At 70.3% G+C, this 56392-nt stretch carries 54 protein-coding genes and 3 pseudogenes (2 of these 57 running past the window's edge); 26 read left to right on the top strand and 31 right to left on the bottom strand.

Annotation, left to right across the window (positions count from 1 at the left end; all coding sequences use genetic code 11):
* A protein-coding gene (locus F1615_RS15515) for an alpha/beta fold hydrolase (RefSeq protein ID WP_149549543.1) crosses the window boundary here: on the top strand, positions 1-62 show its final stretch. It extends 808 nt beyond the left edge of the window; 62 of the gene's 870 nt are visible here — the last part of the coding sequence; its start codon lies beyond the left edge, outside the window; its stop codon occupies positions 60-62.
* Between the two features lie 842 nt (positions 63-904).
* On the opposite strand, the gene F1615_RS15510 is transcribed toward F1615_RS15515, so the two are convergent.
* A complete protein-coding gene (locus F1615_RS15510; RefSeq protein ID WP_149549580.1) occupies positions 905-1609 on the bottom strand; it encodes a S1 family peptidase in 705 nt (234 codons plus the stop codon).
* A 407-nt stretch (positions 1610-2016) separates the two neighbouring features.
* Between F1615_RS15510 and F1615_RS15505 the strand changes: the two genes are divergently transcribed.
* Positions 2017-2571: a lytic transglycosylase domain-containing protein gene (locus tag F1615_RS15505; RefSeq protein WP_244328749.1), complete on the top strand. Its 555-nt coding sequence runs from the start codon at positions 2017-2019 to the stop codon at positions 2569-2571.
* Between the two features lie 58 nt (positions 2572-2629).
* Here the strand turns inward: F1615_RS15505 and F1615_RS15500 are convergent, their stop codons facing one another.
* Both F1615_RS15500 and F1615_RS15495 read right to left on the bottom strand, forming a co-directional pair.
* Positions 2630-2971, bottom strand: a complete 342-nt coding sequence (locus tag F1615_RS15500; RefSeq protein ID WP_425385641.1) for an SCO0607 family lipoprotein — start codon at positions 2969-2971, stop codon at positions 2630-2632.
* A 324-nt stretch (positions 2972-3295) separates the two neighbouring features.
* Positions 3296-3886, bottom strand: coding sequence for a TetR/AcrR family transcriptional regulator (locus F1615_RS15495; protein ID WP_149549541.1), 591 nt, complete (start codon positions 3884-3886; stop codon positions 3296-3298).
* Positions 3887-4002: 116 nt separating this feature from the next.
* On the opposite strand from F1615_RS15495, the gene F1615_RS15490 reads away from it, so the two are divergent.
* A complete protein-coding gene (locus F1615_RS15490; protein ID WP_149549540.1) occupies positions 4003-4476 on the top strand; it encodes a DUF1348 family protein in 474 nt (157 codons plus the stop codon).
* 522 nt (positions 4477-4998) lie between these two features.
* Here the strand turns inward: F1615_RS15490 and F1615_RS15485 are convergent.
* Positions 4999-6375: a mucin-1 gene (locus F1615_RS15485; protein WP_149549539.1), complete on the bottom strand. Its 1377-nt coding sequence runs from the start codon at positions 6373-6375 to the stop codon at positions 4999-5001.
* Positions 6376-6583: 208 nt separating this feature from the next.
* Here F1615_RS15485 and F1615_RS15480 point away from each other — a divergent pair, with 208 nt between their 5' ends.
* The 5 genes from F1615_RS15480 to F1615_RS15455 all read left to right on the top strand — a co-directional run bounded on the left by F1615_RS15480 (position 6584) and on the right by F1615_RS15455 (position 14421).
* Positions 6584-7603, top strand: a complete 1020-nt coding sequence (locus F1615_RS15480) for a LacI family DNA-binding transcriptional regulator (protein WP_149549538.1) — start codon at positions 6584-6586, stop codon at positions 7601-7603.
* A gap of 93 nt (positions 7604-7696) precedes the next feature.
* Positions 7697-9040, top strand: a complete 1344-nt coding sequence (locus F1615_RS15475; RefSeq protein ID WP_149549537.1) for an ABC transporter substrate-binding protein — start codon at positions 7697-7699, stop codon at positions 9038-9040.
* A gap of 101 nt (positions 9041-9141) precedes the next feature.
* Positions 9142-10134 carry a carbohydrate ABC transporter permease gene (locus tag F1615_RS15470; protein WP_149549536.1) on the top strand — a complete coding sequence of 331 codons (993 nt, stop codon included), beginning with the start codon at positions 9142-9144 and terminating at the stop codon, positions 10132-10134.
* Positions 10135-10141: 7 nt separating this feature from the next.
* On the top strand, positions 10142-10984 hold the full coding sequence (locus F1615_RS15465; protein WP_149549535.1) for a carbohydrate ABC transporter permease: 843 nt from the start codon (positions 10142-10144) through the stop codon (positions 10982-10984).
* A 779-nt stretch (positions 10985-11763) separates the two neighbouring features.
* On the top strand, positions 11764-14421 hold the full coding sequence (locus F1615_RS15455) for a SpoIIE family protein phosphatase (protein WP_244328748.1): 2658 nt from the start codon (positions 11764-11766) through the stop codon (positions 14419-14421).
* A gap of 11 nt (positions 14422-14432) precedes the next feature.
* Here the strand turns inward: F1615_RS15455 and F1615_RS15450 are convergent, their stop codons facing one another.
* The gene (locus F1615_RS15450; protein ID WP_280118897.1) at positions 14433-15311 is read right to left on the bottom strand and encodes an ABC transporter substrate-binding protein; all 879 of its coding nucleotides are present in this window, start codon (positions 15309-15311) and stop codon (positions 14433-14435) included.
* Positions 15312-15812: 501 nt separating this feature from the next.
* Positions 15813-16787 (bottom strand): AraC family transcriptional regulator, encoded by a 975-nt coding sequence (locus F1615_RS15440; protein WP_244328746.1) that lies wholly within the window; start codon positions 16785-16787, stop codon positions 15813-15815.
* A 113-nt stretch (positions 16788-16900) separates the two neighbouring features.
* On the opposite strand from F1615_RS15440, the gene F1615_RS15435 reads away from it, so the two are divergent.
* Positions 16901-17581, top strand: a complete 681-nt coding sequence (locus F1615_RS15435; protein WP_167533755.1) for an NAD(P)H oxidoreductase — start codon at positions 16901-16903, stop codon at positions 17579-17581.
* 489 nt (positions 17582-18070) lie between these two features.
* Here the strand turns inward: F1615_RS15435 and F1615_RS36320 are convergent.
* The 6 genes and pseudogenes from F1615_RS36320 to F1615_RS15400 form a co-directional block, all read right to left on the bottom strand.
* A pseudogene (locus tag F1615_RS36320) lies at positions 18071-18234 on the bottom strand (MBL fold metallo-hydrolase); the annotation flags it as partial.
* A gap of 51 nt (positions 18235-18285) precedes the next feature.
* Positions 18286-20133 (bottom strand): ABC transporter ATP-binding protein, encoded by a 1848-nt coding sequence (locus F1615_RS15420; RefSeq protein WP_149549531.1) that lies wholly within the window; start codon positions 20131-20133, stop codon positions 18286-18288.
* Positions 20130-20693, bottom strand: coding sequence for a TlpA family protein disulfide reductase (locus tag F1615_RS15415; RefSeq protein ID WP_149549530.1), 564 nt, complete (start codon positions 20691-20693; stop codon positions 20130-20132). The genes F1615_RS15420 and F1615_RS15415 overlap by 4 nt, the downstream gene beginning before the upstream one ends.
* On the bottom strand, positions 20681-21220 hold the full coding sequence (locus F1615_RS15410; protein WP_149549529.1) for a S26 family signal peptidase: 540 nt from the start codon (positions 21218-21220) through the stop codon (positions 20681-20683). Before F1615_RS15410 ends, F1615_RS15415 begins: the two co-directional genes overlap by 13 nt.
* Complete coding sequence (locus F1615_RS15405) at positions 21217-21843, bottom strand: MauE/DoxX family redox-associated membrane protein (RefSeq protein WP_167533754.1); 627 nt, start codon at positions 21841-21843, stop codon at positions 21217-21219. The genes F1615_RS15410 and F1615_RS15405 overlap by 4 nt, the downstream gene beginning before the upstream one ends.
* Before the next feature lie 149 nt (positions 21844-21992).
* Positions 21993-22178, bottom strand: a complete 186-nt coding sequence (locus F1615_RS15400; RefSeq protein ID WP_149549527.1) for a hypothetical protein — start codon at positions 22176-22178, stop codon at positions 21993-21995.
* Between the two features lie 277 nt (positions 22179-22455).
* Here F1615_RS15400 and F1615_RS15395 point away from each other — a divergent pair, with 277 nt between their 5' ends.
* The 3 genes from F1615_RS15395 (at position 22456) to F1615_RS15385 (ending at position 25272) form a co-directional block, all read left to right on the top strand.
* Complete coding sequence (locus F1615_RS15395) at positions 22456-23373, top strand: helix-turn-helix domain-containing protein (protein ID WP_149549526.1); 918 nt, start codon at positions 22456-22458, stop codon at positions 23371-23373.
* A 338-nt stretch (positions 23374-23711) separates the two neighbouring features.
* Positions 23712-24308 (top strand): TetR/AcrR family transcriptional regulator, encoded by a 597-nt coding sequence (locus F1615_RS15390; RefSeq protein WP_149549525.1) that lies wholly within the window; start codon positions 23712-23714, stop codon positions 24306-24308.
* A gap of 145 nt (positions 24309-24453) precedes the next feature.
* On the top strand, positions 24454-25272 hold the full coding sequence (locus F1615_RS15385) for a TlpA family protein disulfide reductase (RefSeq protein WP_149549524.1): 819 nt from the start codon (positions 24454-24456) through the stop codon (positions 25270-25272).
* Positions 25273-25357: 85 nt separating this feature from the next.
* Here the strand turns inward: F1615_RS15385 and F1615_RS15380 are convergent, their stop codons facing one another.
* Positions 25358-26029: a hypothetical protein gene (locus F1615_RS15380; protein WP_167533743.1), complete on the bottom strand. Its 672-nt coding sequence runs from the start codon at positions 26027-26029 to the stop codon at positions 25358-25360.
* A gap of 9 nt (positions 26030-26038) precedes the next feature.
* Between F1615_RS15380 and F1615_RS15375 the strand changes: the two are divergent.
* Positions 26039-26181 (top strand): annotated as a pseudogene (locus tag F1615_RS15375) (IS110 family transposase); the annotation flags it as partial.
* A 168-nt stretch (positions 26182-26349) separates the two neighbouring features.
* On the opposite strand, the gene F1615_RS15370 reads toward F1615_RS15375, so the two are convergent.
* Together F1615_RS15370 and F1615_RS15365 are read right to left on the bottom strand one after the other, a co-directional pair.
* The gene (locus tag F1615_RS15370; protein ID WP_244328745.1) at positions 26350-27432 is read right to left on the bottom strand and encodes a hypothetical protein; all 1083 of its coding nucleotides are present in this window, start codon (positions 27430-27432) and stop codon (positions 26350-26352) included.
* 143 nt (positions 27433-27575) lie between these two features.
* Positions 27576-28133, bottom strand: a complete 558-nt coding sequence (locus tag F1615_RS15365) for a TetR/AcrR family transcriptional regulator (RefSeq protein ID WP_149549521.1) — start codon at positions 28131-28133, stop codon at positions 27576-27578.
* Between the two features lie 104 nt (positions 28134-28237).
* On the opposite strand from F1615_RS15365, the gene F1615_RS15360 reads away from it, so the two are divergent.
* The gene (locus tag F1615_RS15360; protein WP_149549577.1) at positions 28238-28927 is read left to right on the top strand and encodes a DUF2867 domain-containing protein; all 690 of its coding nucleotides are present in this window, start codon (positions 28238-28240) and stop codon (positions 28925-28927) included.
* A gap of 270 nt (positions 28928-29197) precedes the next feature.
* Here the strand turns inward: F1615_RS15360 and F1615_RS15355 are convergent, their stop codons facing one another.
* Together F1615_RS15355 and F1615_RS15350 are read right to left on the bottom strand one after the other, a co-directional pair.
* Complete coding sequence (locus tag F1615_RS15355) at positions 29198-29731, bottom strand: 2'-5' RNA ligase family protein (protein WP_149549520.1); 534 nt, start codon at positions 29729-29731, stop codon at positions 29198-29200.
* A gap of 230 nt (positions 29732-29961) precedes the next feature.
* On the bottom strand, positions 29962-30231 hold the full coding sequence (locus F1615_RS15350; protein WP_149549519.1) for a hypothetical protein: 270 nt from the start codon (positions 30229-30231) through the stop codon (positions 29962-29964).
* 1064 nt (positions 30232-31295) lie between these two features.
* Here F1615_RS15350 and F1615_RS15340 point away from each other — a divergent pair.
* From F1615_RS15340 to F1615_RS15330, 3 genes are all read left to right on the top strand, one after another.
* The gene (locus F1615_RS15340; RefSeq protein ID WP_167533760.1) at positions 31296-31991 is read left to right on the top strand and encodes a glycerophosphodiester phosphodiesterase; all 696 of its coding nucleotides are present in this window, start codon (positions 31296-31298) and stop codon (positions 31989-31991) included.
* A gap of 596 nt (positions 31992-32587) precedes the next feature.
* Positions 32588-33232, top strand: a complete 645-nt coding sequence (locus F1615_RS15335) for a CBS domain-containing protein (protein WP_149549518.1) — start codon at positions 32588-32590, stop codon at positions 33230-33232.
* A 658-nt stretch (positions 33233-33890) separates the two neighbouring features.
* Positions 33891-34502 carry a hypothetical protein gene (locus F1615_RS15330; protein ID WP_149549517.1) on the top strand — a complete coding sequence of 204 codons (612 nt, stop codon included), beginning with the start codon at positions 33891-33893 and terminating at the stop codon, positions 34500-34502.
* Positions 34503-35005: 503 nt separating this feature from the next.
* Here F1615_RS15330 and F1615_RS15320 read toward each other — a convergent pair.
* The 5 genes from F1615_RS15320 to F1615_RS15300 form a co-directional block, all read right to left on the bottom strand.
* Positions 35006-35728 carry a dienelactone hydrolase family protein gene (locus tag F1615_RS15320; protein WP_149549516.1) on the bottom strand — a complete coding sequence of 241 codons (723 nt, stop codon included), beginning with the start codon at positions 35726-35728 and terminating at the stop codon, positions 35006-35008.
* 335 nt (positions 35729-36063) lie between these two features.
* Positions 36064-36720 carry a hypothetical protein gene (locus F1615_RS15315; protein WP_149549515.1) on the bottom strand — a complete coding sequence of 219 codons (657 nt, stop codon included), beginning with the start codon at positions 36718-36720 and terminating at the stop codon, positions 36064-36066.
* A 102-nt stretch (positions 36721-36822) separates the two neighbouring features.
* The gene (locus F1615_RS15310) at positions 36823-38175 is read right to left on the bottom strand and encodes a DUF5685 family protein (protein ID WP_149549514.1); all 1353 of its coding nucleotides are present in this window, start codon (positions 38173-38175) and stop codon (positions 36823-36825) included.
* A 376-nt stretch (positions 38176-38551) separates the two neighbouring features.
* Positions 38552-39721, bottom strand: a complete 1170-nt coding sequence (locus F1615_RS15305; protein WP_149549513.1) for an alpha/beta hydrolase family protein — start codon at positions 39719-39721, stop codon at positions 38552-38554.
* 231 nt (positions 39722-39952) lie between these two features.
* Entirely contained in the window at positions 39953-40543 is a 591-nt protein-coding gene (locus F1615_RS15300; protein ID WP_149549512.1) for an ArsR/SmtB family transcription factor, read from the bottom strand.
* Positions 40544-40599: 56 nt separating this feature from the next.
* Between F1615_RS15300 and F1615_RS15295 the strand changes: the two genes are divergently transcribed.
* The gene (locus F1615_RS15295) at positions 40600-41169 is read left to right on the top strand and encodes a dienelactone hydrolase family protein (protein ID WP_149549511.1); all 570 of its coding nucleotides are present in this window, start codon (positions 40600-40602) and stop codon (positions 41167-41169) included.
* Positions 41170-41489: 320 nt separating this feature from the next.
* Here the strand turns inward: F1615_RS15295 and F1615_RS15290 are convergent, their stop codons facing one another.
* Entirely contained in the window at positions 41490-42278 is a 789-nt protein-coding gene (locus F1615_RS15290) for an MBL fold metallo-hydrolase (RefSeq protein WP_149549510.1), read from the bottom strand.
* Between the two features lie 89 nt (positions 42279-42367).
* Between F1615_RS15290 and F1615_RS15285 the strand changes: the two genes are divergently transcribed.
* Positions 42368-42976 (top strand): CGNR zinc finger domain-containing protein, encoded by a 609-nt coding sequence (locus F1615_RS15285; protein ID WP_149549509.1) that lies wholly within the window; start codon positions 42368-42370, stop codon positions 42974-42976.
* A gap of 289 nt (positions 42977-43265) precedes the next feature.
* Positions 43266-43931 carry a maleylpyruvate isomerase family mycothiol-dependent enzyme gene (locus F1615_RS15280; protein WP_149549508.1) on the top strand — a complete coding sequence of 222 codons (666 nt, stop codon included), beginning with the start codon at positions 43266-43268 and terminating at the stop codon, positions 43929-43931.
* 96 nt (positions 43932-44027) lie between these two features.
* Here F1615_RS15280 and F1615_RS15275 read toward each other — a convergent pair whose 3' ends face one another.
* The 5 genes from F1615_RS15275 to F1615_RS15260 all read right to left on the bottom strand — a co-directional run bounded on the left by F1615_RS15275 (position 44028) and on the right by F1615_RS15260 (position 49215).
* Entirely contained in the window at positions 44028-44513 is a 486-nt protein-coding gene (locus tag F1615_RS15275) for a GNAT family N-acetyltransferase (RefSeq protein WP_149549507.1), read from the bottom strand.
* A gap of 206 nt (positions 44514-44719) precedes the next feature.
* Positions 44720-46462: a lysyl oxidase family protein gene (locus F1615_RS15270; protein WP_149549506.1), complete on the bottom strand. Its 1743-nt coding sequence runs from the start codon at positions 46460-46462 to the stop codon at positions 44720-44722.
* A 375-nt stretch (positions 46463-46837) separates the two neighbouring features.
* The gene (locus F1615_RS35630; RefSeq protein ID WP_167533753.1) at positions 46838-47005 is read right to left on the bottom strand and encodes a hypothetical protein; all 168 of its coding nucleotides are present in this window, start codon (positions 47003-47005) and stop codon (positions 46838-46840) included.
* A gap of 87 nt (positions 47006-47092) precedes the next feature.
* A complete protein-coding gene (locus F1615_RS15265) occupies positions 47093-48361 on the bottom strand; it encodes an MFS transporter (RefSeq protein ID WP_149549505.1) in 1269 nt (422 codons plus the stop codon).
* Between the two features lie 176 nt (positions 48362-48537).
* Positions 48538-49215: an ArsR/SmtB family transcription factor gene (locus F1615_RS15260; RefSeq protein WP_149549504.1), complete on the bottom strand. Its 678-nt coding sequence runs from the start codon at positions 49213-49215 to the stop codon at positions 48538-48540.
* A 53-nt stretch (positions 49216-49268) separates the two neighbouring features.
* Between F1615_RS15260 and F1615_RS35935 the strand changes: the two genes are divergently transcribed.
* The 3 genes and pseudogenes from F1615_RS35935 to F1615_RS15245 all read left to right on the top strand — a co-directional run bounded on the left by F1615_RS35935 (position 49269) and on the right by F1615_RS15245 (position 51964).
* Complete coding sequence (locus tag F1615_RS35935; protein ID WP_208818319.1) at positions 49269-49598, top strand: rhodanese-like domain-containing protein; 330 nt, start codon at positions 49269-49271, stop codon at positions 49596-49598.
* Positions 49595-50872 carry an MFS transporter gene (locus F1615_RS15250; protein WP_149549503.1) on the top strand — a complete coding sequence of 426 codons (1278 nt, stop codon included), beginning with the start codon at positions 49595-49597 and terminating at the stop codon, positions 50870-50872. Before F1615_RS35935 ends, F1615_RS15250 begins: the two co-directional genes overlap by 4 nt.
* A 147-nt stretch (positions 50873-51019) precedes the next feature.
* Positions 51020-51964, top strand: a pseudogene (locus F1615_RS15245) (ADP-ribosylglycohydrolase family protein).
* Positions 51965-52027: 63 nt separating this feature from the next.
* On the opposite strand, the gene F1615_RS15240 reads toward F1615_RS15245, so the two are convergent.
* Positions 52028-52507 carry an ATP-binding protein gene (locus F1615_RS15240; protein ID WP_149549502.1) on the bottom strand — a complete coding sequence of 160 codons (480 nt, stop codon included), beginning with the start codon at positions 52505-52507 and terminating at the stop codon, positions 52028-52030.
* Between the two features lie 158 nt (positions 52508-52665).
* Between F1615_RS15240 and F1615_RS15235 the strand changes: the two genes are divergently transcribed.
* A complete protein-coding gene (locus tag F1615_RS15235; protein WP_149549501.1) occupies positions 52666-53043 on the top strand; it encodes an STAS domain-containing protein in 378 nt (125 codons plus the stop codon).
* A gap of 52 nt (positions 53044-53095) precedes the next feature.
* Here F1615_RS15235 and F1615_RS15230 read toward each other — a convergent pair whose 3' ends face one another.
* Both F1615_RS15230 and F1615_RS15225 read right to left on the bottom strand, forming a co-directional pair.
* A complete protein-coding gene (locus F1615_RS15230; RefSeq protein ID WP_167533752.1) occupies positions 53096-54469 on the bottom strand; it encodes a serine/threonine-protein kinase in 1374 nt (457 codons plus the stop codon).
* 186 nt (positions 54470-54655) lie between these two features.
* Entirely contained in the window at positions 54656-55183 is a 528-nt protein-coding gene (locus F1615_RS15225; protein ID WP_149549500.1) for a DinB family protein, read from the bottom strand.
* Positions 55184-55529: 346 nt separating this feature from the next.
* Here F1615_RS15225 and F1615_RS15220 point away from each other — a divergent pair, with 346 nt between their 5' ends.
* Together F1615_RS15220 and F1615_RS36310 are read left to right on the top strand one after the other, a co-directional pair.
* Positions 55530-56099: a DUF6328 family protein gene (locus tag F1615_RS15220; RefSeq protein ID WP_149549499.1), complete on the top strand. Its 570-nt coding sequence runs from the start codon at positions 55530-55532 to the stop codon at positions 56097-56099.
* A gap of 222 nt (positions 56100-56321) precedes the next feature.
* Positions 56322-56392 carry the start of a hypothetical protein gene (locus tag F1615_RS36310; protein WP_244328744.1) on the top strand. It continues 94 nt past the right edge of the window, so only the first 71 of its 165 coding nucleotides appear in the window; it begins with the start codon at positions 56322-56324; its stop codon lies beyond the right edge, outside the window.

Genomic DNA, 56392 nt, shown 5'->3' with positions numbered 1-56392 from the left:
AAGAGGCTCCAGAAGCACTCGCGTCCTCCCTCGCGGGCTTCTTCGCCGGGCGGCCCGAGTAACCTTCGGGCCGCCTCCCGCAGAACCATGGTTCACGATCGCATCCAGGTGAGAAGATGGCCGGGCGCGACCGTTTCCGTGGACGCGGAACGTCGTGCGCTCGGTCCCTATGACGCCAGTAGCAAGAACCCGGGCTCGGTCCCCGGCGAGCGGTTCTACACAGGTCTTGCCGGCGCCTCCGCGAGCATCAAGGATTGACCAGTGGGTCGTCCTCCTGGCAGTGAGGGGTTTTCTGACGGCTACGTTCTTGTACCGGTTGCGTGCGCGGGGTGCTCGGCGCTGGCGGAACGTGTCGGTTCGGGCGGCTCCTCACCCTCGGTGCGGTGGTCGGTCTCGCGCGCTCCTTCGCGGACTCGAGGCCGGCGCACAGGTGACCGGGCGCTACCACGCACTGCTGCAGGTGATCAGCGCGCACTCCGTCAGCGCGGAAGCCGACCATGACCGGCACAGGCCAGTCACCGACCGGATCAGGGAGGTGATGCAACGCGGTCGGCAGGCCGTAGAGTTCGACGACCGGCTCTCTTTCGACCGGCTGGTCGCGGCGACCATCGGCCTCGGCCATGCCGCAGGCGAGGAGCAGAACACCGGCAGTCTGTCTGCCCGGATCGCAAAGGACGCCCTCCGCGTCAGCCTTCTCCGCGCGCTCGGTGCTTGGGCGATGGACAGCCACGCGGGGACCGCGACACTTGCGTGGTGGGCCAGCCGGGCGACGTGCCTGGCCAGGCTCGGCGTGTTGGCCGCGGTTCGCGTCACCGGCAGCGACTGGTGGTGCGAAGCGATCCTCGAACCTTCGCTGGCTGCGGAGGAGTACGGGAGCGTTGCGTGCTCGGTCGGGTCAGCTGCCTCAGTAGATGTTCAGGCCGTACGCCGACAGCCACTCGGCCACCGGCTGGTAATAGGTGACGCCTCCCGAGCTGCAGTTCCCGCTGCTGCCGACGATGATGCCGACAGCCGTGCCGCCCGAGAAGGCCGGACCGCCGGTGTCTCCGGGCTCGGAGCAGATGGTCGACCGGAACAGTCCGTATACGGCTCCTTCCCCGTAGTTGATGGTGACGTTCACGGCCTGGACGGTCCCGCAGCGGTATCCGGTGGTCCGCCCGACGTGGCAGATGGACTGCCCGACGACGGGATATGCCGCGTTGGTGATGTCACGTGTACCGGCGCCGGCGCCCAGCGAGATCTCGCCCGGGTACGCGACCGCCGTATTGGTGTACCGGACGCTCGCGTAGTCGTTGCCCGGGAAACTCACTCCCGCGGTGACGCCGACACTGATGGTCAGGCCAGGGTCGGCGTACCAGGTACGGGCGCCCTGGGCGCACCGGCCCGAAAGGAGCGCGTACAGGGTGGAGCCGGAGCGGGCGTTGAAGCCCACGGTGCAGCGGGTGCTGGTGCTGTAGAGGGTGTCGCCCCCGCGCACCGCGACGGCCGCCTGGTGCCCCGCTCGCTGGCCAGCGTGCGCGGCCGATCCGACGGCAGTGGACCAGCCGAAGATCAGCGCCAGTACGATGACGGCCTGGAGGATGGTTCGGAGAGGGCTTTCGGAACGCATGGGACTCACGACGACCTCCTACGGCATGTACCTGCCATTGTGGGCCTCCATCAACTCGGATGGTCAGGCTGAAAGCCGCCAACCACACGCTGCGTGGACGGGCCGTCGGCCGTCCACGCACGCGAGACCGCGGCGACGGGGCCGAGGATGCCAGGCTCAAACATAGTCCGGCCTTCAGACACCACACCCCTCCCCACGCGCCGACTACACGGTCCGGTCCGTGGGCAGGGCGGTTGGGCTGACAGCCGACCTCGGTGGATCAGCACTCGTCCTTCATTCGCCACAGGTCGGGATTGGGGCGGCGCCGCCGGGGCACCTGCGCCTCAAGACGGTTCAGAACGGTGGAGGGGTGATCGATCGCCATGGCCGAACCATCGATGCCGGCGGCGAAGCAAGGGGCCCGAACCGTGGACCGTGAGGACGCCCGGACGCCGCCATTGCGTCCCGGCAGCTACACGCCGGCCGACTACGCCGCAGTTGTGGTGCGCGGTGCCCGGGAGGCCGGAACTTCCCCTCTGCTCGTGATGACCGTGCTCTACAACGAGGCGTACAAACCCCACCACCCCCTGCTGGAGCGGTTGTGGCAGTGGTGGAAGCCCGGGGCGTCCTTCGGCGTGGCCAACATGCACCGGGCGACGTTCGAGCGGGTCCGGCGGACGCACGGCCTGCCGGGACGATGGCAGGACCTGCGCGACGACCCCGCCTTGGCCATCCGCACAGCTGCCCTGCACTTGAAGGACCTCGACCGGAGCCTCCCCAGGCGGCACGTACGCCGTTACACCCGCGACGAACTCCTCGCCCTCGGATACAACACGGGTGAACGCAACATGCGCGCCTTCGCCCGGGGCATCCCGCCGGGCCCCATGGCACGGTCGTACCTGCGCCGTTTCCGCGCCAACCGGGAACGAGCCGCCGAGTCCCTGGCCGACGGCGGCAAGCCACGCGACACCGTCACCGGCTAGCGGCCAGGGCCGTGCCCGCCGGCGCTCGCCGACCGGAAGTGCCGCTGCTGCCCGGGCATCAGCCTCCCTCGGGAGCGTCCACGATGTCACCGTTCTCGTCGACCACATGGGTGCGCCAGTACACGTCCCACTTGTCGTCGACCTGCTGCGGCACCTTGCCCTCGGGGTAGCGCGTGTAACCCTTGGGAGGCTGCTCGCCGTCCGAGATGCACGCGGAGCCGGTGGAACCGACGTGCGTGGCCGGGTACTCGCCTGCGCTGCAGATGTCCTCCCGGTACTCCAGCCCGCATCCGGCCAGCATCAGGGCGGTCGTGACACCCAGAGCCGCGCCAGCGGTGAAGCGGCGGGCACCGCGCCGGGAACGGTGAGCGGCTCGGCTGGTCCTGAGAGTCTGACGCACGGCGATCTCCTGCCTTCGGTAGGCCCTCACTCTTGCCGACGCCGGGCGGTGTGTCGTGAGCACGCGTGCTCGGGTACGGGACGCCCAGGTACTCAGTCATGTACCTCCTCACACCGCGCAGGCCGCCTCCCCCTGAGTGGTTCCCGAGGGACCTGCACATCGATCCCCGTTGGCCCCTGGCTGTGGTAGCGCTGAACGGGCGTCACAATGTGGGACCTCTCGATTGCCGCCGCAGGCGCACAGCACGAGGCGGGCGCGGACGAGGACTTGGCGGCCCCAGGCACCCTTGGCGTACCTCAAGGTCGGATCTGCAGTTGAGCCGGTCTACTGACTGACGTCGGAGTGGGCCCGGTTGTGCCGCGAGTACGCAAGCATGAGCAGGCGCGCGGCATCGCGTGCCTGGGTCGCCGGCTGGGGGCTGCCGGTGATCGCCGCCGTGGTGATGGCGCCTTCGGCCAGCAGCACGAGTTGGTCTCCGAGTGTCGCCGGCCGCCCGGTGGCCGTGACAAGGGCGACGAGGTAGTCGCGGAATGCCTGTTTGTGGCGGCGGGCCTGGGCGGCGACTTCGGGTGAGATCCCGCCCAGTTCGCCGAAGGAGTTGATGAAGGCGCACCCGCGGTAGTCCGGTTCCGAGAACCATGTGTGCAGCCACTCGAACACGGCGATGACTTGTTCGTCGGGTGTGGTGTGAGAGTCCACGTAGTGGGCCAGGGCCTGGCGCCACTGACGGTCACGCCTGTTCAGGAACTGCAGCACCAGGGCCTCTTTGGAGGGGAACAGCTGGTAGAGGCGCTTGAGTGACAGTCCGGAGGCGTTGCGCACCGCGTCCATTCCCACCGCCTGGATGCCCCGGCTGTAGAAGAGCTCCTCGGCCGCCCCGAGTGCCTGGTCCTGGGCCGCTTCGCGGTCCGGCATGTCCGCCCCCTTGCTTGGAGAACCATCGTTCTCTACTTTAGCAGGGCAAGGTGAGAACGAGCGTTCTCTCCTGCGGCGCACAGCGTGCGCATAACGCCACAGAGCGAGGAGCTGACATGACCGACGCCACCCGTCCCCCGGTCCCGCCGTTCACCCGGGAGACCGCCACCGAGAAAGTCCGCCTCGCCGAGGATGCGTGGAACTCCCGTGACCCGCAGAAGGTCTCGCTGGGCTACACGGTGGACTCGCGCTGGCGCAACCGCTCGGAATTCGCGACCGGGCGGGAGGCGATCGTCGCGCTGCTGACCCGCAAGTGGAACACCGAACTCGACTACCGGCTGATCAAGGAGTTGTGGGCGTACGACGCCCACCGCATCGCGGTGCGCTTCGCCTACGAGCACCGCGACGACGCCGGCCACTGGTACCGCTCCTACGGCAACGAGAACTGGGAGTTCGACGAGAACGGACTGATGCACACCCGCCACGCCTCCATCAACACCCTTCCGATCGCGGCATCGGAGCGCAGGTACCTCTGGACGCTGGGCCCTCGCCCCGACGGCCACCCCGGTCTCAGCGACCTCGGCTTCTGACCCGCGTTTTCGATGCTCCCCTCTGTCCAGAGGCCGCGCGTCTGTCCAGACGCCGCGCGCGCAGCCAAGCAGGAGCACCGCAGGAGACCCTTCTCGCTGCCGGGCCGGAATGTGTGACCCCGAGCACGGGTCCGGGGTGTGCCTCCGCCGGGCCGAGCCTCACCGGGCCGCCCATCCGCCCCGCCCCCTTTCACTCGACCACGACGCAAGGAAGCATGAACGGACGACGTCACCGACTCCGCCGTCACCGCCCGCCCCACGCCCGGAGCGGCAGCAGATCCCGTTCTGGACGGTCCTGCTGCTGCCGACCGAACTGATCGGCACGCACGTCGGCGACCCACCTCGAAGAGTGCCGGCCGCACGCCCGACTTCGGCCGGCGCGCGGACGTCACTCTCTTCGGCCCCGCGGGAATCGAGGTCAGGCAGAAAACCACACCGGGCATGACGCACCCGTACGGGGCGGGGCGGCGGTCGCGGCGCCGCCACCTCAGGCCGCTTCCGCGACGGCCTCCGACGCCAAGGTCACCGTCGGCCGGCGGGGGCGGCCCCGGTCGCTGCCTGCGAACCGGGCCACACGGCCGAGGCGTCGTCCCGCCACGGGTCTGGCAGGCGGATCGGGCGGACGGGGACCGGGCCGGCACCCTTGCCGGTGACCGCCGTCCAGGGGACAGGCCGACCGGAATAGCACAGAGCGGTCAGAGCGAAGGCGTCGTCCGCATAGACCTCGACGTACTCACCGATCGTGAGGATACGCAACGCGGAGGGCGGATCCGGCAGAACGGTCCGCGCCAGTACCCTTCCCCCGGGCCCGGTGACCCGGAGGTCCCTGCCGTCGCAGGCCACGGCGAGGGCGGCACGGTCCTTACCCGGATCTTCGGCGCGCAGGACGACCTCGATGCCGTCGCTGACGTCGACGTCGCCGACGGCGTGCAGTGCGGTACCGCCTGATCGCTCCTCGAGCCAGGGCTCCAGGCCCGGCCACCATGCGAGGCGTGGCGCCTTGCCCGGGTGGGCGACCAGTTTCTTGGGCTGGGCGAGCATGCCGCGGCAGCGGTCACCGGTGTCGGTGAGGCCGACGCGGCGCGGGGTGGTGTGCAGCACGACGCGGGAGCCGTCGGGGGCGGTGACGACCCGCGGGGCATACGCGCCCGTCGGCCCCAGCGGGCCGTGACGGGTCCACGGGCCGCGCAGCCGGGGCGCGGTCCACGCCTCGAAGCCCCGGGTGGCGCCGATGGAGCCGAGCAGCAGCCAACTGCCGTCGTCGAGGCGTTCGAGGACGGGACACTCCAACTCGTCGACGTCACCAGGGGAGACGAGCGGCGGGTGGACGGTCCAGTGCTCCAGGTCGTCGGAAGACGCCCAGGCCACGCAGCCGCTGACGTCGACGGGCAGGGAGGCGTCGGCGGCGCAGAGCACCATGACCCAGCCGTCGGACTCGTCGTCGCGCACGACGAAGGGGTCGCGCCAGCCCATGCGTTCGCCCGTGCGGTACCAGCGCGGGTCTGCCTCGACGACCGGATCCGTGCCGTGGCGGCGCCAGCCGGTGCCGTCGGTGCGCTCGGAGTACGCCAGACCGACCGACTGCAGCGGCCAGCCACCGGGGGTGAGTCCGGAGACGGCTGTGTAGAGCATCGCCGTGCCGGAGCCGTGCGGGAAAGCGTGCATGGTCCACACCGCCTGCTGGTCGAAGCGGCCCGGCAGGCCGTTGCCGAAGGCGGTGCCCTGCGGCTCCCAGTGGACCAGGTCGGCGGAGGTGGCCCGGCCGTAGGAGGTCTCCATGCGCAGGTGGTCGAACTCGGCCGTCCACGGCCCCTGCAGGTGCAGCACGGTGTAGCTGCCGTCCGCGTGGCGCAGGAGGTCGAAGTCGTTCACGCAGAGGCCGGGCGGCGCGTATCGCATGGACAGGTCCTGTCTGCCGACAGCCGCACTCAAACGCGTGCGCTGTGCTCCGGCTGTTGAGAGTTCCTTCGAGAATCAGCCGCAGTAAATCTGAACGCAAACGCTTGCGCAACTAGGTGGGCGGGTTTACGGTCTCGTCACTCCCCCTCACGCCGACGTGCCGCCGGACCCCGGCCACGCGGCGCGCACACCGACCAAGGAGCGTCCCGTGACGGTCAGCATCACCGATGTCGCCGAGGCCACCGGGGTCTCGGCGTCCACCGTGTCCCGCGCCCTGCGCGGCCGTCCCGGAGTGTCGGAGGAGATGCGGGCCCGGATCGTCGCGGCCGCCGCCGAACTGGGCTACACCGCGTCCCGTTCGGCATCCAGCCTGGCCAGCGGACGCACTTGCACCATCGGTGTCGTCGTCCCGTACGTCGGCCGCTGGTTCTTCGGCACCGTGCTGGACGCGGCCGAGAAGGTCTTCAGCGCCGCCGGCTACGACGTCCTGCTGTACAACCTCGGCTCACCGGAGGCACGCAAGCGCTTCTTCACCAAGCTGCCGATCCGCAAGCGGGTCGACGCCGTGCTGTCCCTGCTGATCCCGGACCCGGAGGAGGCCACCGCCCTGCGCTCCCTCGACGTGCCGCTGGCGACCACGGTCGGCGGTGCCCGGCCCGGCTTCACGGTGGTCGGCATCGACGACCGTGGCGGTGCGGAAAGCGCCGTACGGCACCTGGTGAACCTAGGCCACCGCCGGGTCGGCATGATCTCCGGGGCCAGCGAGCCACTGCACTGGACCACTCCCCTCGACCGCCGCCGGGGCTACCTGGACGTGCTCGCGGACGCCGGGATCGAGCCCGACCCCGCTTTGGAGACGGACGGCGCTTACACGGTCGAGGGCGGCGAGCGGGCCATGAGCGAGCTGCTGGCGCTGCGCCACCCACCGACCGCCGTGTTCGCCCAGTCCGACGAGATGGCGATGGGCGCCCTGCGCGCCCTGCGGCGGCACCGCCTGAGGGTTCCTGACGACGTGTCCGTCGTGGGCTTCGACGACCACGAGCTGTCCGAAGTCATCGGACTGACCACCGTGGCCCAGCCGGTGGCGGCCCAGGGCCGGGAAGCGGCCCGGCTGCTGCTGGCGCAGCTCGACGACCCGGACGCAGGACCGGCGGACCCCGTCGAGATGCCCATCCGCTTCATCCTCCGCGAGACCACCGCCCCGCCGCACAGCCGCCGGCAGCGGTAACCCTCCCCTCGTCCATCGCCCGATTCCGGGGGCCGTTCGCGCCCCCGGCCCCACCGTCCGCGCACCCACCGCACACCGCTCGGAGGCACCACCATGACCAACGGACCCAGAAGAAGCCGTCGTACGGGCCTGACCGCCCTCGCCCTGCTGCCGCTTGCCGCTCTGGCCGCCTGCGGCAGCGGGGGCGGCGCCGGCGACACCTCCGCCGAGGAGGGCAGCGGCAAGGGCACCATCAGCGTCTGGGCCCACCAGGGCCAGGCGAGCGAGACGGCCGCCCTGCAGAACGCGGTGAAGAACTTCAACTCCTCGCAGAGCGACGTCAAGGCCGAGCTCAAGCTGATCCCCGAGAACGACTACACGAAGACCATCACGGCCACCGACCCCTCCGAGCTTCCGGACGTGCTGGAGTTCGACGGCCCGACGATGGCGAACTTCGTCTACAACGGCAAACTCGCCCCGCTCGACGACCACGTCTCCGCCCGGACCCTCGGAAACGCCACCGACGCCGTCAAGGCACAGGGCGAGGTCGACGGCAAGCACTACGGCCTGGGCATGTTCGACTCCGGGCTCGGCCTGTACGCCAACAAGAAGCTGCTGGACACGGCCGGCGTGACGTACCCGAAGGGCGTGGAGGACGCCTGGACGGCCGAGGAGTTCGGCAAGGCACTGAAGGCGCTGAGGGCCGAGGACTCCGACGGGAAGGTCCTCGACATATCGGAGCAGTACGGCCTGGCCACGGAGTGGGGCACCTACGGTTACTCCCCGATCGTCTGGTCGGCCGGCGGGGCCCTGCTGAAGGACGGCAAGGCGCAAGGCGCACTCGACAGTCCGGAGGTCGTCTCCGCGATGAAGACCTTCCAGTCCTGGAAGACCTACGTCGACCCCAACACCGACGGCAACGCCTTCGCCAAGGGCAAGGTGGCGCTGAGCTGGGTCGGCCACTGGATGTACCCCGCCTACGACGAGGCCCTCGGTGACGAACTCGTCGTCCTGCCGCTGCCGGACTTCGGCAACGGACCCAAGACCGGGCAGGGTTCATGGGCATGGGGCATCGGAGCCGACAGCAAGAACGGCAAGGCCGCGGGCGCCTTCCTGGACTACCTGCTGAACGACACCAACGTCGGCGCGATGACGAAGGCCAACGGCGCGGTGCCCGCCACCAGGACCGCGCTCGCCAAGAGCGAGCTGTACCGGGAGGGCGGACCTCTCCAGCTCTTCGCCGACCAGCTCGCCCGGCCCTGCGGCGCCAGTGACATCAACGACTCCTGCGTCGCCGTCACCCGCCCGGTGACCGCCGGATACCCCACGATCACCGCCAAGTTCCACACCGCCCTGAACGCGATCTACGGTGGCGCCGACCCGCAGGAGGCCCTGCGCAAGGCCGCCCGCGCCATCGACCGGGACTTCACCGACAACGCCGGCTACGAGATCCCGTAGCCCGCAGGACGCATCGGCCCGGGCGGGCCGCCGGCGACGGGGCCGCGCAACGACGCGGCCACATACCGGCCGAGCCCGCCCCTCCGGGAAGAGGACCCCCAGTGAAAACCGTGGAACCCGCGCACACCGCGGCCCCAGGCCGGGCGCAGGCCGCCTCGTCCGCGCCCCCCGCAAAACCCTCGCGTCGCCCGCGCGGCAACCGGGACCTGCTGCACGGACTGCTGATGTCCGCCCCGGCCGTCGGCGGGCTGATCGCCTTCGTCGGCATCCCGTTCGGCTACGCCGTGGTGCTCTCCTTCTACAACGTCCGCCTCGGCTCCCCGCTCGAACCCGCCTTCTTCGGCGTGGAGCACTACCGGCGGCTGTTCACCGACCCCGACCTGTCCGGCCCATTCCTGCGGGCACTGCTGAACAACCTGACCTTCGCCGCGGTCGTCGTACCGCTCCAGACCGGCCTCGCGCTGGCGCTGGCGATCCTGCTCAACCGCAAGCTGAAGGCCATCGGCCTGTTCCGGTCCTTCTTCTTCATGCCGGTCGTCTTCCCGATGGCGCTCGTGGCCGTGATCTGGCGGCTGATCCTCGCCCGCAGCGAGCAGGGCATGCTCAACTCCGCGCTCGACGTCGTGAGTTTCGGCAACTGGGGCGCCTTCGACTGGCTCGGCGACGGTCTCACCGCGATGGGGTCGATCATCGTGCTGTCGGTGTGGCAGGGCGTCGGCTTCCAGATGGTCATCCTGCTGGCCGGCCTCCAGCAGATACCGGGCGAGCTCTACGAGGCCTCCCAGCTGGACCGGGCCTCGCGATGGCAGCAGTTCCGGCACGTCACACTGCCCAGCATCCGCGGCACCCTGGTGTTCGTCGCGATGCTGACCTCGGTGCTGTCCTTCCGGGTCTTCGACCAGGTGTACATCCTCATCCGGGGCGGCGGCCTGGACGAGGACGCCACCCGCACGGTGATGTACCAGGCCGTCACCACCGCCTTCGACCAGAACAACATCGGCCAGGCATCCGCCGTCACGGTGGTGTTCTTCCTGATCGTCGTAGCCCTGACGATCGTCCAGCGCCGCGTCGTCCGGCCCGACAACGAGGACTGACAGACCCATGGCCATGACCCGTACGCCCGTACGCCGCGTCCTCGACTACGCCGTCCTGAGCGTCCTGGCGTTCGTCTTCGCCCTGCCCGCGCTCTACCTCTTCCTCGGCAGTCTCAAGCCGTCCGACGAGGTCCTCAACGGCCTGTCCGGCTTCCTGCCCACCCGCCTCTCCTTCGACAACTACGCCGCCGTCCTGGACAGTCTCAACTCCGACAGCACCGGATACTTCTGGCAGTTCATGGGCGTGTCGGTGCTGCTGTCGTTCGTGGTGGTGACGGGCGGACTGATCGTCAACTCGATGGCGGCGTACGGGCTGACGCGGCTGAAGTGGCGGGGCCGGAACGCGGTGTTCACCCTCGTCCTGCTGCTGATGCTGATCCCGTTCGAGTCGGTGGCGGTGCCGCTGTTCTACATGTACAACGGCCAGCGCAACACCCTCTACATCCAGGCGCTGCCGTTCGTCGCCAACGCCTTCGCCATCTACCAGTTCCACACCTTCTTCAAGAAGATCCCGCCGAGCATCGAGGAGGCGGCCCGGCTGGACGGCGCGGGACCCTGGCGCACCTTCTTCGCGATCATCGTGCCGATGTCCAGGCCGGTGTTCGCCTCGGTCGCGATCCTCACTTTCCTCATCCAGTGGGGATCCTTCCTGTGGCCGGTGCTGATGGTGTCCGACCCGTCGGTGCGTCCCCTTCCCCTGGAGATGAGCGTCTTCCAGGGGCAGCAGCCCCCGGACTGGGGCCAGATCCTCGCCTTCGGTGTCCTGCTCGTCCTGCCGGTCCTCGTCGTCTTCGCTTTCTTCCAGCGCTGGTTCGTCCAAGGGGTCGCCAGTTCCGCCGTCAAGGGCTGACCGCACCCGTGCGGGGCGGCGCGGCCGCTTCGGCCCTTCCCAGGCCTGCGGCAGCGGCGGGCGGGCGTTCTTCATGAGCTCTTGGAACCGGGCGGAGTACCAGTGCCCGGGGACCGGGGCGTCGGGCAGGGCGCTCGACAGGTTGTAGCCATGCGCGGACTGCCCGTGTACGGGGTCGCACATCCGGTCGAAGCCCTGGCCCTCGTCGTTGTCGCCGGCCTTGCTCACCCGTCGGACGCCCCATAGCCAGGCCGTCCCCGGCGTCAACGCCAGGAAGTGCGGGATGTGCGCGTGCGCGCCGCTGGCCTGCGAGAACCGCAGGTGGAACGGTCTCGGAGGACGAGACCACCGGATACGGCGGGCAGTGGCCCGTCGCAGCATTCGCGATGCCTGTCCCCCTTGACGTCGACGTGCCCAGGCGCGACGCCGATGACGCCGGCGACCTCGCCACAGCCCGGGGGTCCGCGGGGGTCCGCGGATCCCGGTTCGGTTCGCTTCGGACCGGGTCTGTCCGAAGGCTGGCCATTGGGGGCGGGCCGGACTGCCGGCCCGTATCCGCCGACGGGTCCAGGCCGACCACTCCCTGCTCACTGCGGCACCGCCCGGCGGGCCCGTTCTGAGCCGCACTCACCGAGTCGGTCACCAATACTGGAAAAATGGGTAAGATCCGGCAATTCGTCCCTGCGGGCCGGCCGGGCGGCCGAGTGCCGCCGAAGGCCGGACCGTCGGAAGCCGGCCCGGGGGCACATCACCGTCCGGCCGGCCCGCGCGTCCTGTCCTTGCTGAAGCCGCGCAGCGTCGCCGGTCAGGTCTTCCTGCTGCAGCTGGTGGTCGTCCTGCTGCTCATCGCCACGGCCGTGGTGGCGCTCGTGATCCAGGACAGCAACAGCGCGATCCAAGAGGCCGGCGATCGGTCGCTGGTTGCGGCTGAGTCGTTCGCGAAAGCACCGGGCACCGCGGAGGCGATGCAGAGCGATGACCCGACGGCGGCGCTCCAGCCCCATGCCGAGGCAGTGCGCGAGAAGACCGGCGTCGACTACGTCGTGGCGCTGAGCCCTTACGGCTTCCGTTGGACCCACCCGGACCCGGACCAGATCGGTGAGCACGTCTCCGCCTCCTATGGCGAGGCGCTCGAAGGTGAACCCCACCAGACCACGTTCGACAGCAGTCTGGGAAAGGCGGTCGACTCGACGGTGGCCGTCTTCGACGAAGAGGGGACCGCGGTCGGCCTCGTCACCGTGGGGGTCACGGTGGACAAGGTGACCAGTACAGTGCAGCACCAGCTGCCGGTGATCTTCACCGCGGGCGGTGTCGCGCTCCTGCTGGCCGCAGGAGGGTCGGCACTGGTCAGCGGGCGATTGCGGCGCCAGACCCGAGGTCTGTTGCCGGTGGAGATGACCCGCATGTACGAGCATCACGACGCGGTGCTGCACGCGGTCCGTGAAGGCGTGATCATTCTGGACGGTGACGGAAGGCTGCTGCTGGCCAACGACGAGGCGCGCCGACTGCTCGAGCTGCCACCGGAGGCCGAGGGCAGGCCGGTCACCGCACTCGGCCTGAGCCCGGCCCTGGCCGGACTGCTGGAATCGGGCCGTGCGGTCACGGACAAGGTCTTCCTCGCCGGGGACCTCCTGCTCGCGGTCAGCCTCCGGCCGGTGGACCCGAAGGGGGGTATCGTCGCCACCCTGCGGGACACCACGGAGCTGCGCGCCCTCGCGGGCCGAGCGGAGGTGGCGGGCGGGCGCCTGCAGCTGCTCTATGAGGCCAGCACGCGCATCGGCACCACCCTGGACATCAAGCGCACCGCCGAGGAGCTGACCGAGGTGGCGGTCCCGCGCTTCGCCGACTTCGCCACCGTCGAGTTGGTCGAGCCCGTACTGCTTGGTGGTGAACCAACGGGAGCGCGTACGGAAATGCGCCGCATCGCAGCCGCGGGCATCCGGGAGGAGGCGCCCCTTGCCCCCGTCGGAACGCCTTTGCGCTACGTGCCCGGCAACCCCGTGTCCGTCGGTATGACCTCCGGCCGGCCGGTCTTGGTGTCGCACCTCGCCATGGCCGACGGATGGCGCGCCCAGGACCCGGAGCAGACCCGGAGGGTCATCGAATACGGTATCCATTCCATGATCTCAGTGCCGCTCCAGGCTCGAGGCCAGCTGCTGGGCGTCGTGGAGTTCTGGCGTTCGGAGCAGGAGCCTTTCGAGTCGGACGACCTGTCCCCCGCTGAGGAACTCGCCGCCCGGGCGGCCGTGTGCATCGACAACGCGCGCCGCTATACCCGCGAGCACACCACGGCCGTCACCCTCCAGCGCAGCCTGCTGCCCGGCACACTCCCCGAGCTGTCCGCCCTGGAGGTCGGGCACCGGTACCTTCCCGCCCGAGCGGGCGTAGGCGGCGACTGGTACGACGTCATCCCGCTGCCGGGGGCCCGGGTGGCCCTGGTGGTCGGCGACGTCGTGGGACACGGGCTGCACGCCGCCGCGACGATGGGGCGCCTGAGAACCGCAGTGCACAACTTCGCCTCTCTGGACCTGCCTCCGGACGAGCTTCTCGCACACCTGGACGACCTGGTCACCCGGATCGACCAGGACGCGGCAGCCGAGGGGAACACCGAGGCCGTCACCGGTGCCACCTGCCTTTACGCCGTCTATGATCCGGTGTCCGGGCGGTGTGTTGTCGCCCGGGCCGGTCATCCCGGTCCGGCGCTGGTTTCGCCCGACGGCTCCGTGACCTTCCCCGACGTTCCCGTTGCCCCGCCGCTTGGCGTGGGAGGAGGTCTGCCGGTCGAGACGGCCGAGCTCCGGCTGGCCGCCGACAGCCGACTGGTCCTCTACACCGACGGGCTGGTCGAGGCCCGAGGCCGTGACATCGACGTCGGGCTCGGCATGCTGAGGGAGGCGCTGGCGCGTGCCGACGGCGCCACTCCGGACGACACCTGCCGGGCGGTGCTCAACGCGATGCTGCGCACCAGGGCGAGTGACGACATCGCCTTGCTCGTCGCGCGCACCCGGCTGCTCGACCCGGCACAGGTCGGGGAGTGGGAGGTGCCCGACGACCCCGCCGCCGTGTCCCGGATCCGCGCCGAGGCCAGCGGCAGGCTGGAGTCCTGGGGGCTCGGCGAGGCCGCTTTCACGACCGAGCTGATCCTGAGCGAGCTGGTCACGAATGCCATCCGTTACGGGGCGAGCCCCATCAGCCTGCGGCTGCTGCGCGACGGCGACAGCCTGATCTGCGAGGTCAGCGACGGCACCAGCACCTCCCCGCACCTGCGCCGCGCAGCTATCACCGACGAAGGGGGCCGTGGTCTGTTCCTCGTGGCGCAACTGTCGCGCCGCTGGGGCACCCGGTACACCGACAGAGGCAAGATCATCTGGGCTGAGCAGGCACTGTCCGCCGGAGCCGCCGGGGACCTGAGCGGTCTCCTGATGGCGGACCTGTGAGGCGAGCGCGTTCAGGGGCCGTCGTCGACTGTGAGGTACGGGATCTTGACCGGGTCCCGGCCGAAAGCGGCCCCGAGATAGACGGCCGACAGTTTGGCGAGCGTCCCGTCGTCGATCAGCTGTTTGATGATCCGGTCCAGTTCGTCTTTGTCGGGTGACTCCTTGGGGTAGAGGGCGCCGTAACTCTGGCCGGTCCTGTACTGGCCCACGAGGCGAACCCTCTCCTCCCTCTGCTGGGGATACGCCAGCAGGATCGTCGTGTCGTGGATGACCGCGTCGATCCGCCCCTCCCCCAGCGCCGCGACCATCTCCGGGTCGTTGGCGAACGCGGTCACGGGCTTGGTCGGCTTGATGCGGTTTTCGACGAACTCCTCGCCCGTGGTGCCCTCGGCCACTCCGACGCGGACGTCGCGGATGTTGTCCTCGTTGATCTCCTCACCGTCCCTGATCAGCAGTCCCAGGGTCGAGGAGAGGTAGGGCGGGGAGAAATCGGCGACCTTGCTCCGTTCCGGCGTAATCGTGATCTGTGCCAGGGCCAGATCGAAGTCCTCGGTCCGGCCGGACACGATCTCCGGGAAGGGGGCGTTCTCCACCGTCACCCGGTCGAGTCCGGACCGGTAGGCGATGTTGGCCGCCATACAGAATTCGTAGCCGCTCCTGACGGAGTCCGGCGTGTCACCGTTCCACCAGCCGGGCGCAGGCAGGGTCGTTTTGACCGTGAGGGCGCCCACCGTCTCGGGTGACAGGTCGAACTCCCCGTAATGACCCGAGACCGGGCAGTCACCGTACCGGACGTTCGGTGCCTCCGACCCGCCCTGGTCGCAAGCCGTAGTCGCGACGATGAGCGCCACGCTGACAGCCCAGGAGACGATCGCTGCCGCGGCGCGCATCATTGCACCTCCGGTAGGGACATCCTCCTTACGTCACCATAAATCACCCCGAACCATACGACCGCCGGAGCCACGTGGGAGGGATCCGCTGCGCAGGGTCCAGTCGCCCGTTCCCCGGCGACGCCGCAGGGATGGTGCGGGACAAATCCAGGCAAGGCAGCCGAAGAGGCCTGGTCGTGCAACGATCACCGGCGGCGGGCTACTGATGCTCGGCGACCGGCTGGGCGACGTACTCGACAGGCGCCGTATCCTCCTGCTCGGCAGAACACACCTCGGCGCCGCGTCCTCACTGGCCCGGCTCACGCCATCCTTCGCCGTACTGCTGACAGCCCGGCTGCTACAGGGTGCCGAGAAGCGATCGCGCTGCCGGCAGCGACGCTGTGCGGCATGACCGGATCACGGAACGGGCTGGGCATCTCCCGCGCGCAGCGTCCGCGGTACGGACGTTCTTGCCGGTTCCCGATTCCGCCTGGAGGCGTCCGGCAGCCCTCCCTTCCTCGCCTACCGCACCGCCGACTGCCCGGAGCTGGAAGAACTGGGACCCGCCGCAGCCGCCCGGGAGCGGAACGTGCTGGGGCTCAGCCCCTTGTGGCGTTTGAATGCGGCACTGAAGCCGAAAGCGTCGGCGTAGCCAACTGACCTGGCGATCTGGGCGATGCCGAGGTCCGTGTCGGACAGAAGCGCCTCGGCCTCGTCCATGCGGCATTCGGTGAGGTAGGAGAGGGGCGGGCGGCCCATCAGCCGGGTGAAGCGCTTGGCGAACAGCGCGCGGGAGACGCCGGCTTGAGCAGCAAGGGACGCCACCGTCCAGGCTTCGGCGGGCCGGTCGTGGAAGGACTGCAGGGCTGGCGCGAGGATCGGGTCGGCGAGGCCCCTGTACCAACTGGGCGCGTCGGCGCCCGCCTTGTCGAACCAGCTGCGCAGCGTGCAGACGAGGGCCCAGTCGAGGAGCCGGTCCATCAGCGCCTGCGAACCGGCCGAGTGTTGGGCGGCGTCGGCGGCGGCCGATTCCAGCCAGGCACAGACCTCTGCGTCCTCCTTCACCACCAGGACGGGCGGGAGGGCACGCAGGAGCCGCTCGTGGCGGTGGCCCGAGGCGCGGTAGGCGCCCACGATCAGCGTGGTCGCTTCATCCGTGTCGTTGCCCCAGTGGATACCTCCGAGTTCCTGTGCGGTGCACTCGGCGTTCGTGGTGAAGCAGGCGAGTTCGTATGCGGCGTGGGAGCTGTGGATGGTGGTGGGATGGTCCGCGAGGTGGAACGGTGCGGGGCCGCGGACGATGGCCGTGTCGCCCGCACCGACCGCTCGTTCGGTTTCGTCGGGCAGGAGCAGGGTTCCCCCACCGCGCAGCACGCTGATCATGATGAGCGGCGCTTCGTCGACGAAGCGGATGGTCCAGGGCACCGTCAGTACGGCACGGCTCACGACCGACCCCTCGGCCCGGATACCGCTCAGCAGCGAACTCAGAGGATCCACGAAAGACAGCGTAGACGATCTCCTATGTTTCGAAGCGCTTCTCCCATGGATCATCTACGTCACCGCGGCTGTACTGGATTCATCGAACCGATCGACACCCACCGGGAGACACCGTGACGCAGCACGGCAGTTATGCCAGGACAGCCCTCGTGGTCGTCGCACACCACCGCATCGATTCCCTCACCGGGCACACGGCCCGCCTTGCCGCCGCCCGGCTCGAAGCCGCCGGATACCGCATTGACCTGCTCGATCTGCACGCCGAGGGGTTCGACCCACGGATGAACGTGTCGGACCAGCCGGACTGGGGCAACAGGGAGAAGGCGTACTCGGACGAAGTGCACGCCCATATGCGGCGCATCCTCGACGCCGATGTCGTCGTCGCTGTCTTCCCGGTGTACTGGCAGAGCGTGCCCGCCATCCTCAAGGGGTGGATCGACCGCGTATGGAACTACGGCTTCGCCTACGGCCGCAGCAAGCCCCGCCTCGCCGGCAAGCGCATGCTGTGGCTGGGCCTCGCCGGCGCCACTGCCGACGATCCTGTCGTGGAGGGGATGCGAAGCGTCCTCGAAACCAACCTGAGCGAAGGCATCGCCTACTACTGCGGCTTCTCCCGTTCGACCGTCGGCCTGCTCACCGACGCGGAGGAGCGCCCGCAGCGCCTCGACGCCGAAGGCAACCTCCTGGTCGGTGAAGTGGTCACGGGCGCCGAGCGAGAGGCGCAGTACGCGGATCTCGACCGTCGCGCACGGGCGTTCGTGGAAAGGTTCGTCGCCGAGGAAGCCGTGGCGGCCTGACCGTTGGGGAGACGAGCCTGCCCGGCAGATCTCCTTGCCCTCAAGGGGCTTGGACAGCGCCTTGACCTCGTGGCAGCGCAGGCAGGGGCCGGACTGCCCTGGTCGACCTGTCTTCGACAAGTCCATTGATGAACCGCAGATCGGCCGGAGTGGGGCGTCGTATCCGGCGCCGGTCAGGAGTCGGGGCGGACGACTACGGCCCCGGCCAAGCGGCGCTGCCCAGTAGGCCGCACGGTGGCTCGTCAGAGAGCAGCGAGGACTGCGTCGGCGTTACAGGCGGGATCGAGGCTCATGAACAGCCCGGCTGGTTCCTGGAGCGGGTCGCCGTCGGTGTCCGAGCACGTTCCGGCACCGGGGCTCGCCGTCGCGGTCCCGGCTGGTGACGCGTCGTTCCTCGTGGCAGCCCCGCAGACCGCCGGCTCGTCCGAGCCGAGCGAGCATCCCCACCGCCCTTCGGTGACGCGTCGGCGGGCGCCGGCGAGGAATTCCGTCGGCGGTCAGGGCGGTGTTCGTCCGCTTCTCCTGGCCGATGGTGCCGGACAGGCCGGCGCCTGAGTCGCCGAGCAGAACGACCCGAACCCCTGGGTGGGGTGGACGGCGGTCTCGTCCGGCAGCTCCTTCGCCAGCCGGTGCGCCGAGTGCCACTGAGCCCGCCCAGGGTGCCGCCCACCTCGATCCAGGCGGCGGTGCCGCCGCTCCGGGACTCAGTCGCGGTGCTGGTAGCCCTTCGCCTGGAGGGTGAACAGTCGGGCGTACGTGCCCTTTGCGTCGACCAGGTCCTGATGTCTGCCCTCTTCCTCGATCCGTCCGTCATGGAGCACGACGATGCGGTCGGCGTCGCGGACGGCGGCCAGCCGGTGGGAGATCAGCAGACTGGTGCGGCCCGCCCGGTACCGGGCGAGGCGTAGGTGGATGTCGTGCTCCGCCTCGGCGTCCAGGCCGGAACTGGGTTCGTCGAGTATCAGCAGATCGGGTCGCTCGCGCAGAAGTGCTCGGGCCAGAGCGAGACGCTGCCACTGGCCTCCCGACAGCAGCGCGCCCGCCGACGTGTCGTCGGCTCGGGTGAGTGTCTTGCTGAGCATGGTGTCGTAGCCGCGTGGCAGCGCGGAGATCACCCCGTCGATTCCTGCCCTCCGTGCCGCTCCCTTCAGGCGCGGCCGGTCGTCCAGTGCCCGGGTGTCGCCGATGGCGATGTTCTCCGCGGCTGTGAGGTCGTACTCCATGTAGGGCTGGAACACGGCTCCGAGCCGGCGGCGCAGTTCCTTCACCGGAATCCGGCGGATGTCGACGCCGTCCCAGAGGATCGAACCGCGAGTCGGTTCGTAGAACCGGCACAGCAGTTTCACGAGGGTGCTCTTGCCGGCGCCGTTGTGCCCGACCAGGGCAACGGACCGCCCGGCGGGGATGAAGAGGTCCACTCCCCGCAGCACCCACGGATGGCTTTCGTCATACCGGAACCAGACGTCGCGCAGCTCGATGCCGCGGCGCAGCGCGGGAAGCCCGGCGGGGCCGCCGTCCACGGGGAGCGGCGGGGCTCGGTCGGCGATCTCGATGACGGCCAGGTAGTGGCGCATCAGCAGCAGGAGGTGGTGGGTGTGGGCCAGGGCTCTCATGAGCTGCGACAGCGCGGCCTGGACGCCGGCCACGCCGGCGATGAAGATCGACACGTCGCCGACCGACAACTGCCCGCGGCGGGCGGCCAGTGCGGCCCAGACCAGGCCGGCACCGCCGATGAGCGAGCCGAGCAGGGCCAAGCCGCCCTGTACCTTCAGTTCCTGCCGGTCCACGGCGCGCCGTTCTGCATCGGCGGTGCGCCGTTCGGCCAGCATGCGGCCGCGCAGGAAGTCGCCCGCTTCGAAGAGCTGTATCTCCTGCAGAGCGTGCGGACTGGTCATCAGCGACTCGTAGAACCACTCGCGCCGCCGTGTCGAGCTGACGCGCCAGTCACCGAGTGCCCGGCGCCGGGAGAGACGCAGCTCAGCCACGAACGCGGGGGCACAGGATGCCAGCACCACGATGGTGAAGAACGGGCTGACGACGTACAGCGTCCCGACGAAGCCGGCGGTGGTGAGGACACTGGCGGCGATCAGCAGGAGGCTCTGCACGATGCCGCCGGTCGCCTGCCCGCCGGCCGCCTGCGCCATCCGCAGCCGGTCCTGGAAGGAGGGGTCCTCCATACGGGCGAGACCGGGCAGTGAGTTGATCACGCGGTAGAGCCGGTCGACCAGGCGCAGGTTCGCCCTGCGGCCGAGCTGGTTGCCCGCGTACGTGGACAGGGGCGGCAGCAGGGCAGCCATCAGGCCGAGCCCGGCCAGGCCACAGGCGAGCCCGAGGAGAGCGGACTCCTCCGCTCCGACGAGGCGGTTGAGCAGGGCCCCGGTCAGCCACGCCATGACGACCGGCACCCCGGCCCCCGCAGTGGTGGTCACCACGAGCACCACCGTGTGCCAGGGCGCCGCCTGCCAGGCGAATGCGGCGGCTGTGCGGGCGGACGCGGCCATGTCGCCGAGCCGGAGCCTGCGTTCGGCCCCGGCGGCCTGCGACACCGTCATGTCCCGACCGGGCCCGGCCGGCCGGCGGCCTGTGCGGCCGGGCGGGGCAGCGTCCGGCCGATGCCGGAGATCCGCCCGCCGTGACCCATCTCGACGTACGCCGGCGTTCCCGTCAGGGCGAAGGCACCCATCAGTGCGCCGCCCAAGTCGGTGACGACCACCCGTGCCACCGGCGAGAGCCGGTCGACGAACTCGCTGTGACCATCGGATCCGTCCGGATCACGTACGACGACGGCCAGCAGCCGACCGGGGGCGTACCCGGCGGCCCGCTCGGCCACCAGAGGCAGAAGCTCCTCACAGGCGAGGCACCCCGGCGACATGAAGACGACGTTCATCCCGCTGGTCAGGCCGTCCCGAGTCAAGGTCCGGCCTGCGGTGTCGGTCACCTCGAAGGGGGCGACGACCTCCCCGACGGAGAGCTCCGACACGTCCGGCGGCCCGCCCCCGTCCGGAGCGGTCGCCGGCTCCTCGCGCAGCCGCCGGACCACCGCGAGGGTCAGCACCAGATCGAGGACACAGAGCAGCGCTACGAGCACGAGGCCCGCGGTCAGGTACGCCATCGTGTTCCGTCCTTTCGTGAAGGGCCCTGCCCCGCAGGGCGTGGTAAGGGAGCGGTGGGCTCCCGGCCGTCATCCCGCGCGGGGCCGGGCAGCACGCGCACGACGACGCCGAAGACCTGGTCGGTCCGGACGTAGCCGCAGAAGCGGGAGTCGAGGCTTTCCGCCGGGTTGTCGCCGACCAGGACGACACGGCCCTGAGGCACACGGTCCTCGGGCAGGTCACGCAGTGCGGGAGCCCCGGCTCTCGGCAGCGGTTCGCCCGGTGCCGCGGCCACACGTTTGATCAGCCGCGGGGGCAGCCGCATGCGGTCCCAGCGCCCGCCCGTGGGCCGCTCGGTCACCACGATGCGGCCCGTGCGTATTCTCGCGGCACGGACCCGCCGTACCAGTACCCGTTCGCCGTGGAGGAGCGTGGGCGCCATGCTGGCACCCTCCACCGTCACCACCAGGTACCGGGAGCGGGCCAGTGTGGTCAGGAGCACCGCGGACGACACGGCGCCGAGGACCATCGGCACGGCGTTCTTCACCGGACCACCTCTGCGGTTCCGGGTACGGGGCCCGGCGGTCGTACGGCATGGGCCGCGGTGGCGCCCGACGGCACCGCGGTGCTTGGCGGTCGCGGCCGGAACAGGGACGCCAGATCGTCCATGACCACGATGAGCAGGGCGAGCAGCACCGCCACACCACCGGCCAGAAGGAGCCAGGGGGACGGGGCGGCGCCCGCCCCGGGTGCGGCCAGACGCGCGGCCAGGCAGGCGAGGGTCACGCCGACGAGCACGGCGTTGCGCACGACGTGGCGAAGTGCCACGGTGTCGCCCCGTGGACCGAAGCAGTGGCAGGACACCAGGGCCTCACGGCGCAGGGCGCCCACGAGACCCGCAGTGAACGCCAGGAGCAGACCCGCCGCCAGGCCGAAACCCAGCACCGTCGTGCCCGGGACGGCCAGCGCCGCCACGGTGGACAGCTCCGCGGCGACCACCAGCACGGCGACGGGCGCCTTCCAGCGGCGCAGCCGCGGTACCAGCCGCCCCACCCCGTCGCGGAACAACCTGAACGCGTGCGCCGTGCGCAGTTTCCCGGCGACTGAGCAGAGGAAGACGAGGCCGAGGAGTATCCGGCCGCTGTCGACGAGGTACAGCAAAAGATCCACCTCTTTCGAAAGAGCGGTGGACGGGCGCCGGACTGGTCGCATCGCAGCCGGCGCCCGTGAGACCGCCCATGCCGACCGAGCCGGAGGCACGGGCGGCACAGGCGGTCTGACTGGATGCCATCAGACGGACGTCACGGGCTGAGGACCACTCAGCAGCCGCACACCCACTTCTCCCGGTCGTTGCACGGGTCGATCCAGTGCGTGGCCTTGTTCGAGTCGCACCACCCCTGCCTGATGCAGCCGTTCGGCTGCCAGCACGAGACGGCGGAGGCCGCCTGCTTGGGTGCCACCTTCTCCAGCAACCGGTCGGAGACCGACCGAATCCGCAAACGCATGTTCCACTCCTCACTGGTCGTGATCCGGTGACGCACACCCCGGCTGGTCCCTCGAGCGCCCAGCCCGCCGAGGGCGAACGCCGTACGTCGAGGGCCTGCCGGGGCCGTTGGAAGGCTTGCCTGTGCGGCAGGGGAGAAGCAACGGAGATGGCTGTCCAGGACAGCCCGTCGCCTGTCCTGGCTGGCCGGCGGCTTGTCCCGGTCCTGTCCGGGACAGGTCGGGAGTGGCGGGAAGTGATCGTTGTGGAGTCGGGACGACGCGCGCCATCATGCGGGCATGAGGGACAACGGGCAGCTGGACCCGGGCCGGGCCGAGGACGCCGGTGAGTTCCTGGCCGCGCTGCGGGCCCTCAAGGAAGGGTCGGGTCTGACGTACCGGCAACTGGAGGAGCGGGCGGCGTCACAGGGCGACGTACTGCCGCGGAGCACCCTGGCCGGCACGCTGGGCGGCACGGCCCTGCCGCGTCCCGAGTTGCTGGCGTCCTTCGTGAGGGCGTGCGGTGACGGTGGACGAACCGACGAGTGGCTCCGGGCCCGGGAGCGAATCGCAGGACGAGCCGAAGCCGGGCCACCGGCCCGGCGGGGACGTCCCCGGTTGCCGCGCAAGGCCGTCGCTCTGGCGGTGCCGGCCGCCGTGCTCCTGCTGGTGGCCACCGGTGCCTGGATATGGGCCTCCGCCGGCAAGGAAAAGGAAGGGGGCACGGGAGAACCGCGCGCCGCGAGCCCTGGCTCCGCCGCCGTCCGGCCCGCGGTGCCGGAAGGGCGAATTCGAGTCCGGCCCGTCCTCTCGGATGACCTGTGCCTGACCGACGGCCTCGCACCGGGATACGAACCCCTGGTGGCGGTACAACGGCCCTGCGGCCAGGTGGCGCCCCAGGAAACGACACTGGAGCCACTGGACGGGGACGCCTTCCGGATCCGCTGGTACCACCCCGACCACGGCCCGGCGTGCCTGAAGGCGCTCACGGCGAAGCCCGCCGCCGGCCTGCTGCAGCCGTGGGAGGCGTGCGAGCAGAGCAGTCGTTTCCGTCTCGAATCCGCAGGGCCCGAGGGCAGCAATCGCTACACGCTCCACGCGGACGGCCGAGGCTGCGTCGGGATCAGGGGATCCAGCACCACGGCGGGTGCCGCAGCGGCGCTGGAACCGTGCACGGGCCTGCGGAATCAGGTGTTCGTCATCGAACCCGCGCCCTGAGCGCCCGGCGCATGCGCCAGCGAGGCGGCCGAGACGGGAAGGGCCGGGCGCGTGTCATCGTGCTCGGCCCCGCCGCGGTCGGCCGGTCCCGGCCACCACCGCCGGTGTCGTGGGTGACACGCCTTCCCCTGCGGCCACGAGCGACACCTGTCGTCGACCTGCTGCGCCACCTTGCCCTCAAGGTGGCGCGTGTGACCCTCAGGGCTGCTCACCGTCCGAGACGCACGCGGAGCCGGTGGAGCCGACGTGCGTGGCCGGGTACTCCACGAGAGGACTACCGCTTGACCGACCGGTCAACTGCACCTTACGGTTTGACCGATCAGTCAAGTGGAGGGCCGATGACGGACGACACACGCACCCGCCTCGTACGGACAGCGCGCGCGCTGATCCACGGCTCGTCGTTCGCCGAGGTCGGCATCGCGGACCTGTGCCGTGAGGCGGGAGTGCACCGCGGCAGCATGTACCACTTCTTCCCCTCCAAAGAGGCCGTCGGGCTCGCCGTGATCGACGCGAACTGGGAACTCCTCAAGGCCCTCCTGGAAGAGTCGTTCGACACCGAGGCCCCACCCTTGGAGCGGATCGACGCCTTCATCGGGGGATTCGCCGGCATGCTGACCGCGGCCCGGGGCCGGATGGGCGCCGTGCCGGGCTGCCCCATCGGCAACCTCGCCCTGGAACTCTCCGGACGCCCCGGAGAGGCATCGGCCAGGATCGCCGAGATCCTGACCGCCTGGCAGCGATACTTCCGCGACGCCGTCGCCGAGGCCGTACTCGGGGGGCACATCCCGGCAGGAGTCGACCCCGACACGGCAGCCCTGCGCGCGCTGGCCTACCTCCAGGGCATCACCCTCATGGCCAAGGCGTACGACAGGCCGACACTCGTCGCCGAGGCCAGGACTGCGATCCGAACCCTGATCCAGACCCCCACGCCCTGACCCTCCCCCCGGCCGGCCGACCCACGATCCGACCGGATGGGCGCCATACCGGATGGGCGCCGTCCCCGCACGGGGCGCCGCATCCCCCTGCCCGTTCACTTGACCGAACGGTCAAGTGAACGGGCGACCACCTCGAGGAGCTCACATGGACTCGCACCTTCCCGCACGCCACACCGCTTCGGACTACCGCTTCGAACGCTTCCGGACGCGGCTCCTGATCGACGACATGACGTTCGGCCGCAACGCCCTCGGCCCGGGCAGTCCTCTACCGGAGTTCGACCTGCCCACCCTCGACGGCGGCCGGTTCACCTCCCACGCACTCGGCCGGCGGCCGGTGCTGATGGTCTTCGGATCACGGACCTGCCCCGTCACCGAGAGCGCCGTGCCCGTACTCAAGCGACTCCACACGCAATTCGGAGAGAAGGTCCGCTTCGTGCTGGTCAACACCCGGGAGGCGCATCCGGGACAGACGATCGGCCAGCCGACCACCGCCGCGGAGAAACACCGACACGCACAGCGACTGCGCCTCCACCACGACATCCCGTTCGATGTCGCTGTCGACGACATCGACGGCACCCTGCACCGCGCCTTCACCCCCAAACCGAACTCCGCCTACCTCATCGACACGACCGGAACCATCACCTTCCGCTCCCACTGGGCCAACGACGAACCAGCCCTGCGCCAGGCCCTGGAACAGGCGGCATCCGGGAACACCGTCCACGGCCGCAGCCGGGCCATGGCAAGGCCACTGCTCCGCGCCGTCGGACACCTCCCGGGCATCGTCACCGCCGCCGGAAGCAGGACCGGTCACGACGTCTGGCGCGCCGCACCCCCACTCGCGATCCTCGGCGCGCTCTCACGGCTCTTCCCCCGCCTGCCCGCCGACCGGCGAGGCCCCGCCGCCGCGGCCACCGCCCTGATCATCTGCGCAGCAACTGCCGGCCTGCTTGCCGCGCTGACCTGACGCCTCCACCAAGGCGGAAGCCGAGCAGGGTGAGCCCTTGCCTCTGTGCGGTGTGTGCCGCGTCTTCCGGTTCAGCGGTCCGGCCTCAGGCGGGCAGCGGCTGCGTCGCATCCCGTCGGGCCGTCGCCGTACCGGCCACGAGCACGGCGGTACACCCCGCCGCCAGTAGGTCGCACAGACCTGGGACCCATGCCCAGAGAGTCAGCGACATCCTCGGATCCAGCACGGCGGCCAGGAGGTACATCGACACCAAGTGGAGGATGCCCATGCCGGCCAGGAACACGACAACGAAGCGGTCGTAGAACGCGAAACCCCGGCACATCAGCGCCACCGCGGCACACAGGGTTGCGACGGCCAGGGCGATCAGGCCCGCCGCGGCAAGCCTGTCGTGCGAGGCGCGGGAGGAGTCCGCGTACGGCGATATGTCCGCGAGGGTCTTGACGGCCAGCAGCACCAGCACCGCGGCCACCAGGACCGCTACGCTCCCGGCGACGAAACGAGCCCGCGGTCCGCGTACGCCCGCGGTCACCGCCAGTGGAAGCGTGAGCTCCACGAGCCCGGCGAAGTGCGTCACGTACATGTATGCCACGGGATGCAGCGCGCTGGTCACGTTGTCCCGGGCGTAATAAATGTCAAGACCGTGGATCGAGTTCCCGCCGGGCTCGGTGGTCCAGACGGCCACACCGGCGGCCACGGCCAACAGGCACCAGAATCCCGTGCCGACCCGCCACGCCCACCGTGCCCCCATGATCGTCATGCGGCGCATGATAGCCACTGCCGGCGCCGACGCGAGCACGGGGACTGGCACAGCGCCGCCCGGCGCCACCTGCTCAATCGCTTCCTCGGACAGCTCCTCCTCTGTCCCAGACCCGGCAGCCGTTCGACGAGCAGCGCGCTCTCGCACCACTTGAGGGGCCGAGGCTCGCGAGCCCCATGACGAGTTCGCCCCCTTCGTTCCCGCGCATCGACGCAGGTAGCGACGGTTGGGGAGACGCAGTCGGCAAGCGAACGATGTGCTGGCTGCACCGCCGCTACGAGTGCGGGGCCGAGCGCTTCCAAAGGACCCGGGCCGCTGAGTCAGGAAGGCCGGCGGATCGCGTTGCTGGCTGGTGACGTGCGGGCGAACCAGGATCGCGTCTCGTCTGCGGTCAGGACTCGAGTCAGCTCGGCTGTGCCCGGGAGGTGTGGGAAGAACCGGTCGGCGTTCCAACTGCGCTGATATGTCGGCTCGTCGAGTACGAGCAGGCGGCGTCCATGCACCACGGGAATGTCGTCGGGCAGCCCCTCGTTCCAGATGCGCTCGCCGTCCGGGGCCAGGAGTTCGAAGGCCCCGGTCGCGATGGTCCGGGTGCGTCCCTGGGCGGGCTTGGGGTCTCTGGCCAGACGGACACTCTCTGCTGACGGCTCAGTACCGGGAACGTGGCCGCCTCCGACGAGGACGTGGGCGAGCAGCGTGTGCAACTGAAAGTTGTCCCCGATACCGCCGATGCGTATCTCGAACCCGGTCCTGGTGGGCCTGTGCAGCACCACGAGGGGCTCATCATCCAAAACCGCCAGCGCGTAGGCCAGGCATTTGAGGTCGTGTCGCTCCAGGGCGGCCAGGTCGCGGCAGGCAGGGAGTATGGAGGAGGCATGCCGGCGGCGCACCTCGGCGCTGCGGCACAGCACGGCCAGCGCGGGCGGCTGCCACTCCTCTACCGAGCACCAGGCCATCGCCAGCCGCGTGGCCTCGTATACGTCGCCGCCCAGACGGGCCAGCAGCGCGTCGTCAATGATCTTCTCATCCGGGTCCGGCAGTTTCTCCTCGGCTGTTCCGGTGGCGGTCCACCGGCGGGCAAACTCCGAAGCGTCGAGCAGATCCCGGTAGGTGCCGCCGAGGAGCGGCTCGGCGCAGGCCACCGGATCCGCCCCACGCTCGACACAGAAGCCGGCCGCCATCGCCAGCATCGGCCGCGGACCGGTGGGCGGGAACGCCGGCAGAAGCGCCGCCAACCGAGGCCCTGCCAAACGGTGTTCAGTATCCGACGCCGACTGCACACCGTTCATCACGGCGGTGAAAGCACGCCTGGTGCGGTCACCGTCGCGAGCAGCGACCGCCTCCTCCAGCTCGGACACAGCGCTGGTGAGGCCGGAAGCCTTCCGCTTTCTCTTGAAGATCACCGACACACCATAGGCCGAGGTCTGTACGGCGTCATCAGGTCAGAACCGTTCATGTCCGTGGCTCGACCGGCAGCCCGCCCACCACTCGCATCCGCGGCCTCGGCCTCGGCATGCGGAACAGCTCAAGAACTCCTCGCCCCGGCTCAACTCAGCAGACGGTCCCTGACCGCGGCAAGGACTTCCGTACGACTGCGCGGGCCGTTGTCTGCGGCGATGAGGTGGTCGCCGATGCGCAGCGAGAAGGTGATCAGGCAGCGAGCCTCGACATCGCCCTCGTCGGAACAGAAGGCCCCGTAGAGCTTGCGCAGATAGTCCATGCGCCGGTTGTCGGCGCGGCGGAGGCAACGCGCGACGCCTTCGTCACGCCGGGCCCAGTCCCGGATCGCGAGCTCGACCCCGGCGCTGGTCACGGGCGCCTCACCGGACCCCACGAAATCGAAGAGACGCCCGAGCCGCTCGCGGGCGTCGCCCGCGTCGCGCTCGATCCGCTCGATGACATTCTCGGTGACCCCGCGCTCCCAGGTGGCGAGCATCTCCTCCAGCAGGGCGGCGCGGTTGCGGAAGTAGCCGTAGAAACCGCCCTTGCTGACGCCCAGCGCCTGGGCAAGGACCTCCACCCGGACAGCCTCGGGGCCGCCGGCCGCCAGCGCCCGCAGCCCCTCCTCGACCCACTTGTCCCGCGGCGTTCGGATCGCGCCCATGCCGTGTCTCCCCTCAGACGTCCAATCCGAGTATACGGAGCCGTATAGACGGTCTATGCTCCATCTATACGTCACCGTATAGACAGGGGTCCGTCGTGACCGATCTGCGCCTTCCCGCAACCGACCACACGTCCCGCCCCTGGCGGATCCACGAGATCGCCGGCGACTTCCGGCTCGAGGATCTGTGGGCGCTGCCGACGCCGGGCGGCCCCGACGACCTGCACCACCTGGTCCAGCAAATGGCGGACGGCAAGGACGGTCCGGACGGCGGCAACCCCGTGGGCCGCTTTCTCTTCGCAGTGCGCTGGAAGCTCGGTGCGCTGCTCGGCTGGGACAAGCCGGACTCGGGCGTCGGCGGCCGGGTGGCGACGCTGCGCGACCGGCTGCCGGACGACCTGCGCGAGGGGCCGCGAGGGCCCGACCTCAGTACGGCGCCCTTCACATCGGTCTTCCAGACACACAACGAGTGGGCCGCCGAGTACGCCAACAAGACCATGCACGGGGTGATGCACATCGGCTGGGTCCCTGACGGAAACGGCGGCTACCGCGGCCAGATGGCCGTCCTGGTGAAGCCCAACGGCCGCCTCGGCTCGCTCTACATGCTCGGCATCAAACCCTTCCGGTACCTGGGGGTCTACCCGGCCCTGCTGCGATCGATCGGCCGGGAGTGGCGAGAGAACACGGCGCGCCGAACGGCATGCGATCCGAGAGGTCTGGTTCCGGGGAACGGTCAGACGTCGGACGGGAAAGATCTTCGGAGCGGGGACAGCAGCGCGGGTGGCGAGCACTCATGACGCTCTCAGGAGGAGACGGGCAGTAGCAGGCAGGCGACATCGTTGCTGAAGCCTTGCCCCTTGTGCCGGACTCTGAAGGATCTCTCAACCCGCGCTGCCGCGGCTGTTGCGAGTGGCGCGCGATTCGATGTGCGGACTCCACCGCCGGGTCAGCCGCCGGTACGCCCTCGCTGCCGGGGAGACACAGCTCATCAGCAGCGGTGCCCGCACCCACGTCGGCGCTGGGCTGCAACTTCGGCGGGGGCGCCGGCCGGTTGGCGTCGTGGCCTCTCAGGGGCGAGGCTCCAGCACCTCCAGGGCGCCGGTCTCGGTGTCGTAGCTGCGCAGAGTGGTCAGGCGGACCGACAGCGGCGGCGTCGGCAGTAGTCCGGGGACGCGCCGGTCGGCGAAGGCACCTGCCCGCCGGGTCCGGCCGAGAGTGATGTGCGGGCTCCAGCGCCCAGGCTCGTGGAATGGGCTGAGGGTGTCGGGCGGGCTGTCCGAGGCCACCGCCTCCCACACCCGGCGGTGCAACCCGGCCAGCGCGGAGTCGAGATCCAGCGACCAGGCAAGCACCGAGGTGGGCCGCTCGAAGCGGAGCAGGCCGGTGAACCGTACCGGCAGCGGCAGGGAGGCTGCCACCTCGGCGAGCTCCCAGCGGATCGGGGCCGTCAGCTCCGGGCAGGCCGCCAGGGTGAGGTGCGGGCAGTTGGTGGGTGAGCGGTGGCGCGCCTGGCTGGGAAGCCCCGCGTCCGCGAGCCGCCGCCAGGCCTCCCGGACCGCCAGCTCCGCCGCTTCATCCAACAGAAGCTCAACCGTGCGCACCGCAGCAGCCTACCGGCGGACTCCGGGTGAGCCTGTCCCGGCGGGCAGGCCGCACCGTTCACAGAGCGTGGTGGAAGGCAGCGGCGGGCAGCGGCTCGCATCAGCACCACGAGAGGTGGCTCGCCCTGCGACATCAGGGTGATCAGAGCCGGGCCCAGGAGGACAGCGAGCAGCACCTGGCCGACACATGGCGGCCGGAGAAGGTGCTGATCCGTTCCACCGTCGCCCTCCTAACGGTCCGACCGGAGGTTCCTGCGTCGGACTCCCGCCGTCCGGGCGACAAGGGCGGCCGCCAGCAGCACGCAGGCAACGACGCTGTACGCCCATCCCGCCGTACCGCGCACCAGGCCAACGACGCTCCACACCGTCCACAGAGCAAGCACCACGCACAGTGCCACCAAGGCAATGTCGATGACGCGTGCGCGCAACTGCGCGCGCTGACGCGTGCCCGGTTCGAGGTCGCCGAGTTCCCCTCCACCATGCGCCTGAGGAACGCTCATGCTTCGACTCCTATCGCTCGTTTGCCCTGTCCACGCCTGAGGACCTTTCGGCTACCCCCAGTCGCACATGCCAAGCGAGCGGCACGTCGCGGGAGTTGAAAGTGGCGGCGGTGAGGGTGTGCGGCAACTGGTGGCCCCGGTGCCGCTCGCCCGTCCTCGTCTGGAAGCGGCCGCCGGGGCGGGCAACTGTCCGTCGTCTCAAGCCTCGGCGACAGAAGTCGTCGCGGTCATCTCGTCACGGCATGCGGGTTGTGCCGAAGCTCTGGATTCGCTCAAGAGGCGCTTCAGGTCACCGGAGCGCAGGGCATCCTGCCGGGAGTCGGTGGGCAACGCCGGCGAAAGGGGGACTTCATGTTGACTGCGCTTCTGCTGGTGGGTGGGGGCGTACTTGCCGTCGTCACGGTGGTCACCTGGACCGTGCGCCGGGCATGGCGCCGTGCCTGGGACGATCTGGGTAGGCAGGCAACCGAGCGCGGCTCGGGCCGTCCTGGCCGTGGAGCGTGGCCGACCGGAGCCGGCACGCACAGCGCGACGTCGGCACATGAGGCCGACAGCCTCTTCCACCACACGTCGTGGTGGGAAGCAGGCGCAGGCGAGGGCTCTTCGGGCAGCTGCTCCAGCGGCAGTTCGTCGTCCTGCGGGAGCAGCTCGTCATCGTGTGGGAGCTCGTCGTCGTGTGGGAGCAGTTCGTCGTCCTGCAGCAGTTCGTGCTGACTTCGGAACGATGCCCCTCGCTGGCGGTGTGTCAGTTGCGGCTTGCATCGTCGGGACTGCCCGGATTGCTGCAGACCGACGTACGGCACTGCACGGGAGCTGATCAGCTCCTTGATGATGTCCAGCTTCGACTTACCGACCTTCAGGCTGAGCTCGTCAATCGAGACACGTTGGTACAGGGTGAGCGGCTGTCACCAGAACCGCATGCGGCAGGGCTCGAGGCGGGCCGGGCGCGCGGGCAGACGGGCCCGTTAGGCTTGATCGACGCGATGGCGGTGCGCCCGCCGCCCGCCGGGGGCGCGGCACTCGTGCGGCTGCCCCGGACCACCCCACTCAAGGACGGCAACCGAGTGTCTTTCTTCACCATCGGCCACCGCGGTGTCATGGCCGCCGAGCCGGAAAACACCCTGCGTTCGTTCCTGCGGGCCGAACGCGAAGGGTTGGACGGCATCGAACTTGACCTGCATCTGAGCAAGGACGGCGAGCTGGTCGTCATGCACGACGAGACCCTGGACCGCACGACGGACGGCTCGGGTCCGATCGCCGACCAGGAGTTGCGGCAGCTCAAAAGGCTCGACGCCGGCCTCGGCGAGCGCATCCCCACATTCGGGGAGGTGCTGGACGCCGTCGGGCCGACGCTGCCGATTCAGGCAGAGATCAAGGATGTGGCTGCGGCCCGGTCGCTCGCCAAGGTCCTCACCGACCGCGACCTGCTGGGCCGTGTCTCGGTGCTGTCGTTTCACGACGTTGCTTTGAGCGAAATCCACAGCCTGCTGCCGCAGGCCCGCACCGTGCTGGTCGCAGGCGCCAGCGCACACCGAGATGACTTCGTCGGCCGCGCTCAGAAGGTCGGTTCGACCCTGGTCAGCGTCGACTTGCGCCAGTTGAACCGGGCCATCGCGGAGAAGTGCGTCGCGGCCGGCATCGACGTCATGGCCTGGACCGTCAATGACGAGAGCGACCTGGCGCTCGCGCGGACGCTCGGCCTCGTGGGCTGCGTGACCGACCAGCCTGACATGAAGCGGCTGGTCGAAGCCACAACCTGACGTCAGGGGTCCGGGAACGAACTGCACGCCCGCAGCCGGCACCCGGTCTTCATGAAGCTTCGCCGCGCCATGGCCACAGCGGCAGTCATAGCGCCGCCGGCCCGCACCCCGGCCGAGGAGAACCCCGAGCCGTGCGTCAGCCGAGACCGGATCCAGTCCCACCCTGCCGAGAGGCATCCTGGTTGGCGGTGGCGCCACAGTCACCGGCGCTGGCGCGGTATTCGTTGCCCGCCGACGCAAGACCCGAACGGAGGCGCAAGCCCACCTCGGCGGGGCCCGGGAACGGGTCAGCCTGGCTGGCGCCGACGACAAGCCCGCCCACATGCACGGAGGAAAACCCAGTCACTGCGGGCCAAGCGGTGACGCGCCGACACGTCGCCGGCATCCACCCTGCACTCCGCCGCACTCCTGGCCGTGGGACTGCCGGCCTCCCTGCCAGGCCGAACGGCACTGGTAGCCGGAGCGGCACGGTGCTGTCATGGTGGGGGAAGACGGCGTGGACGAGCCGGTACGGGCTCGGAGGCGGACGCGCGGCGCGCGGTTCGCCCGGGATCCGACGGCGGCTGCCCCGTCGCACAGCGGAGGAGGCCGATGCCATGTTGTATCGCCGCACGGTCGGTGACGTGATGACCGAGGAGGTCGTCACCTTCCGTCCCAGCACACCGTTGCAGGAGGTCGCCGCCCTGCTGGACGCGAACGACATCGTCGCAGCCCCGGTCGTCGACGACGACGGCGCTCCCATCGGTGTCGTGTCCGCGTCCGACGTGCTGCGGCACGAGACCGGCATGCCCGATCCGCAGGGTCAGGACGGGAACGACGAGCGTTCGTGGGGCAAGGCGCGGGCCCGAACCGCGGGCGCGCTCATGAGCAGCCCCGCCTTCACCGCGCGCGCCGACTGGACGATCCCCCGGGCCGCGCGGGAACTGCGCAGGCGGCACGTCAAGCAGCTGCCGGTGGTCGGCGACGACGGGCTCCTCACCGGCATCGTCACCCGCAGCGACCTGCTCGACGCCTTCATCCGCTCCGACGCCGAGATCCGCGGCGAGGTCGAGCAGGACGTTCTGGGGCGCATCCTCGGGCTTGACGAGGGCACCGTCGCGGTCGAGGTCCGGGACGGGGTCGTCACCCTTCGGGGACACGTCCCGGAACCGCGCCTCGTCCCCGTGGTCGTCGGCCTCAGCCAGGGCGTCGACGGTGTGGTCACCGTGAACCCCCACCTCGCCGCCGCCCAGGAAGGCTGAGACCTCCTGTGTTGCCGGCCCTCGGATCTGCCCCGGGGCGCGCAGATCCGGACGGTCAGACTCCCATGGACGGCCAGTCACCACGGCCACGACCTGAGGGTGAAGTTGCTGCAGGCCCACATCAGCGGGCGAGCCGCCAGTATCGGATCAAGGTGCAGGTGATGCTCGTGAAGGCGAGGACCTGCTCGGCCGCGCGGTCGTAGCGGCGGTGGAGACGGTGGCAACCAGCGAGCCCGGACGATGGAGCCCGGTCGGCCGCTGCGAGGTCTCGACTCCCTTGCGGGTGATTCAGTGCCGGGCGCCTCGGCCGCCTGACCGTTGCCGCGGATGGGCATGGTTGTAGCCCTTGTCGGCGTCCAGCTTGCCGGGACTGCGACGCCGTACCTCGGCGGTATCCTCCCTCGCTGGTGGCCCTGCTGGATGTCGGAGGATTCGCGTCCTGCACCCGGTTGTTCGCCACGTTGCAGCACATGCCGTGGCTGCCTCGGAGCCGCGCTTGCCATCGTCCTGGCCGGCCCCCTGGTACGCGGCGACCCGCCGTGCCCATTTCACCCATCCGGCCTGCCGTGATGGCGTGGCATACGGAGTCCGGTGAGGGTGGGGTCGGGATCGCCGTCCACCTCGGCCAGTCCTCCAACCTCCCGCGAAGGAGCTCCGCATGTCTGAACGCAATACCGCCATTCGCAGCCTGCACGATCTTGGTCTGGCCGCCTGGTTCGGAGGCTCGCTGATGGGGGCGATCGGCCTCAACGGTGCGGCCCGGGCCGAAGGCGGCTCGGAGACGACCCGAGACCGGATCTCTTCGGCGGGCTGGACGAAGTGGACGCCGGTCAACGCCGCCGCGATCGGTGCGCACCTCTTCGGCGGCGGCGGGCTGCTCGCCGTGAACGCGCACCGTGTCGCCACGCAGCAAGGCGTGGCCGCCTCCACTACGGCCAAGACCGTCGTCACCGCCGCCGCTCTGGCCGCCACCGCCTACGCCCGCATCCTCGGCAAGAAGGTCGAGCTGGCCTCCTCCTCCGACCCCGCTGACGCGGAGAAGGCGGACAAGAACCCGATCGACCTCGACAAGGCGCGGCGGCAGTTGGCCTACGCGCAGTGGGCGGTACCGGCCCTGACCGGATGCCTGGTGGTGCTCAACGCCCTGCACGGCGAACAGCAGCGCCCGATCGAGCAGATTCCCGGCATGTGGGAGCGGGCGCGCTCCGCGACCCACCTGATGCCGTCACACCACCCCGCGCGACGGAGCGGATGTAACCATTGGCTGTAGCTCGTCGCACGTGATGCGGGCACGGTGCGGTCGCGACAGGTCTGCGACGGCTCAGGGCGCCCGGGGAGGGGCTGGCGGACCGTCCGCCAAGTTCGGCGTTGCGCTCAAGATGTCATGTCCACACACGCACGTGCCGCCCGTCCTGCCCGCACACCCGTAGAGCAGGCCGCCTTGACCGCGGGAGTGGTGTTCCTCCTGGTCGGCACAACCTCGCGCACCTGGCCTTCGGCGTCGCCGGACTGGCACTCACGCGCACCGCGGCTCAAGCGCGCCTCCACCTTTTCGCCGACGGTGCCATTAGGCGATCACGCCAGTACGGTCACGTGAAGTAGGTGAACACGTGAAGTAGCTTCAACGCGGATGTGGAACCCCACCCGTGCCGGACGGTCGGGGCGATTGCGCGTCTGTCTGCCGCCGCCACCGAGGAGGGCCGTCACCTGTCCTCGATGACGGCATCATGGCCGAAGCCGCCTACCGTCCGCTGCCCGCCGGACAGCCCGGACCTACTTCAGGTGCCGGTCCAAGAACCGGCACCCGTCCTCCAGCTCGAACCACGGGGTGCCGGTGTGCCCGCCCGGATTGGCGTGCAGCGTCTTCTCCTCGCTGCCGAAGGCGTCGAACAGGTCCAGGGCCCGTTGCCGGGGGTTCCCCTCGTCGTCCCACTGCAGCAAGAACAGCAGCGGAATGGCGACCTGCCGGGCCTCCTCGCGCTGGGCACGGGGCACGTACCCTCCGGCGAAGAAGCCTGCGGCCGCGATGCGCGGCTCGACCACCGCCAGCCGAATACCGAGGGCGGTCCACCCGCCGGAGTACCCGACCGGGCCCCCGATCTCGGGCAGCTCAAGGAGGGCGTCCAGAGTGGCCTGCCATTCCGGGACCGCGTTCTCGACCAGCGGGCCGATGAAGGACTCGAGGATTTCGTCGACCGGCTCACCGGCCTGCATCGCCCGCCGGAGGTCGGCACGGGCTTGCTCGCCGGCGGCGGAACGGGGACGGTCACCGCACCCGACGGCATCGATGGTGGCCACGGCGTAGCCGCGAGCCGCGGTGTACCGGGCCCGGGCCACCAGCCTGGGTTCCGCCTTGGGCAGGGCGTTGTTGTGGGCCATCAGGACCAGCGGAGCCGGCGCGGATCCAGGCGTCCACAGAGTGCCGGGGATCTCGCCGAGGGTGAATTCGCGCTCGAGGACGCCGTCGTCGAGGCGCTGTTCGGAAGTGAATCGCACGGTCGTGCCTTTCGGGAGGGCTCTTGAACGGCGCTCCCGGACGACCTAGCGTCCGACCGTGACCCCGGAGGGGAGCACCCATGTCGATACTGCGTTCACGGGTACCACCTCCTCGTTTCTCTCGCACGGCCTCCAGGAGACTAGCAACGGTCGCCGTGGGCCGCCAACGGGCTTTTCCGGAGGCTCCGCGGCCGCAGGGCCGCTGGAGGTCCGTGGCCATCGGGCGGGCCAGTCGGAGCTGGGCGTAGGCGGCGGTCACCAGCCATGTCCAGCGGTCGGTCGGCCTCGCAGCTGCGAAGTCGGCCACTTTCGCCCGGCCTTGATGATCGGCAGGCTCAATCACTCAAGGTCAACCGGGTGACGTCAGGCATCTCCCAGATCGCCTCCCTGTCGTCGGCCGTAGCCAGGCCGCTCTCCACAAGCAGCCGCAGCCATCTGTCCCGATGCCGGCCGCGCCGGTCACGGTTCGTCACGATGCCGGGTCCGATCATGGCTGCGACAAGCTGAGGATAGGCCGGACCGAGGACGAAGCGGTCGAAGAACGTGACCACGTCGTTCGCGAACACCAGGACATCGATCGTTTCGTCCGGGTGCTTGTACAGGTGGATGTAGTCGTCGATGTCGCAGTAATAGACGTCCCCGTCGTCCGGGTCCAGCCATATGCCGTAGCCGCACTCGCGGTCCTTCGGGACGCTGTGACGCTCACAGCCGATGATCAGAGGACTGCCCAGCGGGCAGTGCGGAACGATCGCCCGGGCCGCCCACGCGGCTGGGCCCTGGATCTCGTCGGGCTGAAAGAAGCGGAAGTAGTTGGCGCCCAACCGCGAGAAGAGGCCGAAGACTTCGGTGATCCCCTGCGGCAGCGCCGCAACGGGCTCCGGGTTCTTTGTCTCCTCGATCATCACCCCGAAGCCGTGCTCGGCCTCCACCTGCCTGATCAGCTCCAGCTTCGCGCGAATCCGCTCCAGGCCTTGCCGGCGCCCCTCGTCCATCGGGCATCCCCTGTTCTCTTCGTCTCGGCATGAGGAGTGAGGCAGGACGGGGAGCAAGCTGAGCCGGCTCACCGTCCTGTTCGACATCCACGCAGACCTGGGTCAGTCGCAGCAGTCGCAACAGCACTTGCATGGGTTGCAGCAGCCACCGCCACCACAGCAGCCGTCACCCGAGCCACCGCCGGAACCACCGGAGCCGGCGGACACCCGATCGCCTCCGCCCGAACCTCCGGAAGCGCCACCCGAGTTGCCGCCGCCCCGGCCGCCGAACCATCCGTCGCCTCCGGAACCCTCGCGGCCCGAGCCGCCGTTGCGGTTGCCGCTGTCGAACTGCAAGGGCTCTCCGTCCTCGATGCAGATGCAGCAGTTGCGGCACACCCCGCAGCCGTTGCACAAAGGCCGCCACTGGCCACACCGCCGGCACTGCCCCTCCGGCGGCCGGCGCGACGCCGACGAGGCGCCCTCCGGGGCCGCGCCGGCGAGCGCCCCGGTGGCGCAGGCCGTGCCGGTCTCCGAAGGTACCGCCGTCGCCGTACGGCGTCCCAGCCACGGCAGCATGCGTGAGCCCTGCGCCCGGTGGCGATGCTGGTGGTGACGATGCCGGGGGTCGAAGACGCGGTCGACGGCACGCTGCAACTCGTCGCCCAGAAGCGCACGTACCAGCTGCCCATCGACGAACTCGGCTTCGGCCAGGGCGAGTCGGATCCCACGGACGGCGTCGTCGCACAGCCGGCGCACCTCGGCGCGATCCGCGCGGGTCACGGCGATCGGGTTCCACGCGTCCGAAGCCTCGTCCGCGTCCAGGTCCTCCATCGCGTCCAACAGATGCGCCAGCCGACCGAACAGACGGCCGGCCTCCGCCAGCGGTTCGGCGTTGCCAGGACGGTCGGCGAGCACAGCGGTGTGCGCGAAGGCGGCGGCGGTCGCCGTCTCCGTGGGCTCCGTGATCGTCAGCAGCGAGCCGCCGGGGCCGGCCAACCGCTCCAGCTCCAGTTGGCGTTCGACAGCGCCAAGCAGTACCGCGGTGTCGAAGCCGAGCCGTTCGCCGCCCGCGGCGCTCGCGCGGTCCCAGCCCTGGGCGATCCGACGTGCCGCCAGCGTTACCGGGCGGCGCCCCAACAGGCCGTCGCCGTCGGCCACATGGTCACGGATCTTCGCCGCGGCCAGCACCAGCGACACCGTCGCCGCCAGTCGCGCTCCTTCACCCTGCGCCACGTCCGCCGACCGCATCCCACGCAGCGGGCACGGACCGGCACCTCGCCGCCAGTCGCCGGTACGCTCCGACTGTGCTTCGGTCAGCACGGAGACGATCAGGCCGTCGTAGTTGGTGGCCACCCGTGCGAACTGCCCGTATTCCCCGCGCAGCGCCAGACACAGTCCACACAGATGTGCCATCCACTCGGTACGCATGCCCTCGCCCAGACGATGACGGCATGGCCTGATGATTCCGAACACCGAAGTTCTCCCCCGCAGACACAGCTACTCGGACAAAGCCCGATGAACTGCTCATGGACACACGACCGCGCGTGACGCACGACCGCTGTGTGACGTCTGCGCGCGGCGACATCCTAAGCGCAATACCCATGACGCTGTGAGCGGTTCGAGGCTCTGACGTGCGGAAATGTTGTCACCCAGGGCGGTCCGCGGTCTGCGATGTGTCCGGCTCGGCCCTTGCCTGTGCTCGTGTGCACCTCGCCAAGGCCCGCGCCGCGCAGGACACCGGCCGGGGACCGATGCCGGGCGGGCGGGGCGGGCCGTCCGGCCACCGGGAGACGGCCTGACGGCCGTCGCCCGGGACCAGCGCCCAAGAGCCCGCTTCGACCCTCTGTGGTCAACCTTCCCTGTGGAAGACCACCTCCGGGTACTCGGCAGTCGGCCCGTCCAGCAGCTTCCGGTCCACGCCCTGCAGGTGAAGGTCGAAGAACGCTGACACGTATGCGCGGGTGATTTCCTGCGACCGCTTGCCCGACAGCGGCTCCTCCGGCGGCAGGAGGCCGAGCTGCTCACCGAGGACGGGAACGTCCGTGAACGTGAAGTGTTCCGCACCGGTGACGTTGATCCAGCGCTTCCAGCCGTCGAGGAGCGGCCAGTCGCGTATCCAGGAGCGGTCGTCGTCACCGGTGCCCAGCATCATGAAGGGCCGCCCGCCCAGGCCCTGCGCGGGGACCGGCTCCATGAAGGAACCGTCCATGTTGGTCCCGGCGCGCACCCGTCGGTCACCCGCCATGGTCGTTGCGGCGGAGGCGCCGCCGATGGAGTGGCCGGCCATGCCGATCCTCGTGGGATCGATCATGCGAGCGCGCCGCCAGGCGGGGTGCCGGTCGGCGAGCAGCCGGTCGAGGAGGAAGGACACGTCCCCGGCCCGGCCTTGCGGTACCACGCCGTACCCACCGGGGGTGATCTTCTCGCAGGCGACGCAGTTCAGGAGGCGCCCACCGGGGAAGGCCGTGCCGACCGACTCGTAGGCGTGGTCGACGGCAGCGACGACGTATCCCCTGCTGGCCAGTTCCTCGGCCAGCAGTGTCAGGGTGGAGCGGTTCACGGTGAACCCGGGCGACAGCACGACAAGCGGGAATGTCCCGCGTGCGGGTGCGGCGGCGGGCCGGGCGTTGGTGCGGGTACCACTGAGCGTCCTGGCGGACACCACGTCGGTCAGTTCCCGGTCGTCGATGAAGGCCTGGGCCTCGGCGGCGGTCATGTACGGGGCCGTCCGGCCGCCACCGGGCCGTGCCGGGTAGTACATCGACACCATCAGCTCACGCGCCCCGGCCTCCGGCACCCAGGGGTCGGGGCGGTTCCTGTCTACGAGGTGCAAGGTGTCACGGCCGACCGCGTACGACCCTGTGGGCGGCGGCAGTTCGAGGCGTACGCGGGCGGTCTCGGCGACCGACGACGCCGTCGTGGGCCCGGGCGGCGGCGCGGCTTGGGCCACGCTCGTGCCGAGCAGGGCGAGGGACAGACCGAGTAAAACGGCGGCCGCGCCGCGAGGCAGATGATTCATACCGGTGAGGTTAGGCAGCGGGCCCGTGCGAGGCGTCAGACCACGGCGGGAACGGTGTCGGCCCCTGGGCGTATGCCGGTGTCCGCCCGTGGATGGACACGGGCACGTCCGCCTCCCTACGGGGCGTGGGCCGAGCGGAGGCCGGAGCGCAGCTCGTGGGGAGGGCCGTTCCATTCTCGCGCGGGGCTCCAGGTCGGTCGCGGCTGCGGATGGCATGACCTGGGCTGCGGGTCAGTCCGCGTCCTTCGCGGCAGGCTCAGTCTCCGGCAGCGCCGGATAGTCGGTCGGGTAGAGCCCGGCCGCGAAGCCGTACACCACATCGCCTCCGCGCGGCAGTTGTGCGTAGTCGTTGGCGAGTTCCAGGACCCGCGCCCAGAACTCGCGAGCGTGTTCCCGGGGGATTCGCACGTGCCGCACGATCGAGAAGAGTTGGTCTTCCTGGTGCGCGGGGGCCGACTCGGCGGCGGCGGTGGCGAGATCGTTCGTGCAGTACGGCGGGGCGAGGCTGTCGGCCGGGCCGACCGTACCGACGCGGAAGATGCGCGCGGTGCGGCCGTAGTAGCGCTCGTCGATGGCCCGCACCCGGCGAGTCCGCACGACCCTCAGCAACTGGGCGTCCACCAGGACGCTCACGTGGTGCGCGACCGTGCTCTTGGGGCGGCCGAGTGCGGAGGCCAGTTCGCTCACCGTCGCGGCGCGTTCGAGGAGCAGCTCGAGGATGGCGTCGCGCAGGGGGCTGGCCAGCGCGCGGAGCTGAGCCGGGGCTGTCACATCCGTGACGTCGGCGAGGTCGTAGTCGGGGAAGCGGGTATTGTTCGACACTCTTCGATTATTCTGAAGTTCCGGATCATTCGCTACCTCAAGCAAGGGGCTGGGGCGTGACAGAGGTCGTACTGTTCCATCACTCGCAGGGGCTGACCCCCGGAGTCGCCGCTTTCGCCGACGAACTCCGCGCGGCCGGCCACACCGTTCACACACCGGACCTGTTCGACGGGCGTACCTTCGGCTCCCTCGACGAGGGTCAGGCTTACGTGGAGCGGGTCGGGTTCGGCGAGATCACCGAGCGCGGCGTCCGCGCGGCCGAACCGCTGCCCCAGGACAGCGTCTACGTCGGCTTCTCGCTCGGTGTGCTGCCCGCCCAGAAGCTGGCGCAGACGCGCACGGGTGCGCGGGGAGCGCTCCTGTTCCACGCCTGTATCCCGGTGTCGGAGTTCGGTGCGGCGTGGCCCGACCGGGTGCCGGTGCAGGTGCATGCGAAGGAAGACGATCCCTTCTTCACCGAGGACGCCGACGCCGCCCGAGCGCTCGTCTCCGCCTCCGCTGACGGGGAGTTGTTCCTGTATCCCGGAGACCAGCACCTGTTCGCGGACAATTCACTGCCGTCCTACGACCCGGACGCCGCCAAGCTGCTGACCCAGCGGGCGATCGAGTTCCTCGGCTCCCGCTAGGCGTCCGACGGGCCATGCGCCAAGCGGGGGGCGACGGACCGCGACGGCCACAGTGCCGCCCAAGACGTACACCCTCTTGCCGAAGCGCATGGCCCTTGCCCGGTTCCCCGTGCGCGCTGCCGATGGGACGGCCGCAGTAGCGCGAGATGCACCTCACCGTACGTGCGCGCCGACGCCTCCGCCTACCGGCACGTGGGGTGCAGGTGAGCTGGGCCAACCGCACCTGTACCCCCGCATGGCTCCGGCCCTGGCCTCCGAGTCCGGTGGCCTGCCGGTCCAGTACCGGTTCCCAGAGGCCGATTCGCCTGGTGCCAGGTCGCTCAGGCGTGCCGCATCCAGTCGCGGTCCAGGCGGTCGGCCAGGCCGGCGGCGGTGAAGGCGGCCTCCAGTTCGTCGCGCCCCTCGGTGAAGTGTGCCCAGCTGTCGTGGTGGACGGGGACGACGCGGCGGGCACCGAGGATTCCGGCGGCCTCGGCGGCCTGGACGCTGTCCAGGACGAGCGGCGCGCCGTCGAAGAGGACCGGGAACCGGGGGGCTCCGGCGAAGAGGACAGCGGTGTCCACCGGGGCGAAACGCTCGGCTGTCTCCCTGACCGCGTCGAGCGAAGCGTTGTCGCCGCTGACGTACACGGTGGGCAGATCCTGGCCGGTGAGGACGAAGCCGACGACCTGACCGGTGAACGGCTCCACTTTCTCACGCGGGCCGGGACCGTGGACGGCGGGAACGCCGGTGACGGTGACCGTGCCACCGCCGGGCCGGTCCAGCACGACCGGCTCCCAGTCGGCCAGCCCCCTGGCCTTGTCCCCCAGGCGCCGCGCACCGCCGGGGGTGGTGAGGGTGAGCGGGACATCGGCGAGCAGGGCGCGGCCGGAGGTGTCGAGGTTGTCGGCGTGCTCGTCGTGCGAGAGCAGGACCACGTCGAGGGAGCCGAGGTCGGCGGGGGTGGCGGCGGAGGGTGCGGTCTTGGTCAGGGTCGGGCCGGCCGAGGGATAGTCGCCGGGCCCGTCGAAGGTCGGATCGGTCAGGAAGCGCAAGCCGCCGTATTCGATGAGAGCGGTCGGACCACCGAAGGTGCGGACCTTGATCTGCTCGCTGCTGTGCTGGGACATGCCCCTCTTCTCTCACGGATGAATTCCATGTTTTCCGTGAGGGAGCGTAGGCGAGCGTCACGGAAAAACACAAGCGATACCATGAGGTCATGGAAGAGACCGTGGCTGCCGACGCCGCAGAGGCCGCCCTCCCCCCGGCCCCGGGGGCCGACCGGCACACCTCCTTGGACTTCGCCGACACCGCCGTGACCCTGCCCGCCGGCCAGGGCTACGACCTGCTCTCCACCCCCGGCTCCGCCATGCGCTGGCTCAGGGCCCACGGCCTGACCACCCCGGACGTGCGGCTGTACGAGGTGTGCGCGCAGCGGATGCGCACGATGCGCGGCCACGTACGGGCTCTCTTCGCCGCCCGCGTCAACGGCACCACCCCGCCCGAGGAATCCCTGCGCGCCGTCAACGAGGCACTGACCGCGGTGCCCACCGCACCTCTGCTCGCCTGGGACGGGGCCCAGGGGCTACGCCGCGTCCAGGCACACCCCACCGACCAGGCCGTCAACCACGCACTCGCGACCCTCGCCGCCGACGCCGCCGACCTGCTCACCGGCCCCGACGCCGGCCTTCTCGCCGCCTGCGGATCCGCACCCTGCGACCGCTTCCTCCTTCGCACCCACGGCCGACGCCACTGGTGCTCCACTCGCTGCGGCGACCGCGCCCGCGCCGCCCGCGCCTACGCACGACGCATCAGCAGCGCTACGTGACCCGCCGGTCCGGCGGATCGTCACCGAGTCCGGCAGCCACATCGATGTGAGGCGCACCCGGTTCGCGCGCCGAGCAGCTTCGCCTACGAGGCGACTCAGCCGGAGTGCACGACCTCCCCCGCCGGCACGCGCCGCGGCAGGTGCCGCCGGCTCCGGCGCCGGAAAGGACTGTGCACTGGCGATGACTTTGCGTCGGAGCAGGAGTCTCCTTCGGGAACGCTCCTGCCGGACGAACCCTGTCCGGGACGGGGCCCCGCAGATCACGATCCTTGACTGGAGTCCAGCGCACATGACTGATCCGGCACGTACGGCAGACCGCGATCGCCAGACCGGTGTCTGGCCCTTGATCCGCACCGAGCGAGCGGCGCTCGCCGCCGATCTCGCGGAGCTGACCGACCAGCAGTGGTCCACGCCGTCGCTCTGCGCCGGTTTGTCGGTGCGTGAGGTGCTGGCGCATCTGACGGCGGGCGCGAGCCTCAACGCCGTGAGCTGGATGGCGGGCGTGATCCGCTGCCGGTTCGACTTCGACAAGCAGGTGGCCATGCGGCTGGCCGAGCAGCTCGGCGCGACCCCGGGTGAGACCCTTGAACGTTTCCGGCGCATCGTCCCGAGCACGACCAAGCCTCCGCTGCCCGCCATCGCCATGCTGGGCGAGACGATCGTGCACGCAGAAGACATCCGGCGCCCGCTGGGCATCCGCCGCGAGTATCCGATCGATGTCGTCACCAGGACGGCCGGCTACTACCAGGGCTCAGACCTCGTGGTCGTGGCCAAGGGACGCATCGGCGGCCTGGCACTCGTCGCGAACGACGGCCCGTTCAGGACCGGTTCCGGACCGCTCGTGTCCGGCCGCACCTTGTCCCTGGTCATGTCTATGACTGGGCGCGCGTCGTACTGCGACGATCTCGAAGGCGACGGTGTGGAACTCCTCCGCAGCCGCTGCGGGACAGCATGACACGACGGCCGGCCGCTCCGTCGAGAGGCCGGCCGTCACCGCCAACCGCCGACGAGATCGGTCCCGGTGCGTTGCCTCGTCCGACGGGACCTGCGATCACTCCGGCTGACACGCTGCGGGAACCCGTCCCCGCGGATCGTCCAGGCGCAGGTCGATCCAGGGCACGGAGTCGCCCTCGCGCAGCAGGTAACGCTCCAGTTCGACGAAGCCGTGCCGGCCTGCGAAGCGGAGCCCGTCCGGGTTGGAGGCCAGCACCACGGTCTCGATCACCCGGGCGTCCAGCGCGTGCGCCTGTGCCAGGGCGCGCTCGTAGAGCCGGGTACCGAGGCCGCGGCGGCGAAACCCGGGCAGGACGCGGACAATGACCGTGGCGGTGGCGCCGTTGTCCTCGGTGGGCGGACGCACGGTGGTGCAGCCGATCAGGACGTCATCCAGGTAGGCGACCTCCATGCGGTTGCGGGCCACGCGGGCACGGACATCGTCGAGCGACAGCACATCGCCAGGGATGATCACGTTGTGGACGTACTGCCAGTCGTGGATCGAGGCCTCGTCGTCCACCGCTTGGATACGAAGGTGGGTCACCGGCACAGCAAACAGGTGCTCGCCGCACCCGGTCAACCACAATTGCGGTGGACGGAAGCGCAGTTCAGCGCCCCTGATGGCGACGGCCGGGCCGGGCGGCGAGCGACAGCGAGCCCGCTCCCACAAGGACAGGGAGAGATCGCCAACGGACGTGCCGCCGCCGGGAGTCCGGCGGCGGCGCTCCTGAGCAGTTGACTTGGCGGGGGTCAGTTCGCGTTGACCAGGTCGTGTGGCGGCACGGTCACCGTCCGCTTGCCCGGCTTGCCTCCGAGAACGATCTTCCGCAGGGCACTGTTGTTGCCGAGGTCGGTCTCCTTCAGCCGCTTCTCCGGATTGGCCAGGACCTGGATGTAGTACGTGCCGTTGGGCACATCGGTGATGTCGAAGGACTGGCCCGGCAGGTCCTGGGTGTAGGTGTCACCGGAGCCGACGTCCAGCACCTCGCGGACGGAGATCGAGTTCTCCTCACCACAGGCGGTGGCCAGATCCGTGTTGTTCGGGTGCCAGTTGGCGTTCTTCACCGTGTAGTCGACCGCGTCGGTGTTGGCCAGACAGAAGGCCTCCTTGCCGCTGCGCACGGCCTCCTTCCTGTCCGCCTTCAGCAGCCGGTAGCTGGCGAAGTCGGTGAAGTGCCAGTGCATGTGCCCCGGGCGCGGGTCCCACTCCATGGTGCCGGTCGGGGTGTAGCCGACCTGCTTGCCCTTGGCATCGTAGAAGTACTGGTAGGCATCCATCGTGGCCTTGCCCGGCGAGCGGAACCCGTCGACCACGAGCTGCGCCGGGCCGGCGTTCCAGACGTTGGCGCTGAACGCCAGGTGGTCCTTGCCCGGGATGTCCTTGTCGCCGTCGCTGACGACGATGCCGTAGGCCGGCAGAGAGCGCAGGTCCGGCTTGGGGACGGCGGGGACGGAGGGCTTGCCGGCGGGTCGCTTCGACAGCGGTGTGAGGGCGGGCGCCTGACGCGAGCCGTCGGTCTGGCCGCCGGTGTCACCGGCCCGCGGGGAGAGCGCGGCCTGCTGCTTCTTCTTCAGCGCCCACGGCAGGGCCGGCGGCGCGGCGGTCAGCGGACCGTGTCCCACGTTGTACGAGGGACCTGCGCCGCTCGTCGCCGGCGCGGCGGCCTGAGCCGGGGCGTGGCCCGGCCCGTGCCCCATGTGCGCGCCCGGCGCCCGGTGACCGGCATCGTGCCCGGCGTGCTCGCCGGCCCGCGCCGACCGGGGCACCGCCTCGGTGGTGCCCTCTTCCTCCTCGAAGCTCCGTTCCACCACGGTCACCTTCACCGTGGCCGCCTTGCCGTCGATGCCGAACAGGTCACGGTACTTCTTGGCCACACGGACATTGGCCGTGTACGTACCGGCCGGCAGCTGGACCGGCTCCGTGTAGGAGCCCGCGTAGGTGTTGGCCGCCCAGCCCTTCTCGACACCCCATACAGAGCCGAGGGTGAAGGGGTTGGTGGGGCAGCTCTCCGGATACTTGGAGGTGGCGGGGGCGTCGGGCCGTACGCGGCCGCTGGCGTTGTTCGGGCAGAAGTCCTCGCTGCGGCTGAGGACCTTCTTGCCGGCCTTGTCGGTGAGAGTGATGTCTACGAAGCCGGGCAGCCCGGAGAAGTCCTTCACGGTTCCCGGGGGCAACTTCCTGGCCGTGGCCTTGCCACCCTCGTACACGGTCTGGGTGACGGTCACCGGGTCCTTGTAGGACTTCCGGGTCACCTTGAGCTCCAGCGGCATCCCCTCGGCGGTGAGGTACGTACCGATGTCCAAGTACACGCCCGGCTCCTCCTTCCAGGAGGTGAGCGTCACCGAAGTGGTCGCCGCGACAAGGCTCAGCTCGAGGCCCGTCTCCGCATTCGCCCGCTCCGGCGCCGCGGCCGCGATGCCGGCCGTCACGGCGACGGCCACGGCGCCGGCTAACAGCGGACGCCGCAGCCGGGTGGTGCGCGTTCTGGTCATTGTTCCCTCGTCCTCCGTCGCTGTGGGAAAAGCAGCCGGCGCGACTCGGCCGGCAGGTTTCGCCGGGCCGGCACGCTGAGAGGCTCTTGCTGTGCCCCGCTGTCAGAGGAACGGGCCTGCCTCTCGGTTGTCCGGGAGAGGCAAATCGGTGGCGTGTTGGCCGAATGCCGTCGTGGCGAACGAGATCCGGCCGCGGTATCCGGAGCCGGCCGCCGTCCACACTATGGCGGGCACCTGCGTCGGCCTGAGCGGCACCTGCCAACCCGCCGCGCAGCCCACTGCACCCCGGGCCCCGTCAGCGGCGCAGGGCCGACCACGCCCGCGGAGTCGAGCACGACGGGCCTGCCGGTGCTCCCGGCCTCCCCCGGCCGATGCTCAGGGAGCCGGGAGGACGCGCTCCGCCCTGGTGCGGCCGTCGGCGTGGTCGTCGCCCTCGGGACTGGCGTGGAACGCGGACCCGCTCTGCGGGTCCTCCGGGACGGGAACGGGCGGACCGAAGGCGCCGTGTCCGGTCAGCAGCGAGGCCGCCAGCCACCTGCTCACCGCCACATGGCCCGGTCGGGAGCCTGCGACGGCCCGGATCCGGCGGTCCGGGGCCGGTCGCTGTTACAGGGCTCGACGTTTCGTGGTTCAGCGGCGGTAGGCGGTGGCGGCGACGGCGGGCAGCAGGGCGAGGGAGAGGACGCCGCCGGTGAGGGCGAGGGCGGGGTAGCTCGTCGCGGCGACCATGATGCCGGAGGCCATGCCGCCGGTGGCGCCGGCCAGGGCGATGGAGACGTCGACCAGGCCCTGGGTCTTGGCGCGGGTGGCCAGCGGCACGGTGTCCGTGATGATCGCGGTGCCGGACACGAGGCCGAAGTTCCAGCCCAGCCCCAGCAGGGCCAGGGCGAGCGCGAGGAGAGCGACGGAGTCGCCTGGCGCGGAGGCGGCGAGGATGCCGGAGGCCAGGAGGGTGACGCCGGAGGCGGCTGCGATCTTCATGCGGCCGTAGCGGTCGGCGAGCCAGCCGGTGAGCGGCGAGGGCAGGTACATGGCGCCGATGTGGATGGCGATGACGAGTCCGGAGGCGGCCGTGCCGTGGCCGTGGTCGTGCATGTGGACCGGCGTCATCGTCATGATCGCGACCATCACGAGCTGAGTGAGGACCATGACGAGCGCGCCGAGGACGACGCCTCCGCGCCCTTCCCGTGTGTCCACCTCGTTGTCGGCGGCGGTCGTAGCTGCGGCGGCTACGGGGTCCTTGGACTCAGCGAGGGCGCGGGCCATGACGAGTGGATCGGGCCGCAGCCAGACGGCGAGGGCGAGGGCGGCGAGGGCGTAGGCGAGGCCGGAGAGGATGAAGGGCCCGGCGAGGCTGGGTATGCCGAGGGTTTCGGCCAGGTCGCCGGTCGGGGCGGCGAGGTTGGGTCCGGCGACGCCGCCGAGGGTGGTGGCGACGAGGACGGTGGAGACGGCGCGGGCGCGGTGGCCGGGGGCGGCGAGGTCGGCTCCGGCGTAGCGGGCCTGGAGGTTGGTTGCGGTGCCCGCTCCGTAGACGAACAGGGCGATGAACAGCAGAACGGGGTTGTCCGCGACGGCGGCGGCGATGACGCCGGCCGAGCCGAGTGCCCCGGTGAAGTAGCCGGTCGTGAGGCCGGGACGGCGGCCGCGGGCCTGGGAGATGCGGCCGACGGCGATGGCAGCGAGAGCGGATCCGGCGGTGAACAGGGCGCTGGGCACGCCGGCGAGGCTCGTGGAGCCGAGCATGTCCTGGGCGAGGAGGGCGCCGACGGTGACGCCCGCGGCGAGCCCTGCGCCGCTGAGGACCTGGGAGGCGACCAGAACACGCAGGATCCGGCGCTGGGCCTGAGCAGGGTCGGGTATGGAGGCCGTCGTGCCGGTGGGCGCGGTACTGGTCATGTCTCGTTTCCGGAGCGGTGGTGGAGGGTGCGGGACCGGCAGAGAGGGCTCGGTCGGTCCTGGCGGGAGGGGCGGTCGTGGCACCGGCCGGTGCCGGACGGGCAGCGCGGCGGACCTGGGCGCGGGGTGGGTTCACATGCCTCCGAGGGTTTGGGCGAGGTCGGTGGGGATGCCCCTCACGTCAGGCCCGGGGCGTCGACGGGCAGCTCCGACAGGCGCCACTCGAGCATGCCGTCGTTGAGGCGGATCGCGCGGCGGCCGCGGTCGGTCAGCAGCCGTACGGCGTCGTGGGCGAGGACGCAGTACTCGCCGCGGCAGTAGACGACGATCTCCATGTCCTCGGGCAGCTCGTTGATCCGGCCGGGCAGCTCGTCGACCGGGATGGAGAGGGCGCCGGGGATGTGCCCGGCCCGGTACTCTGCGACCGGCCGTACGTCGAGCACGACGACATCTCCGGCGGCGATGCGGACCCGCAGTTCCGCACGGCTGAGCTCGGCGGAGGTGTCCTCGCCGAGGTAGGCGTCGCGCGCGGCGGGTACGGCGGACTGGTGGGCCTCGGCGACCTTGCGCAGCAGCGCGAACAGCTGGGCGACGTCGTCGCCCGCCAGCCGGTAGTGGATGCGCACGCCCTCACGGCGGGTCGTGACGAACCCGGCCTGCTTGAGCGTCTGGAGATGCGCGGACGCGGTGGTCAGGTTGAGCCCGGCAGCCTTCGCCAGCGCGTCGACGGTGCGCTCGCCCTGGGCCAGCAGATCCAGCAGCTCCAGGCGCTTTCCGCTGGCCAGCGCCTTGCCGCTGGCCGCGAAGGCGTCGTACAGCCGGGCCTTCGTCGCGCTCTTCATGTACTCCGACATGACATCCTCCATAAATCCATGGATTAGTGTAGTTGAGTCCGGAGGGTGTGACGGTGCGACCCCACTCCCCCGTTCCCGAGATCTTGGAGGACGCCGTGGGCTTCGCGGACGATCACCTCATGCCCGTCGTCGACGAAGGGCCGGGCAACAGCGCCACCCAGTTCGACCGGCTACTGCCACCGCGCCCCTCGTCACCGCCGACGTCCCCGCCGGCCGCCGGCGCGGCCGTGGCCTGCGGGCACGGCGAGCGCGCCATGACCGGCGCCGGCCTCCTGGAGCGGGCCGGCCACACCGATATCGCGGTCCTCGACGGCGGACCGGACGACTACGCCACCACCCACGGCCAGCGGCTCGCCCAGGGGGCGGAGGACAGCCGTTCATGAACGCCACCCCTGCGGCCACGACGCCGACCGACGCCGCCGGGCGGCCCGTACGGCTCGGACTGCGTGAGAACTGGCTGCAGTTCACCCTGCTGGTCATCGTCAACGTCTGCGTCGGCGGCCTGGTCGGCCTGGAGCGCACCACCGTGCCGCTGATCGGCTCCGAGACCTTCGGCCTGACCAGCGACCTGGCCGTGTTCTCCTTCATCATCGCCTTCGGCGTCACCAAGGCGTTGACCAACCTCGCCGCCGGAGCGCTCACCGCCCGCTTCCGCCGCAAGCAGCTACTGGTGGCCGGCTGGCTGCTCGGCATCCCCGTCCCCTTCGCGCTCGCCTGGGCACCCTCCTGGGGCTGGATCGTCGCCGCCAACGTCCTGCTCGGCCTGAACCAGGGTCTGACCTGGTCGATGACCGTCAACATGAAGATCGACCTCGTCGGCCCCTCCCGGCGCGGCCTGGCCACCGGCCTGAACGAAGCCGCCGGGTACACCGCGGTCGGTGTCACCGCCCTGCTCACCGGCTACCTCGCCACCAGCTACGGTCTGCGGCCCGTCCCCGAACTCATCGGCATCGTCTTCGTCGTCGCGGGACTGGCGCTGGCCCTCGTGGTCCGTGACACCGCCGCCCATGTCGCCCTCGAACTCGCCCACCACGCCAAGCCGTTGCCGGCCGGCGAGGACACCGGTCCGAAGGCCGCCTTCATTCGCACCTCCTGGAGCGACCGCTCCCTGCGCGGCGCCAGTCAGGCCGGGTTCATCAACAACCTCAACGACGGCCTCACCTGGGGCGTCTTCCCCCTGCTCTTCACCGACCGCGGGCTCGGCCTGGCCGCCGTCGGTCTGATCAAGGGCCTCTATCCGATCCTGTGGGGGCTGGGGCAGATCCCGACCGGCCACCTCGCCGACCGCGCCGGTCGCAAACCCCTCATCGTCTACGGAATGCTCGTCCAGGCCTTCGGCTTCGTCCTCGCCCTCGCTCTGCTGGACCGGCCCCTGCTCGCGGGGATCCTGTCCGCGGTCGCGCTCGGCCTGGGCACCGCCATGGTCTACCCGGCCCTCATCGCGTCCATCTCCGACCACGCCCACCCGGCCTGGCGGGCCAACGCCCTGGGCACCTACCGGTTCTGGCGCGACATCGGCTACGCCGCGGGCGCGCTCGTCGCCGGCGTCCTCGGTGACGCGCTCGGCCTGAACGCCACCGTCATCGCGGCCGCCGTCCTCACCGCAGCCTCCGGACTCCTCGCCGCGCGCTGGATCACTGAACACACGAAGGGCTGAGCGGCCGACGGCGGCCCTCCCTGCGGGTGTCTCAGGCCGGGTGTGTCACGCGGCGCCGGACGCGACGCGTTCGCCGCCGACGGTGCGGGAGCCGAAGGAGGAAGCGGGGCTGCCCTGCCGTCGGAGCGGCACGGATAGCCTGCGCGGATGAAGCGGATGCAGCGGGCGGCCGGCGCGATCGTCGGCTCGGCGGTGGGTGACGCGCTGGGCGGTCCTTTCGAGTTCGGTCCCCAGGGAGCGTTCTCCGCGCGGTTTCCCACACCCGGTGCCGGTGGCGAGATGTGCGGAGGCGGCGGCTGGGACCCCGGTGAGGCGACCGACGACACGCAGATGGCCGTCCTGGTCGCCGAGTCGCTGCTGGAGCGGGGCGGACTGGATCTGCCGGACATCTTCACCCGCTTCTAGCGGTGGGCGGCATCGGAACCGAAGGACATCGGCCTGCAGACCGAAGACGTCCTGACCAACGGCATGCCCTGGGACCTCGCCGCCGCGATCCATTTCCAGGTCAACCGGCGAGCAGCGGGGAACGGTTCTTTGATGCGGGCATCGACCTCCGCGGTCCATTTCGCGCCGGTCGGCAGAGAAGCCACCATGGACGCGGCCCGCCGGATCGCTGCCCTCACGCACGGGGACCGCGCGGCCTGGGAAGGCACCGCGATCTTCCACGAACTCATCCGCGTCACCCTCGAGGACGCCGATCCCCTCGCCGCGCTCCCGGACATCCTCGCTCTCCTCCACCCCGACCACCGCGGCCGCTATGCCACCGTCCTCGCGCCCGACTGGCACCCCGATCAAGCCACCGAGTTCAACGGGGCCGTCTGGCCCTGCCTGGGCTCCGCCGTCTGGGCCCTGCGCAGCACCACCGGCTTCGAAGACGCGATACGCGCGGCGGTCGACCTCGGCGGTGACACGGACACCGTCGCCGCCGTGACCGGAGGTCTTGCGGGGGCGTACCACGGGCTGGAGGCCATCCCCGTCCGCTGGACCCAGCCGCTCCATGTCCCCCTGCCCGGCTTCGACGGACGGGTGCTGCGCCTGGCAGATCTGCTCCACCTGGCAGACCGCCTCGGGGCGGATCATGAAAGACGGTGATCAGCCGAACGATGCAACGACGTGCCCGGTGTGCGGGCCGTCTCTGCCCCGAGGGGCCAGGGCCTACACGGTGCCGTGCCCGGCGAGGTCACTGTCCGGTTCGTCCAGAAGGGCGATCCGGACGGTGATGCGTTTGCCGAACGGCTCCCGCTGGGCCTCGAAGCCCTGGGCGACGGCCATCACGATCTCCAGCCCGTGCTGCCCCACCCGCCCGGCGTCGGCGGACCGGGCGATCGGCAGCACCGGCTCGGAATCCCACACCACTACCTCGACCGTGTCGCCGGCGATCCGCAGGTCCAGCAGCACCGGGCCGGGCGCGTACTTGCGAGCGTTGGTGACGAGCTCGCTGACCACCAGCTGCGTCACGTCCATGGCGCGCTGCGAGACGGGCAGGCCGTGCTCGGCCTGCACCCGGGTGAGGAAGCCGACAGCCAGGTGACGGGCGTGGGCAATGTCCGCGCCACCGCCGTCCAAGGCCACCGTCGTCCGTATGGCGCGCTCGCGCGGCAGGCTACCGTCACCGCCCGCGGACACTGAATCCATCGCGTTCATTTCTGCCACCCCGTACACGCCCTCGCCCTTACCCTCGCGTTCACGGCCCATGCCGCGCGCCCGGTGCCGGTTACGTCACACAGAACGCGTCACCCAGAGGGGCGGGATGACACCCATGATGAAGCTTCCAGTATGGAAGTATCACCAGTATGGCTGAAACACCCAGACCGAATGCCGAGCAGGCACACCAGATGGGCGGGCTGTCGGTCGTGGCCACCGCCACCGACGGCATTCGCCTGCTGACCCTGTCCGGGGAGATCGACCACCACACCGGCGATCAGCTCAGGCAGGCCCTGGACGTCTCCGACGCCGCCCACCCGCACGTCGTGCTGGACATGCGCGGCGTTACCTTCATGGACTCCAGCGGCATCAACATCCTCATCTCCGCCCACCGGGCCATCACCGCAGCCAGCGGCTGGCTGCGCCTGGCCGGACCCACCGACTCCGTCCTGCGGGTCCTGCAGCTCACCGGTGTCGACGGCGTCATCGACTGCCATCCCACCCTCCGCCAGGCACTCATTCCCTGACGCCGCGCGCCCAGCCGGGAGAACCAGGCGGTGCCTGCCCCGGTAGCCGGGATCACCGCTCCTTGCTCCCTCCCTTCTGACCCTTTCCCTGGTTCTTCCGAGCCGTTTCGGACTTGGCGTGTTGTTCGCCGGGGGCCTTTGTCCTGGTCCCGTTTCCCGTATGGGAGGAGTCCGTGGTCAGGCGGCCCTCAGTGCCGTCCGAGCCGGGGTGGAGCGTCGGGGCCGCGGTGCGGTGTGCGGCTGCCTCGGTGGCTGCACTCCGGCTCGGGTCGGCCGGGGCGGAACGTGGGCTCCGCACCGCGGGGGCGTCGCGGTGCGGCTCGGCCGGGGTATCGGGGATGGACGACGACGGGGCCACAGGTGTTGCGTCATTTCGTGAAGGGCCGTCGGAGACAGCGACGGCGGTGGTCAAGACGGCCGCGAGCGCGGCCGTTCCACTGGCGATGAGGGCGCGCCGCCGCGGGGCCGCCGTTTTCCGCTCGGTCGCGCTGACCGCGGGCAAGGGGTTCAGGTGCGTGGGCTCGGCGTCCCGTGCCGGTTTCCGAATCGGCGTGAAGCTCGTGGCCTGGGTCACGGACGGGACGGATGCAGAACGTGCGGTACCGGCCAGCGAGGTCAGTATCCGGGCACACTCGTGTGCCGGAGGGCGGTTCCACTCCTCCAGGGCGGTCATGTGCCGCAGCAGGGCCGCGAAGTCCTTCGGCAGGGAGTCGGGCAGTACCGGCTGACGGTGCAGTCGTGCGATCGCGGCCTCAAGGGGACCGCCGCCGTACTCGAGCCTGCCCGTGAGGCACTCGAGGAGGACGAGACCGAGGGCGTAGACGTCGACGGCCTGGCCGACGGGCCGGCCGAGCACCTGCTCGGGGGACAGATACGCGGCTGTGCCGATGAGCGTGCCGGTGGCGGTGTGCGTCGTACCGTCGAGCAGCCGGGAAATACCGAAGTCGGTCAGGTGAGGACGCCCGGACTCATCCAGGATGATGTTGGACGGCTTCACATCACGGTGAACGATCCCCGCTTCATGCGTGTGGGCCAGAGCCGCGGCAAGGCCGGCGCCGAGCGCGGCCGTCTCATCGGGGGACAGAGGCCCCTTGGCGATGCGACCCTTCAGCGTGGGGCCTTCGATCAGCTGCATGACGAGGTAGGCGCGGTCGTGGTGCCGTCCGGTGTCATAGACGGTGACCAGCCCGGGATGCTGCAGCCTGGCCAGAATCACCGCTTCGCTCTGGAAACGTTCCTCCATGTCCACACCGGCGCCGGGCCGGAAGACCTTGACGGCCACCGGTCGTCGCAGACGCAGGTCGAGACCCCGGTGGACGTCGGCGGCACCACCCGAGCCGATGAACGCGTCCAGGCGATATCGCCCGGCCAGCACGTCGGCGGAATACCGGGAGGCCAATGCCAAAGCCGACTCGCGGAGCCTCATTTCATCTCCCACTGCTTCAAAGAGGGTCCGTACAAGGACTCGTGGCCGACGGGATACCGGACACGCGTACCCACGAGAGGCCGGGCAACGCCTGGGGGCGGGAGTCGGACGAACCCAGCGAGGGAATGTCAGCGCGACTTCGCCTACTCCGTCGACGTCGACCGGCCCGTCATCCGCAAGCGCGTCTCATTCGCCGGTGACTCCGTCGATCTGTTCGCGGATGAGGTCGGCATGACCGTTGTGACGCGCGTATTCCTCGATCATGTGCACCATGATCCAGCGCAGGGAGACGCTCCGGTCGCCGACGTGCCCCGCTTCCCGTTCGGACAGACGGCCGGAATCGTCCAGCGCCGCGTCAGCGATCAGTTCACGGCCTCGGGCGACCTCCGCCTGCCACACAGCCAGCGCCTCATCGAGCCCGCCTTCCGGCCGAAGGGAAAAACCGTCGAGGTTGGTCTCCCCGAAGACCGGAGAGACATCTTGACCTGCGAATATACGCTGAAACCAGTTGCGTTCCACCACAGCCATGTGCTGGACGAGACCCAGCAGTGTCATCGACGAGGGTGACGCCGCAGCGAGGCGTAACTGATCCTCTTCGAGGCCCGAACACTTCAGGGCGAGAGTCGCACGGTGAAAGTCCAGCCATGCGTCCAGCATGGCGCGCTCGTCGGCATGCGCGGGCGGGATGGGCCGTCCATCCGGTGTCGTATTCATGAGCCCACCGTGGCATCCGTTGTCGTGGCCCACGACCGTCTTCGCCGACGACGAACATGCGGCACACCCCTTTCCTGGAGCGCCGGTGACGCCCAGTCAGGGGCGTAGCTGCGGCTTGCTGGTACTGGCGTTGTCGAAGCCGCCCCGCCACTCGTACTCGACCGTCACTCGTCACCCGTCAGGTCAGGGCATCCGCGCGCCGGCACGACAGCTCATCCCGGCCACGAAGTCGTCGTGTGCGGCGTCCCCTCTGACCGCAGCAGTGAGATCGGCCCTTCCTGCCGCATGACCTGCATGAAGACGTCGAAGACGGGGCAGACGGACGGCCTGCGACCGGGAGGGTGCCATGACGATGACGGAGCAGTCGGCCACGCTGGTGGAGGAGGAAGCCGCGCGCTGCGCACACCACGACGGTCACGGTCCGGGGGCCGGTGGCGAGGCGCCGGAGTCCCCGCGTGAGCGGGTCAACCGCCGCTGGAACGAGGTCCTGCAGGAGACGCGGGTCACCCAGACCGGCGTGCAGATCCTCTTCGGCTTCCTGCTGAGCGTGGCCTTCACCCCGCTGTTCCGGGAGCTAGGAACGGTGGACCACGTCATCTACGTCACCACCGTGGTACTCGGTGCTTCGGCCACGGGAGCGCTCATAGCGCCCGTCTCCATCCACCGCTTCCTGTCCGGCCAGCGGATGAAGGACGAGGTGGTGGAGGCCGCCTGTCGCCTGATGATGTGCGGCATGGTCCTGCTCGCGCTGACCATCGGCTGCACGCTGCTCCTCATCCTGCGTTTCGTGGTTCCCGGCGTCCTCGCCGAAGTACTCGTCGTCGGGGTCATGCTGTGGTTCGGACTCTGCTGGTACGCGCTGCCCTTGCGCATACGACGTCGCGCCGCTCGCCGTTCCGGCGCCGACGAGGCGTAGCGCAAACGGCCGTCCGTCGCGCGTCGGCGCTCACCCACCTCTCATTGCCTGGGACCGGCGTTCTCGCCGGTCCCGGTTCCGCGGCTTTCAGCGACCCGGCCAGCCGGACGGTCGTGGTGATGTTCAGGTCGATGACGGCCCGGTCGTCGGCGGGGTCGGTGTCCACGAAGGCGCCGCCCCGGCCGACGGCGGAAGCACAGCGCGGCACCGGACGCGACTGCCGTGAACTCCGAGCAGTCGCAGTCGGCCACCGACAGGGGCTGGCGGGCGATCCGGGACGGTGATGCCGAATG

The organism is Streptomyces marokkonensis (assembly GCF_008312835.1).
Taxonomy (GTDB): Bacteria; Actinomycetota; Actinomycetes; order Streptomycetales; family Streptomycetaceae; genus Streptomyces; species Streptomyces marokkonensis_A.
Note: the sequence above shows the minus strand (reverse complement) of the source record. Positions and strands in the feature narration are given on the sequence as shown.

Coding starts and splice junctions, on each gene's coding strand:
- F1615_RS15510 (WP_149549580.1), bottom strand. CDS start 1,609: ATGCGTTCCGAAAGCCCTCTCCGAACCATCCTCCAGGCCGTCATCGTA.
- F1615_RS15495 (WP_149549541.1), bottom strand. CDS start 3,886: ATGCCGGACCGCGAAGCGGCCCAGGACCAGGCACTCGGGGCGGCCGAG.
- F1615_RS15490 (WP_149549540.1), top strand. CDS start 4,003: ATGACCGACGCCACCCGTCCCCCGGTCCCGCCGTTCACCCGGGAGACC.
- F1615_RS15485 (WP_149549539.1), bottom strand. CDS start 6,375: ATGCGATACGCGCCGCCCGGCCTCTGCGTGAACGACTTCGACCTCCTG.
- F1615_RS15475 (WP_149549537.1), top strand. CDS start 7,697: ATGACCAACGGACCCAGAAGAAGCCGTCGTACGGGCCTGACCGCCCTC.
- F1615_RS15465 (WP_149549535.1), top strand. CDS start 10,142: ATGGCCATGACCCGTACGCCCGTACGCCGCGTCCTCGACTACGCCGTC.
- F1615_RS15450 (WP_280118897.1), bottom strand. CDS start 15,311: ATGCGCGCCGCGGCAGCGATCGTCTCCTGGGCTGTCAGCGTGGCGCTC.
- F1615_RS15420 (WP_149549531.1), bottom strand. CDS start 20,133: ATGACGGTGTCGCAGGCCGCCGGGGCCGAACGCAGGCTCCGGCTCGGC.
- F1615_RS15415 (WP_149549530.1), bottom strand. CDS start 20,693: ATGGCGTACCTGACCGCGGGCCTCGTGCTCGTAGCGCTGCTCTGTGTC.
- F1615_RS15400 (WP_149549527.1), bottom strand. CDS start 22,178: ATGCGTTTGCGGATTCGGTCGGTCTCCGACCGGTTGCTGGAGAAGGTG.
- F1615_RS15395 (WP_149549526.1), top strand. CDS start 22,456: ATGAGGGACAACGGGCAGCTGGACCCGGGCCGGGCCGAGGACGCCGGT.
- F1615_RS15390 (WP_149549525.1), top strand. CDS start 23,712: ATGACGGACGACACACGCACCCGCCTCGTACGGACAGCGCGCGCGCTG.
- F1615_RS15385 (WP_149549524.1), top strand. CDS start 24,454: ATGGACTCGCACCTTCCCGCACGCCACACCGCTTCGGACTACCGCTTC.
- F1615_RS15380 (WP_167533743.1), bottom strand. CDS start 26,029: ATGACGATCATGGGGGCACGGTGGGCGTGGCGGGTCGGCACGGGATTC.
- F1615_RS15365 (WP_149549521.1), bottom strand. CDS start 28,133: ATGGGCGCGATCCGAACGCCGCGGGACAAGTGGGTCGAGGAGGGGCTG.
- F1615_RS15350 (WP_149549519.1), bottom strand. CDS start 30,231: ATGAGCGTTCCTCAGGCGCATGGTGGAGGGGAACTCGGCGACCTCGAA.
- F1615_RS15335 (WP_149549518.1), top strand. CDS start 32,588: ATGTTGTATCGCCGCACGGTCGGTGACGTGATGACCGAGGAGGTCGTC.
- F1615_RS15330 (WP_149549517.1), top strand. CDS start 33,891: ATGTCTGAACGCAATACCGCCATTCGCAGCCTGCACGATCTTGGTCTG.
- F1615_RS15315 (WP_149549515.1), bottom strand. CDS start 36,720: ATGGACGAGGGGCGCCGGCAAGGCCTGGAGCGGATTCGCGCGAAGCTG.
- F1615_RS15305 (WP_149549513.1), bottom strand. CDS start 39,721: ATGAATCATCTGCCTCGCGGCGCGGCCGCCGTTTTACTCGGTCTGTCC.
- F1615_RS15290 (WP_149549510.1), bottom strand. CDS start 42,278: ATGTCCCAGCACAGCAGCGAGCAGATCAAGGTCCGCACCTTCGGTGGT.
- F1615_RS15285 (WP_149549509.1), top strand. CDS start 42,368: ATGGAAGAGACCGTGGCTGCCGACGCCGCAGAGGCCGCCCTCCCCCCG.
- F1615_RS15280 (WP_149549508.1), top strand. CDS start 43,266: ATGACTGATCCGGCACGTACGGCAGACCGCGATCGCCAGACCGGTGTC.
- F1615_RS15270 (WP_149549506.1), bottom strand. CDS start 46,462: ATGACCAGAACGCGCACCACCCGGCTGCGGCGTCCGCTGTTAGCCGGC.
- F1615_RS15265 (WP_149549505.1), bottom strand. CDS start 48,361: ATGACCAGTACCGCGCCCACCGGCACGACGGCCTCCATACCCGACCCT.
- F1615_RS15260 (WP_149549504.1), bottom strand. CDS start 49,215: ATGTCGGAGTACATGAAGAGCGCGACGAAGGCCCGGCTGTACGACGCC.
- F1615_RS15250 (WP_149549503.1), top strand. CDS start 49,595: ATGAACGCCACCCCTGCGGCCACGACGCCGACCGACGCCGCCGGGCGG.
- F1615_RS15240 (WP_149549502.1), bottom strand. CDS start 52,507: ATGGATTCAGTGTCCGCGGGCGGTGACGGTAGCCTGCCGCGCGAGCGC.
- F1615_RS15235 (WP_149549501.1), top strand. CDS start 52,666: ATGGCTGAAACACCCAGACCGAATGCCGAGCAGGCACACCAGATGGGC.
- F1615_RS15230 (WP_167533752.1), bottom strand. CDS start 54,469: ATGAGGCTCCGCGAGTCGGCTTTGGCATTGGCCTCCCGGTATTCCGCC.
- F1615_RS15225 (WP_149549500.1), bottom strand. CDS start 55,183: ATGAATACGACACCGGATGGACGGCCCATCCCGCCCGCGCATGCCGAC.
- F1615_RS15220 (WP_149549499.1), top strand. CDS start 55,530: ATGACGATGACGGAGCAGTCGGCCACGCTGGTGGAGGAGGAAGCCGCG.